General features: G+C 51.3%; 49 protein-coding genes (2 of these 49 only partly in view). 14 read left to right on the top strand and 35 right to left on the bottom strand.

What is annotated here, in order from left to right:
- The 10 genes from MKX63_RS04750 to MKX63_RS04705 all read left to right on the top strand — a co-directional run.
- Nucleotides 1-402, top strand: the end of a protein-coding gene (locus MKX63_RS04750) for a hypothetical protein (RefSeq protein ID WP_341015594.1). The gene continues 921 nt to the left of window position 1, outside the view; only the last 402 of its 1,323 coding nucleotides appear in the window; its start codon lies off the left edge, out of view; its stop codon occupies nt 400-402.
- Between the two features lie 74 nt (nt 403-476).
- Nucleotides 477-1,064 (top strand): hypothetical protein, encoded by a 588-nt coding sequence (locus MKX63_RS04745; protein ID WP_341015592.1) that lies wholly within the window; start codon nt 477-479, stop codon nt 1,062-1,064.
- Nucleotides 1,065-1,250: 186 nt separating this feature from the next.
- On the top strand, nt 1,251-1,748 hold the full coding sequence (locus tag MKX63_RS04740; RefSeq protein ID WP_341015590.1) for a hypothetical protein: 498 nt from the start codon (nt 1,251-1,253) through the stop codon (nt 1,746-1,748).
- Nucleotides 1,749-1,953: 205 nt separating this feature from the next.
- Complete coding sequence (locus MKX63_RS04735) at nt 1,954-2,553, top strand: hypothetical protein (protein WP_341015588.1); 600 nt, start codon at nt 1,954-1,956, stop codon at nt 2,551-2,553.
- Between the two features lie 70 nt (nt 2,554-2,623).
- A complete protein-coding gene (locus MKX63_RS04730; RefSeq protein WP_341015587.1) occupies nt 2,624-3,121 on the top strand; it encodes a hypothetical protein in 498 nt (165 codons plus the stop codon).
- Nucleotides 3,122-3,169: 48 nt separating this feature from the next.
- Nucleotides 3,170-4,753 carry a hypothetical protein gene (locus tag MKX63_RS04725; protein ID WP_341015586.1) on the top strand — a complete coding sequence of 528 codons (1,584 nt, stop codon included), beginning with the start codon at nt 3,170-3,172 and terminating at the stop codon, nt 4,751-4,753.
- 325 nt (nt 4,754-5,078) lie between these two features.
- Nucleotides 5,079-5,546: a JAB domain-containing protein gene (locus MKX63_RS04720; RefSeq protein ID WP_341015585.1), complete on the top strand. Its 468-nt coding sequence runs from the start codon at nt 5,079-5,081 to the stop codon at nt 5,544-5,546.
- Between the two features lie 61 nt (nt 5,547-5,607).
- Entirely contained in the window at nt 5,608-5,769 is a 162-nt protein-coding gene (locus MKX63_RS04715; RefSeq protein ID WP_341015584.1) for a hypothetical protein, read from the top strand.
- Nucleotides 5,770-5,777: 8 nt separating this feature from the next.
- Nucleotides 5,778-7,310 (top strand): recombinase family protein, encoded by a 1,533-nt coding sequence (locus MKX63_RS04710; RefSeq protein ID WP_341015583.1) that lies wholly within the window; start codon nt 5,778-5,780, stop codon nt 7,308-7,310.
- 21 nt (nt 7,311-7,331) lie between these two features.
- A complete protein-coding gene (locus MKX63_RS04705; RefSeq protein WP_341015582.1) occupies nt 7,332-8,987 on the top strand; it encodes a recombinase family protein in 1,656 nt (551 codons plus the stop codon).
- A 363-nt stretch (nt 8,988-9,350) separates the two neighbouring features.
- Here the strand turns inward: MKX63_RS04705 and MKX63_RS04700 are convergent, their stop codons facing one another.
- From MKX63_RS04700 to MKX63_RS04675, 6 genes are all read right to left on the bottom strand, one after another.
- Complete coding sequence (locus MKX63_RS04700; RefSeq protein WP_341015581.1) at nt 9,351-11,474, bottom strand: hypothetical protein; 2,124 nt, start codon at nt 11,472-11,474, stop codon at nt 9,351-9,353.
- 400 nt (nt 11,475-11,874) lie between these two features.
- Nucleotides 11,875-12,354: a 23S rRNA (pseudouridine(1915)-N(3))-methyltransferase RlmH gene (gene rlmH, locus MKX63_RS04695; RefSeq protein ID WP_341015579.1), complete on the bottom strand. Its 480-nt coding sequence runs from the start codon at nt 12,352-12,354 to the stop codon at nt 11,875-11,877.
- A gap of 123 nt (nt 12,355-12,477) precedes the next feature.
- Entirely contained in the window at nt 12,478-13,680 is a 1,203-nt protein-coding gene (locus MKX63_RS04690; protein WP_341015577.1) for a DUF4179 domain-containing protein, read from the bottom strand.
- 46 nt (nt 13,681-13,726) lie between these two features.
- Nucleotides 13,727-15,814 carry a M56 family metallopeptidase gene (locus MKX63_RS04685; protein WP_341015575.1) on the bottom strand — a complete coding sequence of 696 codons (2,088 nt, stop codon included), beginning with the start codon at nt 15,812-15,814 and terminating at the stop codon, nt 13,727-13,729.
- 2 nt (nt 15,815-15,816) lie between these two features.
- Nucleotides 15,817-16,224, bottom strand: a complete 408-nt coding sequence (locus MKX63_RS04680; RefSeq protein ID WP_341015572.1) for a BlaI/MecI/CopY family transcriptional regulator — start codon at nt 16,222-16,224, stop codon at nt 15,817-15,819.
- 246 nt (nt 16,225-16,470) lie between these two features.
- Nucleotides 16,471-19,053, bottom strand: coding sequence for an S-layer homology domain-containing protein (locus tag MKX63_RS04675; protein WP_445323475.1), 2,583 nt, complete (start codon nt 19,051-19,053; stop codon nt 16,471-16,473).
- A gap of 207 nt (nt 19,054-19,260) precedes the next feature.
- Here MKX63_RS04675 and MKX63_RS04670 point away from each other — a divergent pair, with 207 nt between their 5' ends.
- Nucleotides 19,261-21,621, top strand: a complete 2,361-nt coding sequence (locus MKX63_RS04670) for an AraC family transcriptional regulator (RefSeq protein ID WP_341015571.1) — start codon at nt 19,261-19,263, stop codon at nt 21,619-21,621.
- A gap of 18 nt (nt 21,622-21,639) precedes the next feature.
- Nucleotides 21,640-23,286, top strand: coding sequence for an ABC transporter substrate-binding protein (locus MKX63_RS04665; protein WP_341015570.1), 1,647 nt, complete (start codon nt 21,640-21,642; stop codon nt 23,284-23,286).
- A 362-nt stretch (nt 23,287-23,648) separates the two neighbouring features.
- Here MKX63_RS04665 and nikE read toward each other — a convergent pair whose 3' ends face one another.
- From nikE to MKX63_RS04635, 6 genes are all read right to left on the bottom strand, one after another.
- A complete protein-coding gene (gene nikE, locus MKX63_RS04660; RefSeq protein ID WP_341018516.1) occupies nt 23,649-24,467 on the bottom strand; it encodes a nickel import ATP-binding protein NikE in 819 nt (272 codons plus the stop codon).
- A gap of 20 nt (nt 24,468-24,487) precedes the next feature.
- Complete coding sequence (locus tag MKX63_RS04655) at nt 24,488-25,312, bottom strand: ABC transporter ATP-binding protein (RefSeq protein WP_341015568.1); 825 nt, start codon at nt 25,310-25,312, stop codon at nt 24,488-24,490.
- A gap of 19 nt (nt 25,313-25,331) precedes the next feature.
- Nucleotides 25,332-26,162 (bottom strand): nickel ABC transporter permease subunit NikC, encoded by an 831-nt coding sequence (gene nikC, locus MKX63_RS04650; RefSeq protein ID WP_341015566.1) that lies wholly within the window; start codon nt 26,160-26,162, stop codon nt 25,332-25,334.
- A complete protein-coding gene (gene nikB / locus MKX63_RS04645; protein ID WP_341015564.1) occupies nt 26,159-27,106 on the bottom strand; it encodes a nickel ABC transporter permease in 948 nt (315 codons plus the stop codon). The genes nikC and nikB overlap by 4 nt, the downstream gene beginning before the upstream one ends.
- Nucleotides 27,107-27,128: 22 nt before the next feature.
- Entirely contained in the window at nt 27,129-28,748 is a 1,620-nt protein-coding gene (nikA, locus tag MKX63_RS04640; protein WP_341015562.1) for a nickel ABC transporter substrate-binding protein, read from the bottom strand.
- A gap of 178 nt (nt 28,749-28,926) precedes the next feature.
- The gene (locus tag MKX63_RS04635) at nt 28,927-29,286 is read right to left on the bottom strand and encodes an ArsR/SmtB family transcription factor (RefSeq protein WP_341015560.1); all 360 of its coding nucleotides are present in this window, start codon (nt 29,284-29,286) and stop codon (nt 28,927-28,929) included.
- A 141-nt stretch (nt 29,287-29,427) separates the two neighbouring features.
- On the opposite strand from MKX63_RS04635, the gene MKX63_RS04630 reads away from it, so the two are divergent.
- Nucleotides 29,428-30,840 (top strand): MFS transporter, encoded by a 1,413-nt coding sequence (locus tag MKX63_RS04630; RefSeq protein WP_341015558.1) that lies wholly within the window; start codon nt 29,428-29,430, stop codon nt 30,838-30,840.
- Nucleotides 30,841-30,957: 117 nt separating this feature from the next.
- Here the strand turns inward: MKX63_RS04630 and MKX63_RS04625 are convergent, their stop codons facing one another.
- The 9 genes from MKX63_RS04625 to MKX63_RS04585 all read right to left on the bottom strand — a co-directional run bounded on the left by MKX63_RS04625 (nt 30,958) and on the right by MKX63_RS04585 (nt 41,847).
- Nucleotides 30,958-31,125, bottom strand: coding sequence for a CxxH/CxxC protein (locus tag MKX63_RS04625; protein WP_063829067.1), 168 nt, complete (start codon nt 31,123-31,125; stop codon nt 30,958-30,960).
- Nucleotides 31,126-31,228: 103 nt separating this feature from the next.
- A complete protein-coding gene (locus MKX63_RS04620; RefSeq protein WP_341015556.1) occupies nt 31,229-33,025 on the bottom strand; it encodes a M3 family oligoendopeptidase in 1,797 nt (598 codons plus the stop codon).
- Nucleotides 33,026-33,480: 455 nt separating this feature from the next.
- The gene (cydC, locus tag MKX63_RS04615) at nt 33,481-35,280 is read right to left on the bottom strand and encodes a thiol reductant ABC exporter subunit CydC (protein ID WP_341015555.1); all 1,800 of its coding nucleotides are present in this window, start codon (nt 35,278-35,280) and stop codon (nt 33,481-33,483) included.
- On the bottom strand, nt 35,277-37,046 hold the full coding sequence (cydD, locus tag MKX63_RS04610) for a thiol reductant ABC exporter subunit CydD (protein WP_341015552.1): 1,770 nt from the start codon (nt 37,044-37,046) through the stop codon (nt 35,277-35,279). Before cydD ends, cydC begins: the two co-directional genes overlap by 4 nt.
- Nucleotides 37,046-38,059, bottom strand: a complete 1,014-nt coding sequence (cydB, locus tag MKX63_RS04605) for a cytochrome d ubiquinol oxidase subunit II (protein ID WP_341015550.1) — start codon at nt 38,057-38,059, stop codon at nt 37,046-37,048. The genes cydD and cydB overlap by 1 nt, the downstream gene beginning before the upstream one ends.
- A gap of 3 nt (nt 38,060-38,062) precedes the next feature.
- Nucleotides 38,063-39,451 (bottom strand): cytochrome ubiquinol oxidase subunit I, encoded by a 1,389-nt coding sequence (locus MKX63_RS04600; RefSeq protein WP_341015548.1) that lies wholly within the window; start codon nt 39,449-39,451, stop codon nt 38,063-38,065.
- 224 nt (nt 39,452-39,675) lie between these two features.
- Nucleotides 39,676-39,906 (bottom strand): cold-shock protein, encoded by a 231-nt coding sequence (locus tag MKX63_RS04595; protein WP_341015547.1) that lies wholly within the window; start codon nt 39,904-39,906, stop codon nt 39,676-39,678.
- 90 nt (nt 39,907-39,996) lie between these two features.
- Complete coding sequence (locus MKX63_RS04590; protein WP_019914582.1) at nt 39,997-40,197, bottom strand: cold-shock protein; 201 nt, start codon at nt 40,195-40,197, stop codon at nt 39,997-39,999.
- Between the two features lie 402 nt (nt 40,198-40,599).
- Entirely contained in the window at nt 40,600-41,847 is a 1,248-nt protein-coding gene (locus tag MKX63_RS04585) for a S1C family serine protease (protein WP_341015546.1), read from the bottom strand.
- A gap of 355 nt (nt 41,848-42,202) precedes the next feature.
- Here MKX63_RS04585 and MKX63_RS04580 point away from each other — a divergent pair, with 355 nt between their 5' ends.
- Nucleotides 42,203-42,409, top strand: a complete 207-nt coding sequence (locus tag MKX63_RS04580) for a hypothetical protein (RefSeq protein WP_341015545.1) — start codon at nt 42,203-42,205, stop codon at nt 42,407-42,409.
- On the opposite strand, the gene MKX63_RS04575 is transcribed toward MKX63_RS04580, so the two are convergent.
- The 14 genes from MKX63_RS04575 to MKX63_RS04510 all read right to left on the bottom strand — a co-directional run.
- Complete coding sequence (locus MKX63_RS04575) at nt 42,378-43,184, bottom strand: MBL fold metallo-hydrolase (protein WP_036699804.1); 807 nt, start codon at nt 43,182-43,184, stop codon at nt 42,378-42,380. The two genes, MKX63_RS04580 and MKX63_RS04575, sit on opposite strands and share 32 nt — an antisense overlap.
- Nucleotides 43,185-43,200: 16 nt before the next feature.
- Nucleotides 43,201-43,941, bottom strand: a complete 741-nt coding sequence (yycI, locus tag MKX63_RS04570; RefSeq protein WP_340750554.1) for a two-component system regulatory protein YycI — start codon at nt 43,939-43,941, stop codon at nt 43,201-43,203.
- A 49-nt stretch (nt 43,942-43,990) separates the two neighbouring features.
- The gene (locus MKX63_RS04565; RefSeq protein ID WP_341015543.1) at nt 43,991-45,283 is read right to left on the bottom strand and encodes a YycH family regulatory protein; all 1,293 of its coding nucleotides are present in this window, start codon (nt 45,281-45,283) and stop codon (nt 43,991-43,993) included.
- On the bottom strand, nt 45,280-47,112 hold the full coding sequence (gene walK, locus MKX63_RS04560) for a cell wall metabolism sensor histidine kinase WalK (protein WP_341015541.1): 1,833 nt from the start codon (nt 47,110-47,112) through the stop codon (nt 45,280-45,282). Before walK ends, MKX63_RS04565 begins: the two co-directional genes overlap by 4 nt.
- Entirely contained in the window at nt 47,112-47,843 is a 732-nt protein-coding gene (gene yycF, locus MKX63_RS04555) for a response regulator YycF (RefSeq protein ID WP_341015539.1), read from the bottom strand. Before yycF ends, walK begins: the two co-directional genes overlap by 1 nt.
- Before the next feature lie 168 nt (nt 47,844-48,011).
- Nucleotides 48,012-49,562 (bottom strand): M23 family metallopeptidase, encoded by a 1,551-nt coding sequence (locus MKX63_RS04550; RefSeq protein WP_341015538.1) that lies wholly within the window; start codon nt 49,560-49,562, stop codon nt 48,012-48,014.
- A gap of 254 nt (nt 49,563-49,816) precedes the next feature.
- The gene (locus MKX63_RS04545) at nt 49,817-50,494 is read right to left on the bottom strand and encodes a hypothetical protein (protein ID WP_341015537.1); all 678 of its coding nucleotides are present in this window, start codon (nt 50,492-50,494) and stop codon (nt 49,817-49,819) included.
- Nucleotides 50,495-50,709: 215 nt separating this feature from the next.
- On the bottom strand, nt 50,710-51,996 hold the full coding sequence (locus tag MKX63_RS04540) for an adenylosuccinate synthase (RefSeq protein WP_341015536.1): 1,287 nt from the start codon (nt 51,994-51,996) through the stop codon (nt 50,710-50,712).
- A 216-nt stretch (nt 51,997-52,212) separates the two neighbouring features.
- On the bottom strand, nt 52,213-53,574 hold the full coding sequence (gene dnaB, locus MKX63_RS04535) for a replicative DNA helicase (protein ID WP_036699821.1): 1,362 nt from the start codon (nt 53,572-53,574) through the stop codon (nt 52,213-52,215).
- Between the two features lies 1 nt (nt 53,575).
- Nucleotides 53,576-54,022 (bottom strand): 50S ribosomal protein L9, encoded by a 447-nt coding sequence (rplI, locus tag MKX63_RS04530; RefSeq protein WP_341015535.1) that lies wholly within the window; start codon nt 54,020-54,022, stop codon nt 53,576-53,578.
- On the bottom strand, nt 54,019-56,022 hold the full coding sequence (locus tag MKX63_RS04525) for a DHH family phosphoesterase (RefSeq protein ID WP_341015532.1): 2,004 nt from the start codon (nt 56,020-56,022) through the stop codon (nt 54,019-54,021). Before MKX63_RS04525 ends, rplI begins: the two co-directional genes overlap by 4 nt.
- A gap of 11 nt (nt 56,023-56,033) precedes the next feature.
- Nucleotides 56,034-56,951, bottom strand: a complete 918-nt coding sequence (locus MKX63_RS04520; protein WP_341015530.1) for a DUF2232 domain-containing protein — start codon at nt 56,949-56,951, stop codon at nt 56,034-56,036.
- A 6-nt stretch (nt 56,952-56,957) separates the two neighbouring features.
- Nucleotides 56,958-57,260: a MazG-like family protein gene (locus MKX63_RS04515; protein ID WP_206105356.1), complete on the bottom strand. Its 303-nt coding sequence runs from the start codon at nt 57,258-57,260 to the stop codon at nt 56,958-56,960.
- 158 nt (nt 57,261-57,418) lie between these two features.
- Nucleotides 57,419-57,671, bottom strand: the 3' portion of a protein-coding gene (locus tag MKX63_RS04510; protein ID WP_036728036.1) for a CBS domain-containing protein. The gene runs 173 nt beyond the window's last position; 253 of the gene's 426 nt are visible here — the last part of the coding sequence; its start codon lies beyond the right edge, outside the window — the gene reads right to left on this strand; the stop codon is at nt 57,419-57,421.

Genomic DNA, 57,671 nt, shown 5'->3' with positions numbered 1-57,671 from the left:
GATCATCCTAACGGCGTTAAGGCATTGGTCGTATACACTGCCGACTCTTTTGGCTGGCCACTCGATCTGTCTTCGACGAATCAATCTGGCGCTTTTGATGACTTCGGAGACCTGCAAGAAGGTTACAGGCTGCAAGCAAGCGTCTATGACTTTGACAATGATGGAACTAATGAGCTTGTCGTTGCTACCGGTGACTTATTAATTGACGCTGAGGTATGGGTTTTCTCTTTCACAAAAGTGGATGATACTACAAAAATCAATCCGCTCAAACAAGAACTGGCTTCAACTGGTCAGTCATATTTCACTCTTGATGGTCATGACCTGTACGCCCCTTACGGATCACAAGGTTTATTTGAAGTGTATAAGTACGTAGATAAAGCGTTTGTTACCCCCGCCAATTAATTCTTGTACGACCCTCCTTTTTGATATAATTATTGAGCTATTAATGAGATTGTCTTAAGGAAGGGGCCGCATAATTGAATAAAGACTCTAATGAAAGCAAATCTATTAAACCGTATATTTCGCTTAGAGAGCTATCAAAACAGACATATCCTTATCAGAACGAGGAATATGCCTATAAAAAAACACTCTTGAATTTCAAAGCTGTATGCGAACAACAGAAACTAAACATTGAGGAATTTCGCTCGGGTCGTCAATACCGTATTCCCCAAACTGGAAAAACCACTTGGGTAAGCCTTATCAGAAGTATGGATCTTGTTGATAAGAAAACTGAACCCAAGCTTGGGGATTTTGATTTTTACTTTTCAGAGTTGATTAAGACTAGGCGTGAAATAGAGACTAGAGACCAAAATCCGACAGAGTTCTCTCTTGAAGATGATGCCACCTTTCTTGAAATGTTTTACGCACCTGATGGAAAGCAGAATCTTATCGCTGACTACTACCGCACATATGTCATGGATTATTTATCTGAAGACTTTGACTACATCCAGAATAACGCACCTGACGACAGGATAGTTCTATACAGCGAGATGTACCATGAACATGCAATGTTTGAATTAAAAAAAATAAGAAATCGTATCAGAGCTTTAATAGAAAAAAAGTAGGATTTTCAGAGAGCCAGAGATATGGGCTCTCTTTTTTTGCAAACATTAATCAAGTCTTCTGTCTACATATAAAATTCAATAAAATCGCGCAAACACCTCCATATTGTGAATGCTCATAATAATTTATTATAAATACATCGGATCACCACCGATAGAAAATACACAAAATCTCGGGAGGAATCAGCCATGGAAGAAGCCCAAGTATTAAACAAAATCAAAGAGTTAGAAGCTACACGTCGTCGAACAGTTGAGGAGTTACGCTTGCTTATTCAGCAACTCAAAATTCGAAAACAACTCTGCAATTTTCAACCGACTACCTCTTTATTCATTGAAATAGAAGGTCTCGATGGCAAGAGCTTTGAATTGTCAACATACCATCTTCTTGCTCAGTTTTTAACAAAGTATGGTATTACCTGCGGGAATGAACCCGACCAAATACTTATAGGTAATTTCCCCATTCCTCTGGATGTAAGTGAGTTATCGTCTGAACAGGAGCAGCTAGTTCTTAAACGACTGGAAGAAAAGATTAAGGCGGAGACTGGTATTACTCTATATAGAATTTATTGGGAAAATTTTGAATCCGGCGTGGACGCGGACCCCAAAACATACAAAGCGTTGTATGAACGTTTTCAATTCTTTGACTTACTTGGTCTTAGAGAAAAAATCTCCTATGAGATTATTTAATAAACTCATTTAGGGATCATGTTGGCTTGATATATGTATGTACTGCCACTCGATGCTAGGCACAGTTATATAGCCGACTATTAACAGGTGTTTGATATGGATTATTCATTATTTATCTCTATTGCTTGCCAGTCTTCTGGCGATCGATCTCTTCCGAATTTCCGTGAGGGGCTTTATTCAAATCAAAACTCTAGGGGGACATAAAATGACTTTATTAACTGATATCACCGCTACAGCAGACTTCGAAATAAAGTACCAATCCTTTACGACGCTGGAAGGTAATTTGCCGGAGCAAATGAGATTTGTTACCCGTCAATCCCCTTTGCTCCTTTGTGTTGGGTATAAATTTGCCCTTAGCAAGAGATCTTCAGAAGCGCCTAACAATATCCGCAGCATAAATCAAGCAATTATCCATGACGTTCCACCCATGCTATCTCAAGGTGCACCATCTGCCCACAGCGTAAAGGTTCAGTTTCCATCTGTTGTGCTAAACAGCGAATCTATGGCGCTAAAAGTCTGCGCTGCCATTGTGCAAGCAGTCTACACCATATCACAGAATGTATACGCTGAAGGCGATTATAGCCTAACTGATACGGTTCGTATGATTTTAGCTAAAGAGATCAACGCTGCCTTCGCCAAAGTGATCTGGAACACATCAGTCCCGATTGTGCACAGCGGTGTCACGGAATCTTTTTGGTACCAAGGTCAGTTACTCGCTGATTTTAGAATGCCGATTATGGCGATCTGGAGACATAAGCCCATACACTCGCCGTCACTTGATGATATGCCTTATCTGGTAGCTTAACAAACTATGCTAGCGCTGTTCTTTGACAACTGAATAATAAAAATAATTCTATTTGAGAGGAAGTACCCCTATGAAGTCAAAACATTTATTTCGTTTCCCTGTTGATCAGTCCACCCTCCCTTCTATACATTCTATAGAAAATGGAGAACATCTCGGTATTATTGAGAGGGCTAAGAAAAAGAATGACTGCCTCCAGTTTACTCTTGGTATTCTCCCTGTAGAGCATGATGCCGTAACACGGATAGCCCATGCGGTAGCCGAAGATTGGGAGCATGGTAGCGAGTTTAAGAATACGCTTTTGAATTTAGGGGCTCTATTAAGTCCCGGTGCCTATTTCGACCCTGAAAGTCTTGTCGGATTGCCTGTAATGGTTCAACTTCAGGTTGGGGAAGACGCAACTGTTGATTCCTTATACTCGGTCCTTGCGCTTCGCTCTGCTACCAAAGATGAAATTGCCCGTGTGGATTATGACGACGAAGATGATTCCGAACCAGGCTATCTCGTTGAAGAGAATACAGCATATGACAGTTATGAAGACTCTGACGAGGATGATCTGGAGTGGGATTAATATGGGACTACTAGGCACTAATGCACCTTACAGAAATGAGGTTATTCTATGGAAAACAAGAAAAAGTCTAGAAGCAAAAGTGATTTAGCAAACAGCACCTTTACAAAACCACAGATGGAGAAATCGCCCAATTCGAGTGACCTTGATAAGCTTATCCAGCTTGGATCACGACATAGCTATTTCAAAGACGAGCATAATGAGCTCTACTGTACCGCTGTTAATAAAGGTGCAAAAAAGAATTTGAAAATTGCAGGGAAAGATTTCAGATTGCTTCTAGGAAATGACTACTACAAGTCATACCGTACTCCCCCTAGTCCCGACTCGCTTAAACAAGCCATTCAACATTTCGAAGGGAAGGCTATGTACGAGGGAAAGGTAAAAGAGCTAAAGCGACGTGTGCATGAGAGAATAGGGGTCATTTACTACGATTTATGCAGACCTCTTGGAGGAACAGTAAAAGTCCTTCCCGGCAAATATAAGGTCGTGGATAAGGATATGAGCATTTTTATACGCAATAAAAATATGTCTGAGCAGATGCTCCCGAAACCTTCAGAAGCTAAACAGCTTCTGAAAATACTTTCCAGACATTTCCGAACGCAGCGACAGTCAGACCTGCTTCTATTGGCAGTATATATCATCACATGCCTTATACCCCAAATATCTCACCCCATCTTGATTTTCATGGGTGAAAAAGGGGCTGCAAAATCATCATCCATGCGTCTATTACGTGCTATTGTCGATCCCACAGAAGCTAATCTACTTTCTATGCCAACCAATACTGAGAAGTTGGCACTAACATTAAATAATAACTACTTGGCTGCCTTTGACAATCTGGACAATATTTCTACGGATTGCTCAGATTTGCTCTGTATGGCTTCAACTGGAGGCTTTTATACCAAGCGTAAACTCTACAGTGATGATGATGAAGTGTTCTTTGACGTAAAAAGCTGCGTTGTATTAAACGGCATCAATAATGTTGCTACGCGATCTGATCTCCTAGACCGTTCCATTGTAATAGAGCTAAAGCGAATTTCATCTAAGGAACGAAAAGATGATGCGATTATAAAGTCCAAGTTTCAAGCCGATCTACCAAACATTTTAGGCTCCTGTTTTTCGGCTCTTTCAGAGGCCATGGCAAGCTATCCAACAATCGAATTACTAGAATACCCTCGAATGGCCGATTTTGCCAAATGGGGGTATGCCATTGCCCAAGCCCTAGGAAACCATGGTAATGAATTCTTAGAATATTATAAACAAAATCAAAAACAGGCTAACGATGAAATACTCGACAGTGATCCCATATCAGCCTGCATTGTAAAGTTTATGATGAATAAGACTGACTGGCATGGAACAGCAACATCCCTATTCGCAGAATTGGATCTAGTCGCCAATGAGCTCGGCATTCGTAAGGCAGCGAAAAACTGGCCTGAGAGTCCCAATGCTTTGATGCGTAAAATGAATAGCATGCGGTCTAATTTGGAGCAGGCCAAAATCTCCTTTGAAAGTCGCAAGAAAGGAAGCCGCCATCTTTATATTACCAATGAAAATGTTGCTGATATTCCCCCTGTAGATAAGACGTTATTCCGTAAGAAGCGTAATATTAACTTTCCACGGGCTAATCGTTCGGAATAAATAATTAGTCATAATATATCGCCCATATCGTCCTTTTCGGCTTATCCAGAGCAAGAATGGCAGGAATGGCGATATGTATTGCTTCGTATAACAATGAGGATTCGTCCGCCTTCTGATATGTAAATGTTTTCAATTATATATTATATATAGGTATCTCTGGAATAACACAGAGCTAACTATTCTTTCGGAGGCGGACGCATGCTTACTATCATTTGTAATAATCCACAGCCAGGAGGGACTCTATTCACGCCCTACCTGGTTCTGCTCCAACAGGGTTCAAACGGTAAGGTGATTTCCGAATTTTACAATAGGAGGCTAACTATCAATGACAAATGGTGATAAAGACAAGCCCGCAAAACGCATTCAGATACTCAGTCTGCGTATGGTTCGGGAGCAATCATCTATCCTTTACCCCGAGCGCAGAATTAGAAAACCAGAAGATGCTGCTGAGCTTTTCAGACAGTTCATCGGTGATTACGATAGGGAATGTTTATGTCTACTGACCCTAAACACTAAGAATGAGCCACTCGCCTTGCAAATTGTATCCATAGGAACATTGAATGCCTCTCTTGTTCACCCTAGAGAGTTCTACAAGATTTGCATATTATCGAATGCCGCTTCTGTTATGTGCGCTCATAACCACCCTAGTGGCGATCCCCTGCCAAGCAGAGAGGATATAGAAATTACTGAACGCCTTCGTGACTCCGGTACGCTGCTTGGCATAGATTTCATTGACCATTTGGTCCTCGGCAGTGGACAGTTCGTGAGCATGAAGGAGCGGGGATTAATGTAATAATGCGATCCCTACTTCTATAGCACAAACATTCATACCTACTTTAAGGGAGGACACATCTGTGGAAATCATAACTGAAACCAACGAAATGACCTTATTCATCAACATTCTTTCCGATATGATCTGCCAATACCTTGATGCCCAATCTTCCGTTCTTGCCGATTCTCTAGCTGTACCAGCAGCTCAAGTTGTTTCTACGGACCAACCATTAAAGGCAGCTTAGGTGAACGTATGGTAAATAAAATCATAGTAGCTCTGTACATCCGCGTATCAACCGAAATGCAGGTAGAAGGATACAGCCTCGACGCTCAGCGCGAGGCTCTCCTTGAAGACTGCGAAAGAGTCCATGCCAAAGTTTTTAAATTGTATACAGATTCTGGTATATCGGCTAGTAATGTCCACAATAGACCTGCCTTACAGGAGTTGCTAGCTGATGCCGAAAAGGGCTGCTTTAATCGTGTCATGTGCCTGCGCCTCAACCGGCTATCCCGTAATCTGAAGGACCTTCTCAGCATTGTAGATCTTCTAGAAAAAAATCAAGTCGGACTCTACAGTCTCAAGGAACGCTTGGAAACCAATACGACGATGGGAAAGTTTGTCCTGCAAATGATGGGTGCGACAGCCCAGCTTGAAAGAGCACAAATCTCTCAGAACGTACAGCTCGGTATGCGTGAGCGTAGCAAAAAAGGCAAATGGAATAGTGGAAACCAGGTCCTGGGCTATTTATGGTTCCCGCATCCTGTTGACCCAAATCTTTCACGCGTGGAAATTGTACCGGAGGAGGCTGTATTGGTTCAGGAAATTTTCGCTTCCTACGTTAGCGGTCAAGGATACAAATCCATCGCTAACCAACTGAACAAAAGAGGAGTTTGTACCAAACGTAGGAAACCTTTCAGTGCTACTTCTATCCGTGGAATCCTGAACAACTGGAACTATATCGGAAAGGTTCAATTCACTTCAAATAGCTCTCAAAAACAGTTTGTAACCGGAACCCATGAACCGATTATCACAGAAGAGTTATGGAAGCAAGTTCAGCTTCAGTTATCCCATCGCTCTCATCCTGTAAGAAAAACTAATTTGCGTTTCTTTCCACTATCCGGGTTGCTCAAATGCCCGGAGTGTGGACAGGGAATGATACCTGGACATGTACGAAGAGTCCGCAAAAATGGCGCTGTATCCCGTTCACAGTATTACGTCTGTGGGCGCTCCTCCGCTCACGGATCATCCATCTGCCGATCAAATCATGTCAGGGCTCCAGAAGTCGAAGCTTGGGTCAACGAACAGATTATACATTTTCTAAGCAATCCATCTATCGCTACAAGGCTCATCACAGAAATTAACCAACGGCGGGATAACACTCTGGAACCTCATCTTAAAAAGATAATACAAATTGATGTACAGTTATCTTCATTGAAGAATCGTAACCTTCGTTGCTTTGAACTTTTTGAAGACGGTCATATCAATAATGACACGCTGAAGGAACGCCTGAGCGAGATCAAAAAGGAATCCGACCTTCTTGTACATGAGAGAGTGACTTTGGAACGCTTAATATCACAAACCCCAGAACACTCTTATCCTAAGGCAAGTATCCAACAAGCGCTTGGAGATATGCGGACGATCCTGCATACCGCTCAACCAGAGCAGCAAAAGGCACTATATCGCAGCCTGATCCGAAGCATTGCTATCTCACCTGACCGAGACATACAAAAGACCGTCATTTACGGCAATAACGCCCTGCTCAATCTGCAAATCCCACCAAAATAATTTGAAAGGGCGAATACCAATATGCAAAAAATAATACGAGTTGCCATCTATGCGCGAGTAAGTACGGATGAGCAAGCAGAGCATGGATACTCTATTGATGCTCAACTGGACACTCTGCGAAACTACTGTAAGCTATATAATAAACAAATAATGAGTGAATATGTGGATCGTGGGGTAAGTGGAAAGAGTATCAAAGGAAGGTATGAACTCCAACAACTACTGAAAGATGCCGAGGGCGGACTGTTCGATGAAGTCATCGTCTGGAAGATCAATCGGATGGCACGCAAAAATATCGATTTGCTTCAAATCGTGGATTTGCTAGACAAAAACAATATCGCTTTCCGCTCCTTCTCTGAAAATTTCGAGACAGAAACCCCTATGGGCCGCTTCGCGCTTCAAATGATGGGAGCAGTGGGAGAATTAGAAAGAAACACCATTGTTGATAATGTTAGGATGGGTCATACACAAAGAGCAAAAACTGGAAGTCACAATGGAAAGGTTCCGCTGGGCTATCGTGTGGTGAAAGGAACTTCAGATTCCCGAGGCAAACACACAGAGGTAGTTATTGTAGAAGAAGAAGCTATGCTGGTCCGTAAGATATTCGAGCTGTACGCTTCCGGAAGGGGGCTCAAATCTATCGCCAATTCCCTTAATAAGGAAGGATACACAACCAAAGCGAACGGTCCATTCTCCACTTGCTCCATCCGTGACTTGTTGGATAATCCGATGTTCATAGGTATGATACGTTACAACCAGTACGAGAATTGGAGTGAAAAAAGGCGCAAAGGGAAAAATGCAAATCCTATTCTCGTTGATGGACTACATCCGGCGATTATTGACCAAAACCTTTGGGACAAGGTTAGGCTGCTACGGCAGAAAAAAAGCTCTATGCCCAAAAAGCGCTTCGAAGGAGAGTACTTGCTGACAGGTATCATCCGCTGCCCCGAATGTGGAGCGGCCATGACAGCAAGCCGAACAATCAATCGGATGAAGGATGGCACCAAAGTAACCCGGATGTACTACTCCTGCAGCAGTTTTCGCAGTAAGGGTAGCTCTGTATGTCACGCGAATAGTATCCGTAAGCTGGAGGCCGAACAAGCAGTGATAGATAGAATCAAGAATGTACTGGTCAAGCCACAATTACTGAAAGCTATCGTGAAGAGCGTCAATGAGAGGAAAGTAGGCCGGATAAAGCCGCTTCAGGAGGAATTGGCTGGTTCGAAGGCTAGAATCACCAAGCTGGAGGAGAACAAGCGGAAATATCTTTCCTTGTACGAAATGGACCAGATAGACCGTGATCTTTTCTCCGAGCGTCTGAATGGCATCAATGGCGATTTGGACGATGAATTGACCCGAAAATCCAGGTTAGAGCTAGAGTTGCAAGGTGACGAGGCTGAGCCTGTACCATACGAGCTTGTGCGTTCCTTAATGGAACGGTTCGATGATCTGCTCCGCAAGTCCCCATTCGAGCAACGCAAGACGCTCCTGCACCTAATCGTCAAGAAGATCACCTTGGACAACAATCGGAGAGTAAAGGATGTAGAACTCAGCTTCAATTCAGAGACCGAAAAGCATTTTTTAAGCGTGGCCCCTTCTGCTGACAACATAGCGGAAGGGGCTTTTCCTTTGTCCGGAAAAGTCTCAAAACATGATAACAAGCTAACTCTCATCATCTAACATTTAGACGTTATACAAACGGCTATGACTTATATGTTCTAACTCATCTAATCACATAAGGGACTGATTAGTCAGTCCCTTAGCCTGGTTTTAAATTAGACACAAGAAACATTCTCGCTACATCAAGGGGTATAAATAGACTGCAATCTTATATGGAGGGTAGGCGTGATAAGCTGATTTGCAGCGTGAAATCCTTAGGTTTCGTGGCTTTTGCGAGTACTCATGGCCGCAGAGGCTCCATGTCAGGTCGCCCTATCGGCCTAAATCGCAACTTTTTTCACCCAGTATAGCAAAGAGCCCCTAAGAAAAAGAGACTCCTCTCGGGAATCCCTCTAAACAAATTTTTTAAATTTAATCAGATTATTACTTAAGATATACGTGTAGTCGGAATGCTAGACCTAATGCGTATTCAAGCTCTCTTAACAATGCATCTGTATAAATTTCAATAGCCGTATTTTGTTCCTTGAAATAATTGTGACAAATTTCGAGGAACTTATTAAATCGAACATAATAACTAAATCCGGCTTTTTCCGCATCTTTAAATGCGTTATCAAAGAGTACATTTGCTACAAAGATATTACTTCTAAATGTACGCGTCTGTACGATATCCTTGAGTTTGTTTTGTCCTTCGACTGTTTTAAACATACCATTTGGATAGGAAACTGCCTTATCAATAATATTTCCAATCAGTTCAGATGTCACAAAGTTCCTAAGATTCGCAGGAAATGTAACAGAGAACGACTGGCAGTTAATGAAATAACTCTGATCAATATTTGAAGTCCAACCATTCCCTTTTGGAAGATAATTATAACCAAGCGCATTATAACCTTGACCATGCGGTGTCTTTCCTAAGTTCTCTTTAATATTAATCAAAGCAGGTTGTTGTACTTTTTTAGCACTTTGTGGATTATTCCATGCTTCAATAATTAGTTCACGTATTTTCATCCTATTAATCTCAAAAGGGAAGCCACTTTCAAGTGTACTATTGAGAGAAAAATCAACTTTCTCACTTGATGACACCAATGCGTCAGAAAGTACAGTTAAGATTGATTGAAGTGCCTTTTTAGGGCCATACGCCTCATGTATCTCATGAGTAATCTGATGCATAGTACTTGGTGGTTTTAAGTAACAAGGGATTGTCACTAGAGGACTACTACCGCGTTTCTGTTGTGCTAACTGAAACTCTTGGTGTATGCTACCTACACGTTCGTTTATTTCAGCTTTTATTTCATCAAAGGAAATCTCTGACGTGCGTTGGAAATCATCAAGCTCAAACAAATCAATTAACTGATTAGATCCCTTAGAGCGATCATCTATTAGCAAATCAACCTTGTTATTAAGGATGATTATTGGCGTTTGCTTACTGTAATTTTTCAACCCTGTTTTAATATCCTCACGCAATTTCGAATGGTTATTGTCACCAAATAAAGGACAAACTAACATTAACGCATCGTAAGACCGATCATATAGTAACTCCTGTAAATAATCAGACTCCTTCTTTTGGTCTGCGCTTTCATGATACATTCCCCTTGTATCCCTACTACCCAAAGAGAGAGAGCCATCCATTCCTTGAAAAACCATTTCCATATTCCGGTTACTTCTAATTAGACGTTTGGTCCCTTCATTCATTGGAGCGTAAATCACAACATCAGAGCATAACACTTCAATAGAAAGTTTTTTCCCGCTACTCAAGTCGTTATTTGAAAACATTGCCTCAATGAACTCAATACTCTTCTCAGTTTGCTTCAAGTCGATAATGTAATAATAATAATCGTCATTAGAAATTTTATCTTCAGAAAAATATCTAAAAAAATGTTGTTTAAGAAGAAAATTAATAAATTCGTGCGTAGTTCTAAGCCTTTCGATTAACAGTGCCTCGAAGTCAATAGTGATCTGTAGCCGTTGATTAATCGCCTCGTCCAATTTACGCGAGGTCGGTTTCGCTTCAAGTTCCCTAAGCGAATTTTTCGCCTCATAGTAAATAGTTTGTATTTTTTGATTAAGAAAAGGGAGTGAATATTCTGTGATTTGCATTGCAATCTCGCTGCGCTGGCCTTCACTTAATAATCTAGGTTGGGCTTCTGTATTTCTCGTACTGTTTAAAGCTTCAATAAATCCACCAACAAGTTCCTTTTCCATTTGTTCTGATTTATCAATATGATTATCTTTGTAGTAAGTCTTTACGACTTTAGTCAGTACTTTCAAATACATTTCTATCAATTGAGCCCATGTAAAAATTTCGTCACTTAACTTAGCAGCTACAACTATTTGATCAATAAGCCTATCTGTGTATACCTTTGTTTGATCTCCTAAACTTGCGCTTCCCTCACCAGAGGATAAAGAAATCACTTTGAACGCTTCTTTAGTTGTAAATAGCAAATCTCCATAAGTCTTACCAGATCCAGTTGAGCCAACCTTTTCAATTATTCGCACATCTGGGCTTAAAAAAAGTAATCCGTTTTCAGACATTAGGTTTTGATTTTTCATACGTAATTCACCTCATTTTGTATTAACAACATGAAAAATCCGCACTCCTACCTAAGTAGAAAAGTGCGGACAATACACCCAGCAACCAAAATAAGGTCGATAGTAGACTGTTTCCGATCGTTTCTAGTCAGCGTAGGTTGTTCTGTCCCGTCAAGAACATACAGTTAACTGCTTCCCATATTGTTACTTTTATTCTAATCTTTTTCCCATCAATTAGTCAATCAAATATTTAGAATTATAATTTGGGTTCGCTCTATACGCCTGAAACAACACCTAGTAATCGGTAAAAAAATACTGAATACCTTTATTAATTGAAGCTATGTAAGGGTAACCGTAGTGATTCAATACTTTACATCAAGTTTTGATGTGCACCGCTAAACTACTGAACCCAAATTTCGCCCTACTTATGATACGGTTCCCCCCGATTTATCTTCACCGCCCGGTAAACCTGCTCCACCAGCACCAGCCGCATGAGCTGGTGGGGCAGCGTCATGCGGCCGAAGCTCATGCGCTGCTGGGCGCGGCGCATCACCTCATCGGAGAGGCCGTGGCTGCCTCCGATGACGAAGACGACATGGCTCGTCCCGTAGGTGCCTAGCCGGTCGATCTCGGCGGCAAGCTCCTCGGAGCTCCAGAGCTTGCCGTCAATCGCGAGCGCAATGACATGCGCCTCGCTCTTAATCTGCGCGAGGATACGCTCGCCCTCGCGCACCTTCACCTGAATAACCTCTGCTTCGCTGAGGTTATCAGGGGCCTTCTCATCCGCCACCTCTATCATCTGGAACTTGAGGTAGGGCGTGAGCCGCTTGGCATATTCCGCGATGCCGAGTGTCAGATATTTTTCCTTCAATTTGCCTACGCTTATCAGTTGAATTAACATAATGCCTCCATCGGTCTGATCTTGTTATGTCCCTGTATTTTATCACATCCCTGCACACCCTATCCCGACAAAAGAAGAGCCATCCTTCACGGATGGCCCTAAGATACTTCAAATGCTCTGCATTTATTGGCTAGATAAATCAATGATCAGTTGCTGTGTAGCCTTATTCTCCTTCAGGTTCATGAAGTCCAGGCGGAGCGATTGCGGTTTGTCCAGCAGGAAGTAGTTTTCCGATACGATGGTCAGTGTATTATCCGAATACTTATAAGTAGAACCGCCCTCTTGCGGTTTGTACTCACCGTTCCCGCTCTTAACCAATAGTGACGGGTAGTAATTATTGTTAAATTTCTCCTTAAATGCCTTATCCGTAAACACAGCTTCATCTGAGGATAAAGTCGTGATGGTTGTTAATGGCGTCAGTTCCATGTTCACTTTAATCTGATGTCCAGCCATATCCACGGTCTCTTCCGGTGTCAGGGTCAGAGATTCCTGCTCCGAGACCTTAGGGTCAATCTCAAAGACTGCCTTCAGCGGCGGACTCTTCTTCACCTTGGCCTTCAGCGCGTTATACTTCTTCAGCAGCTCAGGACTGGTTTTGGAGGTTTTGTCCTTGGGATTCGCCTGAAAGGCTTTTTTAGCCTCTGCCATCATCTGTGCTTCCATCGCCTCTAACTGTTTCAGCTCACCGCCAGTTAGCGATGTTAGCCGAAACTCAGCAGCTACTTTTTGGGGAGCCGTGGTTAATGGGGGCGTTAGACGGATGACAGCCGTGCCGTGCATGATATGGTTTTGCTTAGCCGGGCTTACGCCATACACTCCAGCATCATTCATTTTCTTGCCGCTGATGACCTTCCCCGTAATGGCATCCGTCAATTGCAGCTCATGCACTTGCGGCGCCTGAGATGTGAATGCACGGTTACTGTCAGCCTGGGCGGTGAAAAGAATAATCAGCTCATATTTGTCGGTGATAACGCCGTTCAACGTCAACTTGTAGCCGTCTTTTGTAACAACGGTGTTCAAGGGCTGGACCAGATTATGCTTGATGGCATATTCGATCTGCTTATTATTCTGAATTCCTAGCTTAACAAAAGGGGCCAGTGCTGCCGATGGCTTCACCGCTGCCGCTGGAGCAGCCAACGCTTGACCCGTTACAGCAAAAGGACTGAGCACCAGCGCTGCGGCTGTCATGACTGCGACGATTGCGGTAGATAACCGGGTTCTGGAAGACCGCCGTTGATCTGGCGCTGACCCTTGCTTTGGCTCCTGTACAGGCTGCGTCTGCGCTGCTTCTGAGATCTCCATACCATTCCGCTTCATTTTAATCATAGTTACACTCTCCTTCATACAAATTATTAGTTTTATCCGAAACGAATCAGCTCTGATTCAGCGCCGTAAGATCAAAATTCATTTGATATGAACTCTCAGGCTCTTTCGTTCCCCTCAGTACCGGTGCCTTCTTGACGAAATCCAGCCGCAGCGATTGCGGTTTATCCATCAGGAAATAGGTCTCTGCAAGCATGTTCATCTCATAATCTGTATAGGTAATAGATGTACTGCGTGTTTGCTGCGTATGTTCTCCCTTTTCTGTCTTGCTCCACCACAGCATTGGAGAACCATATTTCTCATTGAAAGCTTTTTTGAATTCAGTGTTTTTAAAAACCGGTTTATCCGAATAAAAAGTGACTATCGTTGTGAGCGGTGTCAATTGTAGTTTCACTCTGATCTTGTGTCCGCCTACATCAAGCGTTTCCTTCGATTGGATCGTATGTTCCTCTTGCTTCCAGTAATTTGCCCCCAAATCTAAGGTGGTCTGAAGTACCGGGGACTCCTGTGTCTTGGTTCCATTTGCTTCCACTGAACGCAACCGGAATTGAACCTTGATCTTTGAGGAAGGGTTCATCAAAGGCGGATCGAACTGAATTTTGGCAGCCGTATATTCAATATTCTTCTCCGGATGTTTAGTAGTGTTCCGCGGATCAGTCTGTCCATTAATTCGCTTGCCAGTCACAGCATCCCTAATGATCCATTCTACAAAATGAGAATTATGAGAGTCTAATGACCTGCCGGCGTCCACGCTCGCAGTATAGAAGATAAACAATTGATTCCTGTCCGCCATGAAGCCTGTCACCGTAACCTGGTAACCGTCTTTAGCAACCTTTATATTCATTGGTTTAAGCAGATGATGACGAGTCACATACTCCGTCTGCTCCACATCCATGTGCAATAACGGCCCCAGGGACTCCCCTTGCTCCATTGCCGGTTCTGCACGTTCCTCCCCCGGAACGCTTCCAGTCAGCGTACCAGCGGGATTGGCCTTAGTACTCATGGCAACAGACTCACCCGGCTCCCTTGAGGCACCCGTTAGCGTCACGATGCTGAGTAGCGCGACCAGAATTACAGCTGCTGCGGAGATGCGGTAGGAGCCTTTGTGGAAAGACTGAATCATACGGATTCTTCTCTTAATCTGTTGCCGCTGCTGCGGGTTAGAGAAATAGAGATGACCCCTCCGCTCCCGGACCCGTGAGAGGTGCTTCAGGAATTCCACCAGCGTAAGCCCGTAATCGATGGCCTCCTCTTCCCCTAATACCTCCAACACATAGGCGTCGCACGCAACCTCTCTATCGAGCTTCATCCGCCGGATCGCCAGCCACATCAGAGGATTGAACCAATGTATCGTGGCGGCTAGGCTCCCTAGCAGGTTCCATAGCATATCCCTCCGCTTGCAGTGGGCAAGCTCATGCGCGAGGATGTGCCGCAGCCGGGAGGCATCCAGTTCCTGTAGAGCTTGCTCCGGGACAAAGATCCATGGACGCATTAATCCTGATAGATATGGGTTGTTAGCAGAACCCCCAGTATATATAGGTATCGCTCTCCTTATTCCAAACTGGCGTCTGGTGGCAAGAACCACCTTAAGAATCTCCGGGGCATTCACCCGTCTAAGCCGTCTGCGCTCACGCTGCATCCTCCGTATGTACAACAATCCATTCAGCAGCATAAGCATGACGCCCAGCAGCCAGATCACTGTGCCTATCTTCATCCAGAGCGGATAGCCCACGGCCCACGCAGAGCTGCGGTTATCCGCTACAGCACCTTCCTCTGCCCGGAGGATGTCTGTCTGCCCCTGTACATTCAAAACGGTGTTATTAGCCGGATATGTAACCTGATCTCCCTCTCCCGGCGGAAGCTCCTGATACTCACCCTTAGAAGCTCCAGTGTCCGGTCCCTTATCCAGGATAGCCGTTAAGAAATGCTTACTATTGCCGAGAATATGCAACATACTGACAGGGCTGTCCGGTACGGCAGGCAATAACAGCCGAGCGATAACAAGCAGCCATAGGAGGTAGCGCACCCGGGCGTTGATGAATCTCCGCAGAACATATTGCAGGAATAACACGGCCAGAATCACCATACTTGCCGCCAGTGTCTGTTCTGCGATACCGGCAAACCATCCGTAGATCATATTCATTCCTGCTTACCTGAGTTTCCGCTGGTGCCTTGCGACTTCTTCTCCCGGAGCAGCTGTTCCAGTTGTTCAATCTCCTGCTTGGACAGCTCCACATCCTCCAGGAAGCTGGTCACCATTAACTGGGTAGCTCCGCCAAAAACACGCTTCAGGAAGGAGCGGCTCTCGGCCCGGACACACTCATTCTCTGGCACCAGCGGATAGTAGAGATAGCTTCGGCCGACTTTCTCATACGCTATCGCGCTCTTCTTAAGCAGCCGGGTGACGAAGGTGCGCACCGTCTGCTCGCTCCATTCCACAGATGCAGGCAGGAGCCGGGTGATTTGTTCCGAGGTGAGCGGATGATGCTCCCAGATAATCTTCATAATCTCCCATTCAGCTTCTGAAATCTTCGGGGTTGTACTCATCATAACAGCTCCATTTCTTGGCGGCAGAATTAAATCTACAAGTGTAAATACAAGCTTTGTTCTATATATTACACTTGTAGATTTAATTTGTCAAATATGCCCACATTGTGATGAAAGCACGCGGAACGAAACCCTAAGTGACTGTAACATAGCAAAAAGCACAAGCCAGCGGCTTGTACTTCCTGCTTTCTATCCATAAAAATTCTATCCATAAGAACTTACTTACTCCTGTCACTCAGTTCCAGCTTACAACCCTGCAATCAGAGCTTTAACGGAGCTGTCGCTCTCCAGCGCCCGGATAATCACGGCCACCGCTTCAGCGCGGGTAGCCTGATTCTTTGGCGCGAATGCTGAGGCAGAGATGCCCTTCACCAGATTAGCCGAAGCCGCCTGGCGGATGGCGTCAGCTGCCCAGTAGCTGCTGCTGACATCCTTGAAGCTTGCCGGAGTGCCCGTCTGGAGCACGCCGAGATCAAGCACACGGCCGATGATTGTAACCATCTCAGCGCGGGTAATGGTCGCTCCCGGCTTGAAGCTGCCGTCTGAGTAGCCGGTTACGATGCCTTTATCGGCCAAAGCACCGATATAGCCTGCCGCCCAGTTGGACGCTGTATCACCAAATTTAGGGGCAGCAGAAGTGGTGCCCAGCCCGAAGGAGCGGGCGATCATCGCTGAGAATTCAGCTCGGGTCACCGGTGCATCCGGACGGAAGGAGCCGTCCACATAGCCGCTGATGATCTGCAGCTTCACAGCTGTAGCGATGGTGCTGCTGCTCCAGTGTCCTGCGGTATCCTTGAAGCTGATGCTCTGATTCTTCGTGGCTGCAATGGCTTCAGTTACGGTCTTGTATACAGCTTCTCTGCTGACCACTCCGGATTGGAACGGATTAACGCCGTTCTGTGGCTGTTTCTCCGGTTCAGCAGGAGTAGTGCTGCCATTCCCAGGTGTGGTGCCGTTGGTCCCTGGTACCGTTCCGGTATTTCCAGCCGGAGTCCCCGGCGTTCCGCCCGGATTGCCGCCGCCCGTTCCGCCGCTTGCCGTATCTGTGATACTAAGCGCAATCTGATCGCTCAGGTACATGACGTGGGCGTTATATTTGCTTGGCAATCCTTCAACCTCCACGGAGGTAAACTGCCCGCTGCGCTGGCTGACACCATGCGTAATGAGCGGAATCAGGCTGTTGCCTGGAACATAGCTGTTCGCGAAGTTCACCTTCAGCTTCCCGTCAGCCTTCACCTCACCCGTAACCTCAAGGATATCGTCTGCTCCAGTAAGGTCCAGTACAAGCGTACCCTCGGAGGCCTGAGTGAAGCTTCCTTCGATCAGTATTTTACCGTAGACGTTATCAACTACAGAACCGCCGGTATTCGTCACATTTCCTTTACCGAAGGCCGTTGCCGACTCTCCCTCCAGGACACCTGCGTTCACCTCTGTGCCACCGGAATACGTATTCCTGCCGGCCAGCTTAAGCGTGCCAGTCCCCTCCTTGGTCAGTCCGCCCGTCCCGGAGATATCATTGCGCCAGCGGTCTGCGGCGTGGAAGCCGCCCTTCGCAGCGTCCATCGCTACCGTTACGGGCTCAGCAAATGCACCGTACCCGTCAGCAGCGGCGAACAGGTTCAATCGTCCCCAGCCTTCGGGATCATTAAGCAGTGGATAACCGGAGGGGAGTGCCGTTGTTACGAGAACTGCTCTACGCTGATCCGCACTCAGGTAAGGCAGGCGGGTCTCCAGCAACACCTCTGCTCCCTTAGGAGCAACAGCAGGCTCAGTCGTGGAGTAAATCTGCGGGAAGCCGTAGGTCAGCCGCTGGGTATACTGGGCCTTATTCTTCGCATAATCCGTGAACCGGTCTTCTGCGGTACCTGTCTGTGTGAGCAGCACTTCATGGGCCTGCGTGTAAGCCGCCTGCTTCAATGCCGCATTATCCGGGTCATTCAGCGCTCCCGCTGCGAAGGCCATGGCTGTTACCCGACCGCCCATAACGTCCAGCGGTGAGTGCATCCCGGCGACAACCCGGTTGTTGCCCATCTCCGAGGCCCGGGCCATCAGCTCCTGGAAGCGCTCAGGTACGGAGTACGCCAGAGCCAGGGCTGCCAGATAGGAAGCGTTGGTATGTCCGCTTGGGAAGCCGCCGTCTGTGGCAGGCGTACTGCTTCTCGCCGGCACCAGGGTCGGCACAATCACAGAGGTATCCTTCCAGCGGAACGGACGCTTGTAGCTGTAGAAATTCTTGGCCTGGCTCGTTGAAGCGTAATTGCCGCGGATGATTCCGATCAGGTCTACCATTTTACCCAAGCTTGAACTGGAATCTCCGGCCTTATTACTGTCATTACCATCATTGTATTTCACGGTAGTCGCATCATCTGGAATGCTGTTAATGGTCGTGAAGGTTCCTGACATCGAACGGTACACCTCAGACAACGGTCCAAGGCCGTCAGCCGCACCATAGGTCTGGTTCCGCCGGTCATCGTAATACGCTGCCTCCTCCTCTGCCGGAGTACGGGTCTTTGCCAGATCCGCTACATATTGAATGTTGTAATTAAGCACATCGGGATTCTTCATCTTCCCGGTATCCCAGGTGGCGCCCGGTGTCCAGAGATCCAGGAAGCCGGAGAGAACACCGATCGAGGGGTTGGAATACACCGCCATATTCACAGGTGTGTTATTCTTATAAGTATCTACGAAATGTCCCCATGCCGGAGCAGCCGGCAGCCCGGTTAATGAATGATCCGTGGCCGCCTCTGCAGGATGTACCGCGATAGAATTCGTGAGGAGTACCAGACCTGCCGTAACAGACAACAGCTTTCTTTTCGACTTCAAGTTCAATGTGTCAGCCCCTATCTTGTTATTTTGATTGCCTGAATCGGACTCAATATAGCACCTGCCTCCACCGCCGCTCAATAACACAATTTCGCAATTCTATGATTTTGGGAACAATTCAACCATTTCCGGCCATTTTACATTGATTTAACATGAATCCCGAACAGATTTGTGAGGGGCTAGTGTATAATCCGCCTGGGAGGAGAATACATCTTGCGAAAATGGAACTCTGCCTTTGCCGCCCTAGCGGCTTCATACATCTCTGTTGTGTTAGTCATTGTCCTCTTACTCTGTTCTGCCTTCTATCTCTATTTCTCGAACCATTATAAGGAAGAGCTTCAGGGACGCAACCGGCTCATCCTTGACAATACCGCCCGTACCCTGGAAGCTTCCGTGCTTCAGCGGGTCCAGCAGATCTATCTGGAAGTCTCTCTGAACCAGCGGGCGGCGCTCCGTATGCTGCCAGATGCTTCACTTCCAGCGAATCTCAGCAAGGTGAGCAGTCTCCAGGATTCGCTGAACCTGCAGGTATCCAATCATTCGGACCTGATTCAAGCCGTTCATCTGTATGCTCCCAGGCAGCATCTCCTGCTGTCCTCGCTGTATGGGCTGAAATTCCGCGCGGACCAGCAGGCAGGGGCCGCCTACTGGATGGACTGGGTGAACGGCATGAACCTTAATTCCCTTAACAGCCTTTGGACAGAGGCCCGGTTCGTGCCGGACGATATCGTCTCCAGCATCCCCGGCGGCAGCGGCAGCCAGCTGATCACCTATGTGCACAGCTATCCGTTCCAGTCCCCCGGGGCAGCCAGTGAGCTGCTGATTGCCATTGATCTGAAGGAGAGCGCGCTGCGCGCCATTCTGCAGAATATGATGCCTGCCCGCTATCAGAGCAGCTTCATTGCTACGCCCTCCGGCGGAATCGTGGCCGGCTCGAATCCAGATGCTGCCGCACAGGCCGACACCTATGCGGCCAGTATCTCGAATGCGCTAGCCTCTCCTGAGACCTCCGGGAACATGAGCCAGGACATCGGGGGCAGCACCTACGTCATTTCCTATCAGGACCTGCCGACCACCGGGTGGAAGCTCTTCAGTGCGGCTCCGGCGAACCTTTTCTATGAGAAATGGCTCGTTGTCCAGAGGGTCATCCTCTCCCTGTGTCTGCTTGCTCTATTGGTAGGAATCGGTCTGTCCGGCATTCTGGCCAAATTGAATTACAGTCCGCTTAAGCGGCTGCTTCGGACGATTAAGGACCTCTACGGCCCTGGGCCTGAGTTGCCAGGGGTGCGGGGACCCGCCCTTAACGAATTCGGAATTATTGACTCCGCCTTCAACCGCCTGAACGACAAAGTCACCACACTGGAGGGGACGCTTGAGGCCAGCAGTCCGCATATCCGGCAGAACATGATCCTGAATCTCCTTCAGGACAGCCCTGCCCAAGGCAGTGTAACCGCAGATCCGCAATTCCTGGGACTCTCTCCCGAGCACCGTTATTACTGCTGCCTGCTCCTCAACACCCGTGGAGCCTATGCCCGCATGAGTCTTAGCGGCTTGCAGGCAGCCATGAGCGGGATGACCGAAGAGCTTGAAGCGATCCGGCTTCACGGAATCCGTATTCTGGCTGAGGAGCTGCCGGACAAGCAGACGGTTGTCATTATCAGCGCGCGCGAAGCCTCCGGGACGCTGCTCGAACAGCTCTCGGACCGGATTACAGCAGCGGCGGAGCAGCAGTTCCAGTTGAATATTCAGCTCTCGCAGGGCTGCTGGGTGGATGCCATCAGCCTTCTCCACACGAGCTACGCTGAAGCGCAGACCTTGATGAAGTATGCTTATTTTCTGCCGGAGAGCAGGGTCTTGAAGGACCGGGAGCTGCTGAAGAAGGAGCAGAGTCTGGACGAAATTCCGCAGCCTGTACTAATGAGATTCAAGGATAAGCTGCAGACCCGGCAGCTGGATGAGACTCTGGCCGCGCTGGAGCAGCTGATAGCCGTCATGCGGGAAGGCAGCTACCCGGCGGATTATTGCCACTTCGTTCTGGCGAACACCGTATTTATGTACTCAGATTATCTGAAAAGCATCCGCTACACCCCTTCCGCGCACGGGCCTTTGGATCTGTATAACGAATATATTGCCCTGCCGGATATCCGACATTTGCAGGAGTGGTTCGCCGCCTCCATCGGCAGCTTCATTATGGAGACACAGAAACGGAACAGTGACCGCGCACTCTGGGCCATTGAAGCGGCTAAGGCCTATATCGGGGAGCATCTGTCCGGGGATTTATCGCTGGATGCTGTATCCGCCAAGGTGTTCATCAGTCCTAAGTATCTAAGCAAGCTGTTCAAGGAAGAGCTGGGGGTCACCTACACCGACTATATTACCGGCATACGGATGGAAGAGGCCCGGCGGCTGATTGAGAACAACAACATGTCGATCGAACAAATCGCCGGCACGGTCGGTTATGGAACGACTCCATACTTCATCAAGCGCTTCAAGGAGATCTACGGCTGTACGCCGGGGAATTATCTGCGAACCGTGAATACACTGCCGCCGCAGGCGGAGATTAGCATGGGATAAGGAGGGTGCCATATGTATATGTATAAAAGATTAGTGCTCTTGCCCCTCCTGGGGCTGATCTGCGGCTGTAGCGGGCAGCCCGCTTTCCTCTCATCTGCGCCAGGACAAGAGCTGCCGGATACATCCGTTTCCGCTTCTGACTCTGCTGATTCTGCTGTTCTTGCTGCCTCTGCCCCGAAGCTCAAAATCTCCTGGACCATGCATCAGAATCTGCCGGTTGCGGAGGATGCCGTAATGGTACGGGAGCTGGAGCAGAAGTTCAACGTAGATCTGGACTTCTGGAATCTGCCGAACAACAAATACGAATCCCTGCTTGACCAGAGGCTGGTGCAAGGCAGCATTCCCGACCTGTTCCGGGTCCGGCAGACCCAGGATCTGTTGAAGTACCAGCAGCAGGACGTGCTCGCGCCAATTCCTGAGGAATTGCTGAACACCTACGCTCCCAATATTCTTAAGGCCATCCGCGAGAATGCACCGGCCTATCAGCAATATGGCCGCATTAACGGGACCTATTATGGCATACCGGTCATTAATCCTACCAACATCTACCGGGTCCCTGTGGTCTACCGGCAGGATTGGCTGGACAAGCTCGGCCTTAAGGTGCCGGACACCTTGGCCGACTTCGAGAAATTCATCTATGCTGCTGCGAACGAAGACCCGGACGGCAACGGGATCCGGGACACCTACGGCTTGTCGCAGGAGGGCATGAATGTGGTCTTCGGCGCGTTCGGGCAGATGGTCTTCACGGATCAGCTCTACTTCAGCCGGAAGGATCAGGGGCTGGTCATTGGCGCTCTGGAGCCGGATATGCAGGAAGCGCTGCGTTATCTCCGCAAATGGTACCGGGACGGGGTCATTGATCCCGAGTTCATCACCGGGGAGAATAGCGGAGGCTACAAGCATCTGTCGCACGCCTTCATTAACGGGCGGATCGGCATGACCTCCATGGGCAATTATTATCACTGGACACAGGCAGGAGCTTATACGGACTGGAGACTGGATGACCAGAAGTCCGCCAGTCTGGTTCCGGTAGAAGCCATGTTTAACGTCAAGGAGTTAACTGCCAAGCATCCGCAGGCCAAGATCGCTTTCGGGCGGCCGGTTAGCGGCCCGGACGGCAGACGCGGCTCCAAAGCCTACGACATGCTAATGAGCTTCACCGCCATTGGCGCGGATGCCACGCAGGAGCCGGGCAAGCTGGAGAGGATCCTCCGGCTGCTGGACTACGTCAGCGCAAATCCTGACCCCGATAAGGCGGCATCTCTGCAGTACGGTATTCAGGGGACACACTGGGACTGGGCCGGAACGGACAGGAAGGAGATCATCCTGCTGCCGCCGTATAACCATATGTTCAGCTACCAGAATACGATCGGTGCGGGGATCGGCATGACCCTGCCTATCCTTCCTGCCGGCCGGAGTGAGCAATGGGCGGCAACCCTGGGGCTGGATCACGACGGCATCTATAATGCCCTGGAGGTGGCTACTCCTTCTCTGATCAGGAACGGCCCTGGACTTATTAAGCTAAGAGACCAGGCGTACATTGCCTTCATCACCGGGGAGCGTCCGCTGGAGGAATTCGGGGAGTTCGTGGAGGAGTTCCTGACGGCGGGCGGTGCGGAGGTACTGGCGGAAGCAAATGCTTCCTATAAGAAGCTTGATCCATAAGTGGAAAAGGTATCGCCCTTTCCGTCCTTTTAAAGAACGGTACCTTAGGAGATTACCTGCGCGACAGCCAGTGTATGCTGTTTTTTGCATACATTCAGGCTATGCGCCTGCGCGACAGCAAATGTATGCTGTTTTTCGCATACATTCGGGCCACACGCCTGCGGCGCCAGCCAATGTATGCTGTTTTTCGCATACATTCGGGCCATGCGCCTGCGGCGCCAGCCAATGTATGCTGTTTTTCGCATACATTCGGGCCATGCGCCTGCGCGCCAGCTAATGTATGCTGTTTTTTGCATACATTCGAGCCACACGCCTGCATTGTGGGACTTTAGCTTCGATGATGACTCAGATACTTTGCGGCATTATTGTACAGCGTTCCCGGGCAGCTCCCTGTGCCGGTTCCGCGGATGCTCCGCAAGCATGGAATCGAGCATGCTGCGAACCGCAGGATTAGAGGACTGCAGGAACTGCTCCTTACTGTCGTTATATTCCACGATCTTGCCCTGATCCATGACAGCCAGTGCGTCTGAGATCATACAGGCGGCCTTAATATCATGGGTGATGAACAGATAGGACAGGCCGAACGCAGACCGAAGCTCCCCAAGCAGCCGCAAAATATTCGCCCCATTAATCATATCCAGACTACTAACCGCCTCATCCAACACGATGAGCTTAGGCTTCAGCGCAATCGCCCTGGCGATATTGATCCGCTGCAGCTGTCCTCCGCTGAATTGGTAGGGCTGCTTCTGCATGTCCGCCGCGCTTAGCCCGACACACTCCAGCAGCTCGCCTACCGCCCGCTTCTGCTCCTGAACGCTCAAGGACTCGTAATTGGACAGCGGCTCGCCAATAATCTGCTCTGCTGTCATCCGGGGATTCACGGCAGAATAACAATCCTGGAAGACCACCTGCAGATCGCGGCGGATGGTCCTGCGCGCCTGCGGGCTCAGCTTATACAGATCCTGTCCCTGAATTAGCACTTGGCCCGCGCGGGGCGGCTCCAGCCCGAGAATAACCCGGCCCAGGGTGCTTTTACCGGCTCCGCTTGATCCCAGCAGCCCCAGGCAGGTTCCCTCTTCTATATGAAGAGACACGCCGGACAGCACATATTCCTGCTTCTCCGAACGTCTCCACCGGCGGGATGCAGCATAGGTATGGGTAACTTCCCTGACCTCAAGCATGTATTCTGCCGCCATTCCGGTCATAGCTGGCCCCCTAACTGCGGACTAAGCTGGAGCAGCGGCCTTGCTGCCAGCAGCTCCCGGGTATATTCATGCCGGGGATGGTCGAACAACTCGAATACATCAGCGGTCTCAACAATCCGCCCGTGCTGCATGACCGCAACTTCATCAGCCAGCTCCGCAATGACGCCGAGGTCATGGGAGATCAGCAGAATAGCAGTTCCATGCTCCTGGCGGATCCGGTCCAGCAGCCGCAGCACCTGAAGCTGATTAGACACATCCAGAGCCGTAGTAGGTTCATCGGCAATGATCACGGAGGGCTTCAGACACAGGGTGAGCGCCAGCATCACCCGCTGGAGCATCCCCCCGCTCAGCTCATACGGATACTTTCCCAGCAGCGCTTCGGGATCGGGCAGATTCACATCGGCCAGGGAACGGATCATGCAGGCTTTGGCTTCTTTTTTCCCCAGCTTCATATGTGTACGTATCGACTCCACGAATTGCGCACCAATGGTATACACCGGAGAGAAGGCCGTCATCGGATTCTGCATAATCAGCGCAAGACTACTGCCGCGAAGCCTGCGCATGTCCTTCTCCGGGAGTCCGTTCAGCTCACGGGTATGCAGCCGGATACTGCCTTCGATCACACTCGTCTGCCGGTCCAGCATCTGGAGGAGCGCCAGTGACGTAACGGTTTTTCCGCTGCCGCTGCCTCCCACAAGACCCAGCACACGCCCCGGCTTCAGCTCCAGGTTAACGTCCTCTATGAGGGGCAGAACTCCTGAAGCTGTCTCCACTGATACCTTCAGATTCTTCACCTGCAGCACATATTCCGCTTGTTCCATGATTCGCTCATTCCTTCTTTCAGGAGCCTCGTTTGATCCCGTACCGTTCAGACAGCGCCTCGCCAAGCAGATTAAACGAAGCAACAACTATAATAATCATCAATCCCGGATAGAGCATCAGCTCGGGATGATTGCGGATGAAGGATTTCCCTTCGTTCAGCATCGCCCCCCATTCCGGTGTAGGCGCCTGGACGCCCAGGCCCAGGAAGGACATCGCGGAGATATCCATAATCGCCCAGCCCATCTCAAGCGTCCCAATCACCACAATCGACGGCAGAATGTTGGGAATCAGGTGTCTGCTCATGATCTGCCAGGGGGAGGAGCCGCTGATCCGCGCTGCCGTGATGAAATTCCGCTCCTTCAGGCTGACAATCATATTCCGGAACATCCGGGCGAAGTACACCCACTGCACCAGCATCAGCGCAATAACCAATTGTGACAGGCCCGGCCCCAGAATCCCGATCAGACCGAAGACCAGAATCATACTGGGAAAAGACATAATGCCATCGCACAACCGCATCAGCACAGCATCCAGCCACCCGCCGATGTACCCCGAAACCACTCCTGCGAGGAGTCCCACCCCTAAAGAAGCGGCAAAAATAAGTGAAGCAAAGCCCAGCGAGATCCGTGTTCCATACAGCAGCCTGGATAGATTGTCCCGCCCCAGCTGATCTGTCCCCAGAAGATATTCCCACGAGGGCGGACTGAGCTTCGCTGCCAGGTTCACCCGTATCGGGTCATGCGGTGAGATCCACGGAGCTAACAGGCCAGCAAGACCGAACAGGATCAGCAGGCTGCCGCAGAGCATGATCACTCTCTTGCCTTTGAAGCGGCTGCTTAAGTTATTCATCCTTGGCTGGCCCTCCCTTTACGCGCAATTCGCGGGTCCAGGAAGAGCTGGAGCAGATCGGCGAGCAGATTGCTCCCGGCAATCACACAGACCGAGAGCATGACATAGCATTGAATCACCGGAATGTCACGGTTAATGATCGCTTCAATGAAGTACCGGCCGAAGCCCGGCCAGGAGAATACCTGCTCTACGATAATCGCTCCTGTCAGCAGCTTCCCCAGATTGATGCCCAGTCCTGTAATAAGCGGTGCTATGGCAATTCTCAGCACGTATTTATACAGAATCACATGTTCCTTAATCCCTCTAGCCCGGGCATAACGGACATAAGCCTCCTTCAGCTCCTCCAGGACGGTCGTCCGCAGCAGGCGCGCGTAGATGGCAATCAGCCAGAGCGCCAAGGTAATCGACGGAAGAATCAGGTGCTGCACGGACCCTCTGCCCTCCACAGGCAGCCATTCCAGCTTAACCGAAATGAAAAACATCAGCAGATAGCCGATCCAGAAGACTGGGACACAAGCGCCGATATAAGCGAATACCCGGATCACATGATCTATCAGCCGGTTTTTGTAAATCGCCGCTACCACCCCAAGCGGGATGCTGACCACCAGCGCCAGCACGATACTGGCAGACGCAAGCTGAAGCGTTGCGGGCAGCTTCTGGGCAACCTCTCCCCATACGGGCATATTGGACAGGTAGGAATGGCCGAAATCCAGCCGGAGCAGCCGGCCTACCGATTGAACATATTGCGTCAGCAGCGGCTGGTCCAGCCCGAATTCATGCCGCTTAGCGGCCAGCACTTCATCATCCGGCTGGATATGGGACGCTGCCAGATAGGCCTCAGCCGGGTCGACCGGCCCCACCCGGATCATCACGAACATCAGTAGTGAGGAGAACAGAAGGATGGGGATGATCGCCAGCACTCTTTTTCCGATATATACGCCCACTTAGAACCCTCCCGCGTGACTACTACTTCTTCTCAATTCCATGAAGCGGGTATTCATCCCGGTTGGACGGGAACTTGAATTCAGCCACATTGTCCCGGTACACTGCCATCTGCTTGATGTAGGATATCGGAAGGATTGAAGACTGTTCCTGCAGCGTAGTGAGCACAGAGCCGAACAGCTCAGTACGGACCTTATCGTCTGTTGTTGCCATGGCTGCTTTGATTTTCTTATCAATCTCAGCCTTCATTGGCAGAGCCGCCAGGGTATCCGAGACCCCATAGCCCGGCTGAACCACAGCCGTCATGAAGGAATGCGGGTCATATGGCGCACCAAAGGTCGAATAGAAATTCATATCGAACTCATTGGCCTTTCTGCGCTGGATGTAGACGGTCAGCTCGACGCCGGTGATTTTCAGATTCACACCGATTCCCGCCCATTCCGCTTGCAGGGTCTCCGCCATCGCCTTCATCGTCTGATCCGCCTTGTCATACATCAGCTCCAGCTCAAGCTTCTGTCCATCCTTCTCCCGCACGCCCCCACCTGAAGGCAGCTTCCAGCCCGCTTCATCAAGCAGAGCATTCGCCTGCTCCACATCATATTTCACCGGAGTTACCTTGAGATTGGCATAAGGCAGATTCGGCGGCAGGATATTGTCTGCCTTCTCCTCCAGCCCCAGCGTCACTCCTTCGACCATCGCTTCCTTATTGAAGCCCATGCCAAGTGCCTGACGGACCTTAAGATCAGCAAGCTTCGCGTTCATGGTATTCAACACCAGATTCCGGGTTGCAATCGGCTTAGACAGCTTAGTGACGTACTTCCCGGTGCTCTCAAGCTCCTTGTAGGCGTCATAGCTGATGAGACCTTCGCCGTAGATCAGATCCAGATCCCCTTTTTCAAAAGACAGCACACGCGTCTCCGCATCCGGGATCACCTTCACCACCACCTTGTCCACCTTCGGCTTATCGCCCCAATAGTACGGATTCGGTGTAAAGGTTGCCGATTCATCCTTCTTATACTCGCTTAGCACCCAAGGTCCGGTTCCAATCGGGCTGCGAATGCCCTTGGACGTATCGCCATCCTCGGGGAAGCCCGCCTCGCCAAGGAAGCGTACCGGCCGCACTACTGCAAGATCATACAGTGCCGGATAATACGACTCTGTCAGCGTAAGCCGGAACGTAGTGTCATCCACCGCTTCTGTCTTCTCAATCAGCGGGATCATGCCCAGCCACGTGTGCAGCTTCTTATTATGTAAGACCGCATCCATATTCTTCTTCACCAGCTGTGCGGTAAAAGCCGTTCCGTCCGAGAACTTGACGTTGCTGCGGATCTTGAATGTGTATACCTTGCCATCCTGTGACAGCGTCCAGGATTCGGCCAGAGCGGGAACAAGCCTCCCGTCCTGATAACTGACAAGCGGCTCATAGATCATAGATTGGGCCAGCAGCTGGGACGGATTATATAAATGCGGATTCATCGGTCCAATATCCCGGGGCCATGCCATTGTAAGGGTCTTCGTGGCTTGCGAGTCTCCGGCAGCCGATGATTTCTCCGTAGTATTCGATGAACAGCCTGCAGCGGCCATGGATATAACCAATAATACGAGCAGGCCTTGCAGCAGTCTTTTACCTTTAGATGCGAACATAGCGTTGACTTCCTCTTTTCTAATCGAGAATGATTATCAATACAATTTAAAATATTACTGTACCCGATACAATTCTGTCAATGGTAACGGTTGTATGCTCTGTACATACCAAAAAACCACCCCAGAACCTGGAGTGGCATATGTTTCATACGGTATATGTCATGCGTTATATAAATAATTATCCCTGTTCTTGCCCTTCTTCTTCCGGCTCCCCGAATCCCTCGTCTGGGCCAGGACTGACGTAAGCCTGCAATACGGAATCCAGCAGCCCGGGGAACCGCTCGTCCAAATCTTCCGTCCGCAGGGACAGAATGCGCTGGGTACCCTGCACCCGGGTATGAATGACACCCGCTTCGCGCAGCGTCCGGGCATGGTGGGTCAGCGTGGACTTGGCAATCGGCACCTTGAAGCTGTTGCAGGCCTTGGGGCCGTGGTTACAGATCTCCGACACTACATATAGGCGGATCGGGTCGCTGAGTGCATACAACACTGAGGCGAGTTGAATGTCCTTGCGGTCGGGATGATGGAGCTGCTTCATGAATAAGACTCCTTCAGAGTATATAATAGTAATTCTTTTCACGATGATTTCCTAATTGCATTTTACATTAGTGCATGCTATATTTCAATAGTTCGTAAGTAATCGAACAATACAATAACTTAATGAAGGAGTGGCTTTCTCATGACCTCATCACCTGCTTCTGAGGGCGATCAAGAGCATTCAATGGCTGCTCCGCAAGCAGTTCTTCCACGAGAAGGATTGCTAACTCTGCTATTCAGCATTGCTGTCGTGCTCGTGATTATGAACACAGCGATGTTCAATCTGGCCCTGCCCGATGTAACCGAGACCTTCGGCATCACCGCAGCGTCCGCCTCCTGGATTGTAACCGGGTATTCCATCATGTTCTCTATTGCCTCAATCACATACAGCCGGCTCTCGGACTTCCTGCCGATCCGCCGGTTGCTGATTATCGGGCTGCTGACCCTAGGGCTTGCTGCTGTGGCCGGATTCTTCAGCACCAGCTTCATCTTCCTGCTGATTGTTCGTATTCTGCAAGCCTCAGGTGCAGGCGCCGTGATGTCGCTGTCTCTTGTCCTGTTCACCCGCTACATTCCGCAGGCTAGGCGCGGCAAAGCCATGGCGACGATCATGTCGGCCGTCTCCCTGGGACTCGGTCTGGGCCCGGTAGCCGGCGGCTCCATTGTTGAATACCTCGGCTGGACCTGGCTGTTCGCAGTCACTGCCGCCATTCTGCTGCTGGTGCCGCTATTCCTGATCCTGCTGCCCAAGGAAGTTCCGGCTAGCGGCTCATTCGACATCCTGGGCGGAATCTTCCTCGGCGTAGGTACCACAGGTCTTCTGCTGTTCCTGACCAGCGGACTGTGGATCGCGCTGATCGCCGGCATCGCCGCGATTGCCCTATTCGTAGGGCGTATCCGCACGACCCCTGATCCATTCGTGCTGCCCGCGCTGTTCAGCAACCGGTCCTATCTGGTACTGGCACTGATCGGGGTTGCCTCTTACCTGTGCAGCTTCGCTACCCTGTTCCTGCTGCCGCAGATTCTGACTCACCGCTTCGGCTTCAGCGCCAGCCATGCCGGCCTGGTCATCTTCCCGGGCTCATTGCTGGCCATCTTCGTCTCCCGCCTGGTCGGGCGGATGATTGACCGCTACGGCAACACCGGAATTCTGCGCTTCGCACCTCTGCTCGTTCTGGCCGCCACCGTATTGTTCGCCCTATTCGCCGGACAATCATGGATCGCCGTCATGCTCGTCTACATGATCATGAGCCTGTCCTTCACTGTACTGTCGAGCAGTGTGTCGAATGAAATCTCGCGCATCCTGCCTGCTTCGCAGATCGGCTCCGGGATGGGGCTCTTCCAGCTGCTGCAGTTCTTCAGCGGTGCCTTCAGCGTAGCAATGGCCGCCAGCGCCCTGGAATGGCAGCGCAGCCTGCCGCTTCAGGCCGCTTACTCCAACATCTACTGGGGCTTGTCCGTTGCAGCAATCGTGGCGATTGGCTCCGCCTTTATCTACCTGCGGGGCAGTCAGCGCAGCCCGCTGTCCGAGATGGCGAAAGCCGCAGACTGCTAGATAACAATACTTTTAATGTAATGCTATATCCGCAACTATACCTTTCACACATACGCCCGCACGCCAAAACACCCTGCAGCCTTCACGGCCACAGGGTGTTTGTTATTCCGGCCGCCCTCAGACGACCAGATATTCTGCATTTCGTTCACATTCCGCACATTTCGCCGGCGGGTCCCAGTCCGAGAACTCCGTCTCCTTCAGATCGACTACATCTGGTGCATCCTCGTACTCGTCCACAAATTTGTCGATGGCCAGCTCTACGTGTTCCTTACAGACTACATACATTCAATCAAGCATCCCTTTCTGTGCCGCTGCGGCGTAGACTTATACTACTGTTCTACCACACTTCCCTGCAAAAAGGAACCTCCCGCAGCGCAAAACCCGGGCCTTATTCCCTCCCCGTAAACTTCTGGATATCCCCGGCAATGAATCCGAGCGCCTCCTGCCAGAAATCCTGGGAATGCACATCAATATCCATCAGCATGGCAGCGTCTGCGATGCTCCGGGTACTGGTTGCTGAGAGGAACTGTTCATAGCGGCTCACGAACGCCTGGCCCTGCTTTTGGTACTGGGCATACAGCCCCTTGGAGAACAGCAGCCCGAAGGAATACGGGAAGTTCAGGAACTCATTGCCTGCCATATAATACCCTGCCTTGCTAATCCACTGGTAGGGATGGATGGACCCGGGCAGTACACTATCCCCGTAAGCGGCAGCCATCGACTCCAGCATCAATGCGTTCAGCTCCTCTAATGGAAGGGGACCGGATAACCGGCGGGCATAGAGCGCGCTCTCGAAGCAGTATCTCGCATAGAAATCGACAATATAATACCCCGCATCCGAGAGACTACGTTCCAGGATCGCATCCGCTTCCTCCGCAGGCAGCGAGTTCAAGAGTTCAACATGAATCAGACTCTCGCAAAAAATCGACGCGGTCTCCGCAATCGGCACCGGATAATCCATGTTGACCATCGTATGTCCTGCAAGGCGGCTGGTATGATACGCGTGCCCAATCTCGTGGGCCAGCACACTCACATCTATATATTGGCCGTGGAAGCTTGTTATGATCCGGCTCTCTCCAATCGGGACGATATCGACACACATCCCGAAATTCCCCTTCCCGCTGCGAGGCTCGGCATCAACCCAGCGTTCCCTGAACACCTTGCGGGCGAACCCGCCCAGCTCGGGGCTGAACCTGCTGAACCCTGCGATAATCATCGCCTGGGCCTCAGCATAGGTTACGCGGACTGAAGACTCCGTACCCATGGGCGCAAAAACATCCCAGAACGGCAGCTGTCCCCCCGCATGCCCCAGCCGCACAGCCTTCCCGGCATAATATTGCCGGAAGACCGGCAGGCTCTCCTGGATGGCCTGAAGCATCACCTCCAGCGTCTCCTGATCCATCCGCGCTGCTTCCAGCACCTTATGCAGCGGGGAGACATAACCCCTCAGCTCATAGACGGCAGCCGCCTCACCGGACACAGCATTAATACAAGCAGCACTCTGCTCCGCAACACTGCGGCAAGCCTTATGCTCTGCTTCTGCCGCGGCCTGCCGTACCACAGGATCAGGGTCGTAGACCAGATTCCGCAGCTCCGCCAGTGTCACACTGCGGGTAACTCCACCCAGTTCCAGATCGGTGCGCAGTGTGGATAGCGTCTGCATGTACAGCCGCTCCCACGCCTTCGAGCCGGTGTTCTGCATCCGGGCAATGACCGCTTCGCCTTCCGCGCTAAGCATATGCTGCGATTTGCCCTGTAATCCGCGCAGATAGAAGCCATGCTGCTCCAGATAAGCGCTGGAACGGAGACTCCGCTCCAGTTCACCCGCGCTTACCCCCGCCAGCCACTTGCTGAAGCGGACCAAAGCTTCACCCGCCCCGCTGGTCACCTCTTCCAGCTCGTCCATCAGATTCACAGCTTCCTCACACTGGCTATCCGCACTGAACCGCAGCTCCGCATAGCTGAACAGACGCAAATATAGCTGTTGATACGCATTATATTGTTTAAGGAACTCTTCCATCAGGTCTGCAGCGTCCTGCCCGCTAACGGGCTGCGAGGCCGACCATGTATTCAGCTCCCCGGCAAGGCTCTCCACCTGCCTGCGATCCTGCTGAAATCCCTCCGACTCGAACGAGGGATAGATCCGGTCCAGATTCCATGTTAATTCGCATGTTGTTGATTCCATTGATTAATCTCTCCTTATTTATAATCGCAGGAGCCCTCCGTTATCACATGCTTCCACCCCGTTCTAATTGATATATTTCCAGGATCGACCAGTTAAGTGTACCTTAATTTCCCGGGTTTGTCCTATCCACCGGACATGTACAGGATTATATCCGGCCCACACACCCCAGCACCCGCCCAATGTGGCCGGTTTTCCGATTACATCCGGCCCACACACCCCAGCACTCGCCCAATGTGGCCGGTTTTCCGATTACATTGGGCCCACATACCCCAGCACTCGCCCAATGTGGCCGGTTTTCCGATTACATTGGGCCCACACCCCTGCACACCCGCCCAATATGGCCGGTTTTCCGATTACATTGGGCCCACATGCAAAAAAGCTCTTCCTGCCCCCAGCGGGACAGGAAGAGCTTTTCAGTTGCAATCACACACTTACCTCGGCTCTAATCCTAGCTTCTACACACCATCTGCCCCATTCAGATATTGGCCCGGCCGGTCCAGCTCATAGAGCTTGCGGTAACGCGGCTGCTGCTCCATCAGCTCGGCATGAGTGCCGCGCATCTCCACCTGACCATTCTCCATGAAGATAACCTCGTCCATCTGCTCAGCGCCGACCAGATGATGCGTGACCCAGATCAGCGTCTTGCCGGCCATCGCCTCGAACATCGTGGCCAGCAGCTCGCGCTCCGTGCGCGGGTCGAGGCCAACGGTCGGCTCGTCCAGCACAACCACCGGCGTATTCTGCAGCAGAATACGGGCCAAGGCCATCCGCTGGCGCTCTCCGCCGGAGAAGCGCTGACCCGCCTCGCGTACCGGAGTATCATAGCCCTCCGGCAGCGAAGAGATCAGCGTATCCAGCTTCGCCTGGGCTGCCGCCTGCTGGACCGCTGCCTCCGAAGCCCCCGGGTCCCCGAGCCGGATATTGTTCGCCACCGTCGTGTCGAACAGATGCGGGCTCTGGTTCAGCACCGCGATGAGCTGCGGAATCCGCTCACCGTAAGCCGCAGCATCGATCCCGTTAATCGTCACGGAGCCGATGGTGGGCGCAATCACGCCCTGCACCAGCTTGAGCAGTGTCGATTTACCGGCTCCGCTGCGGCCGATTACGGCAATCTTCCGCCCCTGCGGCAGCGCAAGGTCAAGCTCCTGAACGGAGAAGTCGTCACCTGCCGCATAGCGGTAGCCTGCCGACTTCAGTTCAATATGAACCTGTCCGCTGGCCTTGGCAGCCTCGGCAGCAGCAACGGCCTGAGCCGCAGCTTCGGCATTCCTGCCTTTCTCCGCCTCAGAGAATACACCCTCCGCCGGGGGCTCCACACTCTCCAGCCGCTCCAGTGAATTCCGGTATTGCGGAATTTTCTCCACAGCCTCGGATACGGGCAGGAAGGCATCCGCCACCGGGAAGACCACCAGCACGAACGCTGCGATCAGCGTTCCGGCAATCGCCCCCTCAGCATACTGTCCAGCCGCCCAGTATAATAGAGACAACACGGCCAGTCCGACCACCGCCTGCCCGATGAACATACGCAGCCGTGCCCAGCGCCGCAGCGAACCGTCTATGCGGGCAACCGCCTGCTCGTCCGCTTCATACGTATCGACGAACTGGCTCTGCCGTCCGCTGATGACCCAGTCACCTAGTCCGAGCACAGCATCTGTCAGCTTTTGATACAGCCGGTTACGCTCCTGCTTCACCTGACGCTGACGCTTCTGGGTAAGCAGGAGGGAGATCAGCGGTAATACGACAACCAGCACCAGCATATAGAGTCCCATAAGCAGAGCAAAAGCCACATCGAACGTCCCAAGCGCAATCATCGCCGCTGCATAGATCAATAGCGCGATAATACCCGGAAAGACTGTACGCAGATACACATTCTGCAAATATTCGATATCATCGGCCAGCATACCGAGAATATCCCCGGTACGGAAGCGCGAGGACAAGAACAGCGCCTGCGGCTCCAGCATATGGTACAGCCGGACCCGCATCTTCGACAGAATGCGCAGAATCGTGTCATGTCCCACGAGCCGCTCGACATAGTGGATAACAGCCCGGCTGGTCCCGAAGGTGCGCACACCGACAATAGGGACATAGATCATCAGTATATTTTCCGGCGGAATCGAGGCCTTCGAGATCAGGAAGCCTGAGGTGTACATCAGCGAAGACGCTGAGAAGATGGTCAGTGCGCCCAGCAGGATGATCAACACGAACCGCCAGAAGTAGGCAGAGTAATAGGGAGCAAACCATCCTTCACGTTTCAATGGATTCCCTCCAATTGACTTTGAATAAGCTCATAATAAGCACCCCGCCGCGCAGTCAGCTCGTCGTGTGTGCCTATCTCAGCTACCCGTCCCTGCTGCATAACGACAATCAGATCCATGTCGATCATCCAGTGCAGGCGGTGTGTAGCCAGGAATACCAGCTTGCCCTCGAACAGCGGCAGCATCGTCTCCTTCAGCTCATATTCCGTCTCAATGTCCAGATGGGCCGTCGGCTCATCCAGCAGCATAATCGGGCGGCTGCTCAGCAGGGCGCGGGCCAGAGCCACGCGCTGCTCCTGCCCGCCGCTGAGCGAACGGCCGCCGCCCCCGATCATCTCGTTCATACCTTCCGGCAGCGAGGATACCAGCTTCGATAAACCTGCTGACTCCAGCGCAGCAGCTACAGCCTCCTGCGAAGCCTCGGGATAATAGAACCGCACATTATCAGCCAGCGTGCCGCTGAAGATGTAAGGGCGCTGCGGAATATAAGCCGTCTGCTTCCGCCAGCCCTCATCGGTCAGCGCACTGACCAGGCTTCCATTGATCGTAAGGGTTCCGGAGGTTGGATGAAGGAAGCCGCCCAGAATGTCTACCAGTGTAGACTTGCCTGCGCCGCTCTCTCCGATAATGCCAATCTTGCGGTACCCGCTGAATTCAAGATGAACAGCCTCCAGTGACGGCACTCCGTCCGCTTCATAGGTCACGCCTACCCCGTCAAGCTTCAGGTGGCTGTTATTGTTCCACGTGAAAAAGTCGCCTGACCAAGCTCCGCCAAGGCCCGCCATCTCCTTCTGCCCACCCGGCTCCAGCAGCTTCGCCTGGACTGTCTCACGGTCAATAATGCTCTTCATCGCTTCACCGGCTTCCTTACCATCCAGTGTGGCATGGAAGTCTGCACCCACCAGCCGTACCGGCAGGAAATACTCCGGCGCGAGAATCAGAATCGTCAGTCCGGTAACCAGCGTCATCTGCTCATTGACCAGACGCAGACCCAGGCTTACCGCTACCGAAGCAACAGACAGCATGGTGAAGAAATCCAGTGCGAACGAGGACAGAAAGGCGACTCGCAGCGTACGCATAGTTGCTGAACGGTAGCGGTCACTGACTTTGGCGATACTCTCACTGTGACTGCGGCTTCGTCCAAGGAATTTCAGCGTCTCCAGACCGCGCAGCGAATCCACAAAGTGATTCGATAAGGTACGGTAAGACTTCAGCTGACGGTCCATCTGCTTGCGGGCCGTCATCCCGATCAGGATCATGAATACAATAATGATCGGCATCGTTAAGGTAAGAATGACACCGCTGGACGTATCCAGGGTGAACACATAGACAAGCAGCAGAGCGGGTGTTACCGCCATACCGACCATCCGTGGAATAATCAGCTCCAGGTACGCGCGGAACTTCGTTACTCCTTCAAGCACTAATGTGACCATATTTCCGGTCCCCTGGTCGCCAGCCAGCCTTGGTCCCAGCTGGAACAGCTTGTCCATCATCTGTCTCCGCATGCTGCTGCCGGTCGCTTCCGCGAAGCGGTACGCCGCCCGGCTCATCAGCATAGCACAGGCATGACGCACAAGAAACGCAAGAAGGAACAAGAGCGCTCTAGCCCCTTGTTCCTTCAGCGGTTCTCCCGCAAACAGCGCAGAGACAGCTTCTGCCAGCGACTTCGCCAGCAGAAGAATGGAGAAGCTTTGCACCAGGGTTAGGAAGCCAACCAGCAGAAAGACAGGCTTAACTCCTTTATACCCAAGCAAATTTTTATCCATTAGTATTCAAGATGCTCCTTCTCATGAACCCGTTTGTGGAAGATGAAATAACTCCAGATCTGATAACCCAGCACGAACGGCAGCAGAGTCAGCGCTACAATCGTCATCACCTTCAGCGAGTATTGGCCGGAGGCTGCATTCGTAATCGTCAGGTTGAACGCCTGATCCAGCGAACTGATCATAACCCGCGGGAACAGTCCAATGAAGATCGAAGCAACAGACAGCGCCATCACAGCACCAGTCATCCCGAAGGCATAGCCGTCCTTCTTCTTAGTCATGAAATATCCGGCCAGCAGATAAGCGGCTGCACCCAGAACAACTACAATCCACAGCAGCGTTCCGCGTTTATCGAAGATATCTGTCATAGTATACGTCATTACAACGAAGGCTACCAGCAGCGCCGCCAGTGGAATCAGCAGCTTCTGGGCCAGCTTACGCGCCCGTTCCTGCAAATCTCCAAGCGTGCGAAGCGTAGTGAACATCAGGCCGTGTACCAGACACAGCAGAACAACCGTAATCCCTGCAACTACCGTATACGCATTAACGATATCGAAGAATCCGGCATACATCTGCATATCCTTGTCAATCGGCAAGCCCTTGATGAAGCTGGCGAATACCACGGCGAGCAGGAACGGCGGCAGGAAGCTGCCGAAGAAGATGCAGACATCCCATGTTTTCTGCCAAGCCTTGGAATCGCGCTTACCTCTGAACTCGAAGGCAACACCACGGGCAATGAGCGCCAGCAGGGCAAATACAAACGGAATATAGAAACCGCTGAACAGCGTAGCATACCAATGCGGGAAGGCCGCGAACATTGCACCGGCACCCGTAATCAGCCATACCTCATTCGCATCCCAGAACGGCCCGATCGAATTGATCAGTATCCGGCGTTCCGTGTCATTCTTGGCCAGAATCTGCGTCTCCATCCCTACACCGAAGTCGAAGCCTTCCAGGAAGAAGAACCCGACGAACAGCACCGCAATCAGCAGAAACCATAATTCATTAAGTGACATTGGTTAGCCCTCCTTGTTATACGGATCGTGGGATTCACCGTGTTCGTTATCCATAGCATAAGGACCTTTTTTGATCACTTTGACGAACAGGCCAACCAGCACTGCACCCAATATGGCATAGATCGCGGTAAAAGAAATCACCGAGAACAGTACCTGTCCGCTGGTAATATTAGGCGATACACTGTCTTCTGTAGTCATAAGTCCGAATACAGTCCATGGCTGACGCCCGATCTCTGTCATAATCCAGCCGGCCGTGTTGGCAATCGGCGGAAGCAGCAGTCCCCAGAACATGAAGCGCATGAACCAGGTATTGGGTTTATCCATCTTTTTGCGCCACATGAGGTAGATAGCATATACCCCGAACAGCATCATCAGCGTGCCGGCAGCAACCATGATCCGGAAGCTCCAGAAGGTTGTTTTGACCGGCGGAATATAATCTCCCGGTCCGTAGGCTGCTTCATACTCCTTCTGCAGCTCCAGCATCCCCTTCACATCACCGGAGAATTTACTGTAGGACAGGAAGCTCAGCAGATACGGAACCTGAACTTCTTTGCTGTTGGTCTGGTTCTTCACATCGATATTGGCAAATACCGTCCAAGGTGCCGGGTCGCCGCTCTCACCCCACAGCGCTTCGGATGCGGCCATCTTCATGGGCTGTGTCTCTACCAGATATTGAGCCTGTGCATGTCCGGCAACCGCAACGCCGAAGGAAGAGATAACCCCTACAATGGCTGCAATCTCGAATGATTTCCGGAAAAAGGCGACGTCCTGCTTCTTAAGCAATTTGTAAGCACTGATCCCTGTTACCAGGAAGGCGCCTGTAGCGTAAGCGGCAAGCACTGTATGCGGAAATTCCACCAGCAGCTGGCCGTTCGTAATCAGTGCGAAGATGTCATTCATCTCAGCACGGCCATTGCTAATCTGGAAGCCCACCGGATGCTGCATGAACGAGTTAGCCAGCAGAATCCAGAATGCCGACAGCATTGTCCCGAAGGCTACCAGCCAGATGGATAATAGGTGAATCCGCTTGGACACCTTATCCCAGCCGAAGATCCAGATTCCGATGAACGTGGACTCCAGGAAGAAAGCCAACAAGGCTTCAATCGCAAGCGGAGCCCCGAACACATCACCGACGAAGCGCGAATAATCGGACCAGTTCATTCCGAACTGGAATTCCTGCAAGATTCCTGTTACTACACCTACTGCGAAGTTAATCAGGAACAGCTTCCCCCAGAATTGTGCCATTCTTTTGTACTCTTCATTGCCCTTTCTTACGTACATGGTCTCCATAATGGCAATTATGAGCGCAAGTCCGATCGATACTGGCACAAAGAAATAATGAAAAATTGTCGTCGACGCAAATTGTATACGTGACAGCAGTACTGTATCCATATTTCTCCCCTTCCTTCTCCCCATTTCGTTATGTCTATTTTGTCAAATTTCTATCACTCAAAGTGTGATGATTATCACATTATACGCCCCGTTTAGGCATAAAAAACAATAAATTTGTGACAAATATCACAATATTGCGCTTAAAAGCAAAAAAAATAAGACGGATTCACCGTCTTGAATGTGTCTCTCATATATAAGTTGTCTTGACTCATAAAGGTATTGGTCTAGGTAATGGAAATACCTTTCTTAAGCGATTTGAGATCGCCATTTGAATTAAGCAATTGCGGCAGCATCTTCATGCTACGAACCAATGGGGAATGACAGAGACGGCAGGAAGGTGCATGTTCAAATGCGAAATTATCCCTCATCCATCCATTACAATCCTCATTGGTGCAGGCCCAAATTGCGGTATTTTCTTCCGGTACTTCCTCCAAAGGCTTTTTCCGGTAGTTCATTGCCGTTCCTCCTTCCTTTATGTTGCAAGCAAGTAATGATAAAAAAAGACCGTCCCAACTTTCACAAGCGGGGACGGTATCTTCTATTAATTACAGTTTTACAACGTTTTCGGCTTGTGGTCCACGGTTGCCTTGAACAACGTTGAATTCAACGCGTTGGCCTTCGTCCAAAGTTTTGAAGCCGTCGCCAGTGATTGCGCTGAAGTGAACGAATACGTCGCTTCCGCCTTCAACTTCGATGAAACCGAATCCTTTTTCTGCGTTGAACCATTTAACTGTACCTGTTTGCATGTGTGTTACCTCCACAAATTTAAATTAATATGTTCTTTTTATCTTCAGACAAAGAAAAAATTCACACATTGAGAAAGGTTGTAGCTTTGGTTGACAGCCCTTTTCAATGCGAGAATAAGGTATCAATGTAAGAATAATTTCATGTTACCACACCTTAATAACAAAGGCAAGCTGTTCTATCCTAATTTCTCCGTTTTTTCCCTTATAAGGACTACTTCCCAATGTAAGGGCTACCAGTCGCATTAAGTCGTAATAAGTCGTAATATTTATACCCATTACTACCATTTACCCCATTTATTTATTCTTGAAACAGCCCCGCCCTTTTCTTTTTTATGAAAAGGACGGCTTGAACTATTTCCGTAATCGTGACTGCCTCATTATTATATACGGCCATTTCCAATTTTATTCCTCTGGCTTTTCAAGAAGCTGGACTGTTGTCTGTTTCACTTCACCATCACGGTAGAAGGTGATTTTCAGCTTATCTCCGATCTTGGTATGATCGTACAGATATTTGCGCAGCGACAGCGTAGAAGTAATCGGCTTATCGTTGAACTTCGTAATCACATCGTTAAGCTGCAGGCCTGCATCCTTCGCCGGTCCCACAGCATCCAGAACCACAACCCCATCCGTTACTGTAGACGGAAGATTAAGCTCCTTGCGCTGATCATCGGCCAACGGCACATACGGATTATTCAGATCCACTGAATAGACGCCCAGGTATGACCGGGCTATACGGCCTTTGGAAGTAAGCTCATTGGCTGTCTCCACTACACGATTGGCGGGAATCGCAAAGCCCAACCCCTCTACCCCCGTATCGGAGATCTTCATCGTATTGATACCAATCACCTTACCGTCCAGATCCACCAGTGCGCCTCCGCTGTTGCCCTCATTAATGGCCGCATCCGTCTGAATCACTTCCTGCTCCCAATCGTACACGCCGTCCTGGTTCAGTGATACCGGTATCGTCCGCTCTGTGTAGCTGACAATACCGGAAGTTAGTGTATCCCCGAGCCCTAGCGGGTTACCGATGGCAATGACTGTCTCACCCAGACGCAGCTTGGAGGAATCCCCGATCTCAGCAATCCGGTCGATCCCCTTGCCGTCAATGGAGAGCACAGCAATATCACTCACCTTGTCGGCGCCCACCAGCTCCGCCTTGTGTGTCACGCCGTCTACTGTAACCACTTCCAGCTTGCCGGCACCCTCAATGACATGGTTATTGGTAATGATAAAGGCCTTATTGTCGTCCTTCTTATAGATAACTCCCGAGCCTAGAGCGGATTCATCGAGAATATTAAGTTCCTTATTGTCTTTTTTATGATTAATGATGCTCACTACCGCAGGGCGGATATGTGCAGCAGCCTGAATAATCCGGTCATACGGATCAGCGCTGCTCGCAGCCACCTTATCAATAACCACCGGGGCCTGAATTCTCTCCGTGGTGAACTGTCCCGTTACCAGACTGAACAGCAGCACAGCCGCTACAGCACTGCAGACAGAGCTGATCAGCGAGATCTGCCAGGTTGCCAGCGACCGCTTCGATTTGCGGACAGCCCACTTGCCGTCAGCATATCCGCCGGTTGATTTAGATTTGCCGCTTTTGCGCCGTGACACCTTGGTTGAATAGAAATCATCATCGAATAATCCCATGTTACACTCTCTCCCCTCTATTGCCACCGCATTCACGACCTGAACGCCAAGCAACCACGCCCGAGCTTAACCGCTATATCTCTTAGACTTCACGAAGTACTAAAAGGTTTCACTTGATTTATTCACCACATTCCAGTGGGTTCTAAGCGCAAGGGATGTCTATTATTCTAATAAGCTACTAAAAAGTTAACAGCTTGTATCCGGAATATTTTGCAACTTAAAAGACTACAATAGAATTAGAACGCTCTATATGATTGTATCACAGGCAGCCGCGCTGCCCACATGTTTTCTATGTTAAATAAATGTAAATTATTCACAGCCTCACTATAACCTATTTCACAAGGAGGTCCGGACTATGGAGTCTTTTTCAACAAGTAAGGATCTGGTTCAGTTCATTGGCAAGCTGGGGGACCTTAAGGATGAACATTATCAGCTGATTCTTGTCCAGCATGCAATGATTGAGCTGTTAATTGATAAAGGCCTATTCTCCCGCCAGGAGCTGGAGCACAAGATTACCGAGGTTGACCGCCTTATGACTGACTCACCTTATCCCATGGCGTAGGCCGGTCATAGTAGGTATCACAGAGCCTGAACTCACTGTCTTTGTAAAAGCAGCCCCGGTCCTCCATCGCCCCGCGCACGGACATCTTCGCCAGATCCATCATATTATGGTCTCTGCTCAGATGGGCCAGATAGGCGCGCTTGGTCCGCCCGCTCAGAATCTCGCTGAGCGCTGCGCCTGCCGCCTCATTGGACAGATGCCCCAGATCGCCGAGAATCCGCCGTTTCGTATTCCAGGGATAACGCCCCATCCGCAGCATTTCAATATCATGATTTGACTCCAGCACAAGCACATCGGCATCCGATATAGCCGTTCTCACCTTGTCGCTGACATACCCGAGGTCTGTCGCTACACACAGCTTCTCCTTGCCGTCATAGAAATTGTAAGCTACCGGCTCCGCAGCATCGTGGGAGATGGCGAAGGATTCCACCCGCATACTGCCGAAATCCCGGTGCTGCCCGGTCTCCATAATGACCCGGTTATGCTCCTCAATCTTGCCAATCCCCTTCTCTATGGCTCCCCAGGTGTTCGAATTCGCATAGATCGGAAGATTATACTTGCGGGCCATCGCGCCCAGCCCCTTAATATGATCCGAATGCTCGTGCGTCACAAGAATCCCGTCCAGCTCCGCTCCCGTCAGCTCACGCATAGCCAGCAGCTCGTCAATCCGCTTCGCGCTTAAGCCCGCGTCGATCATAAGTGTGGTCTCGCCGTTACGCACCACTGTCACATTCCCGGTAGAACCGCTGGACAGTACTGTAAATGAAATCCCCATATCTCTCCTGCTCCTTCTACTCTGTTGTCTTCGGACTGATAATGTCCGCACTGATCGCATCCATATAGTAGGCGCTGCCGTCCTCCAAGATGAACCGCCACATCGGCGAAGCCACCTGGCTCTCGGAGTTGAACAGCTCACCGTAATAACCCAGCTCAATCTCCTTCACTGCGGCATCTGCAGGGAAATACTTCTCGATCAGACTGCTAAGCGCCTGTGAAGCCGGTAGCACCTTCTGCAGATCCTCGCTCCGGCTTGCTGCAATCTCAATCTTCGGCCAGCGGTAGGCCACAATCTTTTGATCACTGTTAATCAGCTCCAGCCGCACTCTGAACAGGGACCACTTGTTATCCACCAGCGGATGCAGGACGAACTTGCCCACCTCGCTCTCCTGTGAATCGAACCGGTAATTGGCAATGTCGGGAATCTGGCTCTTCAGCAGATTGCTCAGCTCCGAGAACGAGGAGTACATCAGCTTGCTGTCGATCGGCTCCTTAAGCTTCACAGGCAGTTCATTCTGCTCTTCGGCCGAATAACGGTACGTGATATCAGGCAGCTGTGGAGTACCAGCCGGAATCGGGCACAGCAGCCGGATGTTCTTCTCTTCCATCACCGCCTGAGTCTCAGCAGACAGGGAAGTGAAGTCAAGTCCGGCGCTGACCTGATCACGCACATCAATCCATAGCTGATAGCACAGCAGCAGATTCAGCACCAGAAAAGCATATATCAATACACTCTTGGCCCTTCCCCAATCCATAACGTTCCTCCTCGAATCGGTAATCTGTCCGCGCGGCTTAATCTCCGCCCTAATTCAATGTAAGCTCACTGCCATCGCTGAGCGTAACCCGCCAGACCGGATGAAGCTGCAGCTTCTCCCCGGCCAGCGCAGGCATATAGGCAGGTGTAAGCTCAATAATCCGCAAGGAGCTGACGATCTGCGCCAGCCGCTGCTTCAGCAATTCGCCGCCGGGCAGCTCGACAATAGTCTTCTCGGACTTCTCCTCATTCGTATACATCAGGGAGCGCTCATAGGAAGAGACCGTTCCCTGCTGGAGCTCCAGATGGATTACGCCATACTGAAGCTGCGGATTACTCATTATCGGATAGGAGCCGGACGGATAAGCGCCATAATATTGCTGAAAAGAAACCTTGCGGTCCTGCCGGCCCTCCTCCGTAGCAGCCAGCCTGTAGGTTCCGTTCCAGCCGCCATGCCGGTTCACGAAATCCACCGCCTCCAGCGCATCCTTTGCTGGCGTACTGTCACCATCCGGCAGTGCAGCCGGGTCGCTATAGCTCATCCAATTCTGCTCCTGGTCTACCTGCAAACTGCGCTTGCTGTCCGTATAGATTTTGGAGCCATCCTTCTCCGGAATATATCTGGTGCTGCCCGCATCGAAGAACAGATTGCTTTGCATTTGCTCAATGGTATACATACCCGCAGGCATTACGACCTTAACCAGCGGCACATCCGCCTCAGGGACATAATACTCACCATTCACGGCTGTATATAGAGTCAGATTCTTGCCGAAGTCCACATGCTGCTGCACATCCTGAACCGTAAGATCGGCCTTAGCCGCCTCGTACACAATATCCCCGCGTGTGCTGAAGAAGATGGCATGGGCTTTGGAGTCATTTTTGATATTATAGATCCAGATCCGGTCAATGCTCTCCCCCTCGAACAGTGAATCCGGCGAGATCTGCATGACCCGCTGCAGCAGCGTTACCGGAATGCCTGCCCCGAACGATAGCTCAATGCCCGGATTCTCGCTGCGGATCTTGTCCCAGTCGAAATCCTGTACGGACCGCCGCTGGAAGCTCTCGAAGCTGCGGCCCTTCAGGCGGTTCATAATCAGATTATAGAAGGTGGAGCTCGGGTAGAACAGCGTATGCTTGTCTCCGCCCATATGAATAATCATTTTATCGGGATAGAGCAGGTTCTCCACCTTCTCCTCCGGCCCCATATTATCCGTCTTCACATATAAGGTCTTCGACAACACCGCCGAGTCGCTGCCCGGCAGCCTGTAGATCAGATAATAGCTCTCCACGAGGCTTCCGAATATAAGCAGAACCAGCATCCATGATTTGATTCTCTCCTTCACGCCTCACTCCCCCTTTGCTTCATCAAAGGCAGCGTGAACGTGACCAATGAGCCCTCATTCAGCTCCGATTGCAGGGAAATGGAGCCGCCGTGGGCTTTGACAATTTCCCGGGCAATGGACAGCCCCAGACCTGTTCCCCCCATGTTCCGCGAACGCGCCTTATCGACCCGGTAGAAGCGTTCAAAGATGCGTTCAATATCCTTCTTCGGAATCCCTATACCGGAGTCGCGGACAGACACGGCCAGCATTCCGTCCTCGTTCTTATGTGCCTCCAGCCGGATCGTCCCGCCCTCCGGCGTATACTTGAGGGCATTGGAGACCAGATTGCCCAGCACTTGATCAATCTGATCGCGGTCCAGCCAGGCTGTAGCGACATCCCTCTGCACCCTGGTGCTGATGTGAATCCGCTTCTGGCGGATCTGGAAGGAGAAGCGGTCGGCCACATCCTCCAGCATCTCAGAGATATCCGTCTGCTGAATGCGCAGGCTGGATTCCTTGGAATCCAGCCGCGACAGATGCAACAGATCCGTAACCAGCCGGATCATGCGCTCCGTCTCATTGCGGATAACTCCGACGAACCGCACGGCAAGCTGCGGATCTTCCAGCGCACCGTCATCCAGCGCCTCCGCATAGCTCTTGATCGTCGTTAGCGGGGTCCGCAGCTCATGCGACACATTCGCCACGAACTCCCGGCGGGACTCCTCCAAATTTTCCTGCTCCGTAACATCCTGCAGCACCGCAATCGTACCGGCGATCCGTCCGCCTTCACGGCGGTGAATCGGGGTGAAGGTCACCCGCACAATATTGGGGTCCTCTCCGCCCATGGGAGACAGATGGAGCATAGCCGACTGAGGCACGCCCTGGGTTACCGAGACAGACTGCTCAGGCTCCAGACCCAGCAGACCGCCGAGCGAGGCCCCCGCAGGAAGCGGTCCTTCCGCGCCCAGCATCAGGGCGGCGCGTGTATTCATCAGAATGACCGCGCCGCTCTCGTCCGTGGCTACGACACCGTCACTCATATTGGCGAGAATGGACGACAGCTTCTCCTTCTCCTCTTCGTTCTGCAGCAGCGCCTCACGCAGCCTGTCCGTCATATAGTTGAAGGCCTGGCTCAGCTGCCCAATCTCATCATTGCCGAACACAGGAACCTTACGGTTGAAGCGTCCTTCCGCCACAGCCGTAGCATGCTTGGTCATCTCCTTAATCGGATGCGTGATTGTATGGGCCAGAATGACCCCCAGAACGGCCGTTAATGCCAGCGCCAGCAGCAGCCCCGAGAGGAATACACTGTTAATCCGGCTCATGGTGGCATATAAGTCTTTCATATCAGCAGCGATATAGATGGCGCCTACTACCTTATCACCGGAAATTACCGGCTTCGCCACTACCTTCTTGCGCACATTATCATCAGCGATGATATATTCCTCATTATCGCTGATGCCCTGCAAGGCGCGGCTGACCACGGTCTGCGTGTTCCGCTGGCCGACATAGTCATTCTGCGAAGGGATCGAGGTGGTAATAATCTTGCCGCTCGCATCCAGCACCTGGATTTCTGCACCATTGATATACAGATTGTTCACCATGCCGCGCAGGCTCTCCACCGCCGATTCCTCATCGGCCGTGCCCGTCTCGCTGCCGAATTTGTCAGCGGTGAGGATCGAGAGCATCTCGGCCCGGGCCTTCAGGTCCTTGGTGAAGTTATCCGTCAGCGAGTTCTTCATCGAGCTGACAAAGTACACGCCGATCAGCTGCATTGCAATCAGAATCAGCAGCACATAGATTACGATAAGCCTGGCCTGGATCGTCCGGAAAAAGGACAGTGCCTTCATTACAACCCTCCGTTTTTGGGGCTATGCATCAAATAACCGAGTCCGCGCCGGGTATGAATATACTCCGGCTTGCTGGGATTCTCCTCAATTTTTTCTCTGAGCCGGCGTATTGTCACATCCACCGTCCGCACATCGCCGAAATATTCGAAGCCCCACACAGCCTGCAGCAGATGCTCCCGGGTCATTACCTTGCCCGCATGGCGGATCATATAATAGAGCAGCTCATATTCACGATGCGTCAGATCCAGCGGCTCACTATCCTTGTAGACCATATACATATCCGTATCAATGAATAATCCGAAATGATAGACTCCCTGCTTGCTCTCCGCTGCCTCACTCGGCGCTTCCGACGGAGATGGCTTATGCTGGCGCCGCATTTGGGCTTTAACTCTGGCCAGCAGCTCGCGTGTACTGAACGGCTTGGTCACATAATCATCTGCACCAAGCTCAAGACCCAGCACTTTATCGATCTCCCCATCCTTCGCGGTAAGCATAATGATAGGAATATCCAGATGGGCAGAGCGTACCTCACGGCAGACATCCATTCCGTCCTTACCGGGCAGCATGAGATCCAGCAGCATCAGATCAGGGCGTTTGGACAGAGCCAGCTCCACTGCACTGTTGCCGTCGAAGGCGCAGATAACCTCGTAGCCCTCTTTTTCCAGATTGAATTTCAATATATCAGCAATAGGTTGTTCATCATCCACTACCAGAATCGTTCCCATTTGCATATGCTCAGCTTCACCTTTCTAACGGTACTCGAAACCCTGATTCCTTTATTTTAACATACCTGGCTTGGCGTCACATCTATATAAGGTACCGTTACAACGGAAAATAAAAACCGCCCGAAATCATCCGGACGGCAGGGAATTATAGAATGGAAGCCTATCTGTCATTCATTACTTTAGGTATTTCATCGGATTGATGGCCGTCCCGTTCTTGCGGATCTCAAAATGCAGGTGCGTCCCCGTCGAGCGCCCGGTGCTGCCCATAATGCCGATGGCACTGCCCTGTCCCAGCTTCTGTCCGGTTGAGACTGAGATACTGCTTAAATGCCCGTAGTACGTAACGTATCCGTTGTTATGGTCAACGATCACCACGTTGCCATAACCGTTCTGCACACCGGCGAAGCTGACCGTCCCTGCATCCGCAGCCTTGATCGTGCGGTTGCCCGATACCAGATCGACTCCCTTGTGTGTGCGTCCCCAGCGCTCGCCGTAGCTGCTGGAGATCATTGCTCCGCTGACCGGCCAGGCGAACATTCCTGTCCCTTCACCTACAACCTTGGTACCGGAGTAGACCACTTCAGGCAGAGAGGCCTTCACTACGCTCTGGCCCAGCCACTCCTCCTGAACCACCTGTCCGTTCTCTTTGGTCACCCTGTATTTCATCGTTTTGAGCCCGGTTTGTCCGGGACGGACGACCTTGCGCTTGCCTGCGGGCAGCTGGTCGCTCTTGCGGATAATCACCTCAGGCTCCGTGACCACCTCTTCGGTTACCTGTTCTACGGTCACTACCGTAAGATCAGGCTGCGGCACCGTTAGCTGCAATTCATCCCCAATCTGCAGACTAAGCTCCTTCACCTCAGGATTATTGCGGAAAATCTCCGCCTGGGTAATGTTGAACCGGGAAGCAATAGCAGAGACTGTGTCGCCTTCCTGAACTGCATAGCGCAGCGGCGCCTCCCTGCCTTCGGTAAGTACCTTCACTGCTTCTTCTACACTAAGCACCTTATTGGGATCTGCCTTCACCGGAACGAGGTTGACTTCCTCCCGGATCTTGACTGACTCCACCTGATCACTCACGGCTGAACCAGCCGCTCCCGCCTTGGCCGCCGTCTTCTTCAGCTGTGCACCCGAAGCGGCCGCATTCTGCGGAGCGTAATGCGTCTTTACGGCCTGAAGCACTGCCGCCGCCGTCTCCTGATCCTTCACAATTCCCAGCGGTTCCCCGTCCACAGCCAATTGTACGCCTACGGCATAAGCCTTGAGCATACCATCCAGCTTGTCCAGTGTAGCCTCGCTGTTAACCTCCGGCTTGTAAGCCCGCTCGGCCTCGGTAGTAATACCGCCAGTCTGCAGTACCATCACAGAGTCAGGATACTTGAGCTGATATTCCCGTCTCTTCTCCTCGAACAGCTTGTTTAACTCCGCCTGCTGGTTCAGCGCACCAATCTCCTCGCCGTTCACCAGCACCTTGTAGTAGGTTACTGTATTCGCTGTTACCTGCTTCTTCTGCGCCCCCACCAGGAAGGTGGTCAGCAGAACCAGACCGGCAGAAGCCAGTATCCATGAACGCCGGCGGCGGGATTTCATTTCCGGCTTAAAGACACGGGATTCACCCGAAGTCATTGCATCTGTACCTTGTTCACCTGCTGCACCAGATCCTGCGGATGCTTCTGCACGGCTCCGCAGGTTCCCCATCCGGCGCATAAACTTAAATCCTTTCATGAAACTCTCCCTTTCGGCTGTAAAAACAAGAATGTATATGCTTAGCGCACCCGTTTTGCATGAATACGAATATGACTGTGTGACGCCTTCGAAAAAGGTTACAAAATATTAACCCTTATTAGTCCTTTTTTAATGTACCATAGCCTGAAGAAAAATTTCAACTTTGCTCTCATGGCAAAACCCGCGAAATTCGCGGGTTTTTTCCAAAAATATGCGTTTTAAACGGCGGTCACGTGTCCAAAAAGTGACAATTATTAATTCTCATTCTTCTCTCCACTATCTGGTGTAAGCATTTTCATCAGCTCCTTATATTCATCCTCATTGACGTACTTCGCAATGATACCCTGCAGTTCCGTAACTTCGCTCTCTGTCAACCCGCCTTCGAGGGCAGCGGAGATCTTGATCATCTCCTCCTGGGGAAGCTTGTTCATCAGAATATTGAAGATATTGGATTTGGCATTAGCGGGCAGATTCTCCTTCAGGTCATTCATAGCCTCCGGCGTCATCACCAGATTCTGGTCCAGCCCCTGCTCACCTTGTTCTTCTCCCGCCGCTGCTTGTCCCATCACAGGCAGCGCATTATCCGGCACCGTCTCGTCCACCGATTTTTCTTGAAGATTCCCGGCTTTTCCGCCACTGCTATCCTTCTTCTCCCCGTCCGTCTTGCCAGAATCAGCCTCCTTGGCAGAGTTCTTAGTCTCGCTTGAGGCCGCTTTGGAATTCTCCTTGGCGGCAGCCCCGCTGCCGCCCATACCCGTCAGACTCTTCACGAAGCCGCCGATTCCCGGCTCTGGCCCGTCCAGCCTGATATCGAAGCTGGCCAGCACCGACTGGATATACGTGTTCACCACATAGGCCGTTGTCAGCATGGACAGGCCGCTCGCCAGCACCACAATCAGGCAGACGCTCAGCGCACGCTTCACTATTTTCACCAATCTCACTCCCTTACACCCTGCTCTATTCAACCTCTGAAGAATCAGTTCGCTATTGATCCCATTCTCACAGTATTGACTAGAACAACGTCCGGGAAACGTCCCCGAAGCACAGAAAGGCTGATTGACCTGCTGAAAAATCATCTGGACATACAAAAACAGGAGCCTCACCGAGGCCCCTGCTCCTATACGTATCTATTTAGTTCTGCTTCAGTCTAGATATAGATTGGCAGCACTTGATTGGTCTGTTCACGGTTGCGGCCTACAGAGAAGATCGAGATCGGAATTCCTGTCAGCTCCGATACACGTTCCACATATTTGCGTGTGTTGGCCGGCAGATCCTCCAGCGTCTTCGCCCCGGTGATGTCCTCACTCCAGCCTGGAAGCTCCTCGTAGACCGCTTCACATTCTGCCAGCATTTTCAGGCTTGCCGGGTAATGTGTGATAATATCTCCACGGTACTTGTAGCCGGTGCAGATCTTCACAGTCTCAAGACCGCTCAGAACGTCCAGCGAGTTCAGCGACAGGCCGGTAATTCCGCTGACGCGGCGGGCGTGACGCACCACCACACTGTCGAACCAGCCTACGCGGCGGGCGCGTCCGGTTACTGTTCCGTACTCATGCCCGGTCTCGCGGATATAGTCACCCGTCGCATCGTTTAGCTCTGTAGGGAACGGACCGTCGCCGACACGGGTAGTATAAGACTTCGCCACACCGATAACCTGCTTGATCTTGGACGGGCCCACGCCCGAGCCGATGCAGACGCCGCCAGCCGAAGGATTCGATGAAGTAACGAACGGATAAGTTCCCTGGTCGATATCGAGCATCACGCCCTGCGCACCTTCGAACAGCACCCGGGAATCCGCATCAATCGCATCATTCAGGACCACCGAGGTGTCGGTTACATAGCCGCGCAGCACTTCTGCATACTCCAGATATTTGGCCAGAATCTCTTCCACGTTCAGCGGCTCTGCACCGTATACCTGAGTGATCACCTGATTCTTCTCTTCCATCAATGGACGAAGTCTCAGCTCGAATTCCTCAGCATCCATCAGATCGGCAATCCGGATGCCGTTACGGGCAGCCTTATCCATGTAGCACGGGCCAATCCCCTTGCGTGTGGTACCGATTTTGTTCGGTCCTTTGCGGTCTTCCTCAAGTGCATCCAGCACCATATGATAAGGCATAATGACATGCGCACGATCACTGATTACCAGGTTCTTCGTATCGAAGCCATTGTCATGAATATAATTAATTTCTTGGATCAGCGCTTCCGGGTTGATCACCATTCCGTTGCCGATAACACAAGTCTTCTCTTTATAAAATACACCAGATGGAATCAAGCTCAGCTTGAACTTCTTTCCGTCAATCAGAATCGTGTGACCGGCATTGTTACCCCCTTGATACCGGGCGACCACATCTGCACTTTCCGCCAGAAAATCCGTGATCTTGCCTTTGCCTTCGTCTCCCCATTGTGTTCCCACGACGACTACCGTTGACATGTACATTCCTCCGTAGGTGCTAGCAAGCACCATTATTTTTCCGCTTATCATAGGGGCTCTGTACGCGCTTCATCTTGTACGCAGCCCTCCGGACACCAGGCGGGCAGGCCGCCAAAGCACAATAATCAGTGTAACAGCGGCACTTTTTAAAGTCAAATAAAAACGAACGATCACAGACTGGAATGTGCGATCGTTCGTGTATTGTGCGAAATTTGTCTAACCTGCAAATGGTTCTGCATGAGCACGCTCGTAGTTGACGAACTTGTTGAAGTTCTTGAGGAACACAAGCTCCACCGTCCCTACGGGACCGTTACGCTGCTTGGCGATAATAATTTCGATAATATTCTTCTTCTCGGTATCCTGATTGTAATAATCATCACGGTACAGGAACGCTACGATATCCGCATCCTGCTCGATAGAGCCTGATTCACGAAGGTCACTCATCATCGGCCGTTTGTCCTGGCGCTGTTCCACACCGCGGCTGAGCTGGGACAGGGCAATGACCGGAACGTCAAGCTCACGGGCGATCTGCTTCAGAGTACGGGAGATTTCCGATACCTCCTGCTGGCGGTTCTCCCCGGCCTTGCCCCGGCCCTGGATCAGCTGCAGGTAGTCGATGACAATCATTCCGAGTCCCTTTTCCTTCTTCAGCCGGCGGCATTTCGCCCGGATATCGGTAACCGTGATGCCCGGGGTATCGTCGATGTAGATTTCGGACTCGGACAGCGACTGGATGCCCATCGTCAGCTTGGACCAGTCATCATCGCTCTTGAAATCACCGGTACGCATAATATTGGCGTCCAGATTGGCCTCTGCGCAGATCATACGCTGAACCAGCTGGGGCGCCGACATTTCGAGACTGAAGATGGCTACCGTCTCCTTCGCCCGCACTGCCACATTCTGCGCGATATTCAGGGCGAACGCCGTCTTCCCGACGGAAGGACGGGCCGCCACAATAATTAAGTCATTACGCTGGAAGCCGTTCGTCATATGGTCCAGGTCCACGAACCCGGTGGGAATCCCCGAGGTTCCGCCTTTATTCTGATGCAGCAGCTCCACCCGGTCGAATACCTGCATGAGCACATCGCGGATGGCAATGAACCCGCTGCCGCTGCGGCGGTTCGAGATCTCCAGGATTCGCCGCTCAGCGTCACTCAGCATAATGCCTACATCTTCGCCGCCGGTATAGCCTTCGCTGACAATCTGCGTGGCTGTGCGGATCAGCCGCCGCAGCATTGCCTTCTCTTCAATAATCTGCGCGTAATAATCGACGTTGGCCGCAGTCGGCACCGCATGTGCCAGCTTCGCCAGATAGCTGACCCCGCCGATATCCTCAAGCTCCCCCTTATCCTGGAGCCGGGATGTCAATGTAATCAGGTCAATCGGCTGGCTCTCTTCTCCGAGCTGCACCATCGCCTCAAATATCATCTGATGCGGTTTGTCGTAGAAGTCTTCGGTATTCACCCGCTCCATCGCGGTAATTAGCGCTTCATCCGATAGTAGAACGGCACCCAGTACGGCCTGTTCTGCCTCCAGATTCTGCGGGGGAACCCGATCGAAAAAGAGATCTCCACCCATCCTACTCCTCCGTTACCTGAACCGTGAGGTTAGCCTTTACTTCAGTGTGCAGCTTGACTGTTACCTGGAACGTGCCTACATGGCGGATCGTATCGCTCAGCTCAATTTTGCGCTTATCGATGACGATCCCCTGAGTAGCTGCCAGGGCCTCGCCGATCTGCTTGCTGGTGATAGCGCCGAAGAGTCGGCCGCCTTCACCTGCTTTGGCCTTCAGGGTAAGGGTCAGCTCATCCAGCTTCTTGCCCAGCTGTACCGCTTCCTCCTTCTCCTGGTCCTTGCGGCGCTGTTCGGCTGCTGCCTGGTTCTCCAGTGTCTTCACATTGCCGTCTGTAGCCGGACGAACCAGCCCGCGCGGCAGCAGGAAATTGGCTGCATAGCCCTCCGATACCTCTTTAACCTGTCCCTTCTTGCCTTGACCCTTAACATCCTTCAAGAATATGACCTTCATTCAAATAACCCCTCTTTCGCTTCAATTTCGGCCAGCACTGCGAGCAGTCTGGCTTCCGCTTCTTTTGTTGTTCCTTCAAGCTGTACAGCCGCGTTGGACAGATGTCCGCCGCCGCCCAGCTTCTCCATGACTACCTGAACATTCATCCGTCCCAGAGAACGGGCGCTGATGCCAATCAGGCCGTCAGGACGCTCACTGATGACGAAGGAGGCAACCACGTTCGTCATCCCCAGCAGCGTATCCGCCGTCTGGGCGATCAGCAGCTGCGGGATCTTCATCCCGGGCTGTGTGGCCACCAGCGCGATCTGTTCATACACCATTCGCGCATGCTTGATGATCTCCGCCTTCGAGATGTACTCCTGCAGATCCTCCTTCAGCATACGCTGAATAAGAATCGTATCCGCACCGACCCGGCGCAGGAACCCGGCTGCCTCGAAGGTCCGCGACCCTGTATGCAGTGCGAAATGCTTCGTATCGACCGTAATCCCGGCCAGCAGCATCGTGGCCTCCAGCGGGCTGAGCTTAATCTTGTCATGAATGTACTGCAGCAGCTCCGTCACCAGCTCACAGGTCGATGACGCATACGGCTCCAGATACACGAGCACAGCGTCATTAATGAACTCCTCACCCCGGCGGTGATGGTCCACCACCACAATCCGGCTGGCGTATTGCACCAGCCGCGGCTCCATAGTCATGGAAGCCTTGTGGGTATCCACAACAATGAGCAGCGTATGCTCCGTCATCATCTGGAGAGCCTGCTCTGGCGTGATGAAGGTCTTATAGAGCGCCTCATCCTTGCGGATCTCCTCCATCATCCGGGTGATTGAAGGATTCGGCGTCTCCATCACAATGCTGGCTTCCACATTGTACATCTGTGCTGCCTTAAGCAGGCCAATCGCCGCACCCACAGCATCAATATCCGGTATCCGGTGCCCCATAATCAGCACCCGGTCGCTCTCCTGCATCAGATCCCGCAAGGCATGGGCGATCACCCGCGCCCGGACGCGTGTGCGTTTCTCGGCGGCATTGGTCTTGCCGCCATAGAAGGAGAGCCGCTGGCCTGCCTTCACAGCGGCCTGGTCCCCGCCTCTGCCAAGCGCCATGTCCAGACTCGACTGGGCAAGCGCTCCCAGCTCACTGGCCGATTCCGAGCCGTAGGCAAGGCCTATGCTCAGCGTCATCGGCACCTTGAGGTCCGCTGTCATCTCACGCACCTCATCCAGCACCACGAACCTGCTTTCCTCCAGGGCCTGAAGGCTGCGGTGATTCAGCAGCATCAGGTACCGCTCGGAAGACAACCGGCGCAGATATACCTCGAATTGCTTGCTCCACTCGGTAATCTCACTGGCTACCTTGGCGATCAGCGAAGTACGCTGCTGATCATCCATCCCCTGGGCGGCTTCATCCAGATTATCCATCATGACAATTCCAATCGCCAGCTTCTCTTCCTCATACCGCTCACGCAGCACAACAAGCTCGGTGATATCGAATAAATACAGCAGCCGTTCGCTTGGAATCACCACGACCTCATAATAACGGTCATCGACCGTAAGCTCATGGCGTTGCTCCTTCAGTACCCCGTCCTTAAACGGTTCCCGCTTGGAGGGCAGGTTCTGCAGAGAAGCCATAACCTCCGGCATCAGCTCCTGCATATCTTCACCAACAAGCGACTTGCGGGAGAAGATCTGGCCGGCATTCCGGTTATGCCATTCCACCGCCCGGCTCTCACTGTACAGGATAATTCCTAGCGGAAGCATGCTTACCGCCTCCCCCTCCACCCGCTTGATGCGGAAGGACAGGCCGTTGATATAATCTACAAGGTTGCGGCGGAACGACAGCTCGGCCTGCAGCATGGTGAAACACAATGTGCCAGCCAGGAAGAGACTGGCAACACCGAGGACCCAGTTATAGATACTGACTACTATAATCAGGACCAGCAGCAGTAAGAACGCCCACACGGTATGATAGCCGTGCCAGCGTCTTTGCAGAAATTTTGGCATGAGCCCACACCCTATCGTTTCGATTTCTTCACAAGCTCCCGCAGCGGAAATGCCAGGTCCACCACACCAATAATCCAGAATCCCGGCAGAGCAATAACAGGGATTGCCAGCAGAAGAGCGATGATCTTGCTCCACTTCCGTTCATGCACCAGGAAGAAGAGGAAGCCGACGGTCTGAATCTTGAACGCAATCTGCAGCAGAGGCAGCAGATTGGCCGAGACCATTAGCATGAAGCCGCTGTCGGCACCGCCGAACAGCAGGCTGATGACCACGCCAAGCAGATAATACCAGATGAATGATCTGGCCAGTCTCCATTCCCGCGCCGGCTTCAGCTTAGGCACCGCATATTCCATACTGTTCAGAATAGGGCGGACAATGGAATGGGTAATGACCGCAATCACGAACGCACTGAGGATCAGCGTCATCGGAATGGCCTGGATCGTCAGCCAGCTCATCTGGCCAATCTGATCAGAGGAGATGGATATCTCGGACAGCAGCGGATTGCTTGCCCCCATACTTGCCAGCCAGTCCGCATAGGTCTTCAGAACATCATACACATAGTCGTATAAATTGAACTTAAGGAACGTCGTACTGATCAGCAGGATCAGCAGGAATTCAGCTAGTATAGCGACCATACCGGCAATCAGAGTAGAAATCGCTGAAGCACGCTTCTTGTACCATCGTCCCATCACAAGGGCCGGGATCAGGAAATAAGCTGCAATCAGGATGTACATCGGGGTAATCAGGCCCACAATCAGCAGCACCGGTAACAGATGCAGAATGAACTGCTTGGTGTTAAGGGTCGTAAAGAGCACTATGGCCGGAATAATCATAAAGAATGTTGTAATAAGTAGTAGCGGGGTTGACAGGGATAACAGCAGCAATAGATAAGCTACACTCCAAGCCACAGATGTCCAGCGAAATTTCAACAGTATTCACCTCTTACGCATATGTTCTTCTAATGCAGATATATCCTGGTACCATTCTTCGAGCTGATGGCCCTCCTGCCTGTGCTTTCGCAGCTTCTCCAGCAGTAGATCATCCAGCTCGCGATAAGGAATACCGAGTCTGCGCCCCAAGATGTACGAGCTCATAATCAGGCTGGCCAGACTGTCGCCGACACGCGCGGTACTGCCTTCCCACAGCGCCTTGAATAACCTTGAGACTTGATCAATTACTTCTGTCTTTAACCACTCAATTACCTTGGCACGTTTGGCCACATCCAGATCCTTCGGCACATTGGGCACTGTCTCTCTACCTCCGGCAAAAAGCATTATTCTCCATTATAGCATAAAAATATCCGAGCCACACGGACGCCTGCCGCCCCTGAATATAGCTATCCATCTTTCAAAAAAGGCCCGCATTCCGCTTCGCCGGAAATACAGGCCTTGGTTCCTTATAACGATTCGAGCGATTGCCGTGAGACAAATTTCTCGCAATATTCAATGATCTGGCTCCGGCGTACAATGCCGATAAACCGCTTCATGTCGTCGACCACCGGTACAAAATTCTGCACCTTGGCCAAATTAATCAGATCCTCCATATCCGCATCAATCGAGACCGCCAGATTGTTCATCCGCAGCGGGACATCCTTAAGCAGAAATTTGGAAGCATTCTCAAAAGTGACCGCGCCGCCCGACTCCTTCATA

The sequence above is a fragment of the Paenibacillus sp. FSL R7-0179 genome (assembly GCF_038002265.1).
Lineage (GTDB): Bacteria > Bacillota > Bacilli > Paenibacillales > Paenibacillaceae > Paenibacillus_AQ.
Note: the sequence above shows the minus strand (reverse complement) of the source record. Positions and strands in the feature narration are given on the sequence as shown.

Excerpts from the sequence above, each read along its gene's own strand:
- MKX63_RS04740 (WP_341015590.1), top strand. The coding sequence starts at position 1,251 with ATGGAAGAAGCCCAAGTATTAAACAAAATCAAAGAGTTAGAAGCTACA.
- MKX63_RS04735 (WP_341015588.1), top strand. The coding sequence starts at position 1,954 with ATGACTTTATTAACTGATATCACCGCTACAGCAGACTTCGAAATAAAG.
- MKX63_RS04730 (WP_341015587.1), top strand. The coding sequence starts at position 2,624 with ATGAAGTCAAAACATTTATTTCGTTTCCCTGTTGATCAGTCCACCCTC.
- MKX63_RS04725 (WP_341015586.1), top strand. The coding sequence starts at position 3,170 with ATGGAAAACAAGAAAAAGTCTAGAAGCAAAAGTGATTTAGCAAACAGC.
- MKX63_RS04720 (WP_341015585.1), top strand. The coding sequence starts at position 5,079 with ATGACAAATGGTGATAAAGACAAGCCCGCAAAACGCATTCAGATACTC.
- MKX63_RS04710 (WP_341015583.1), top strand. The coding sequence starts at position 5,778 with ATGGTAAATAAAATCATAGTAGCTCTGTACATCCGCGTATCAACCGAA.
- MKX63_RS04705 (WP_341015582.1), top strand. The coding sequence starts at position 7,332 with ATGCAAAAAATAATACGAGTTGCCATCTATGCGCGAGTAAGTACGGAT.
- MKX63_RS04700 (WP_341015581.1), bottom strand. The coding sequence starts at position 11,474 with ATGAAAAATCAAAACCTAATGTCTGAAAACGGATTACTTTTTTTAAGC.
- rlmH (WP_341015579.1), bottom strand. The coding sequence starts at position 12,354 with ATGTTAATTCAACTGATAAGCGTAGGCAAATTGAAGGAAAAATATCTG.
- MKX63_RS04690 (WP_341015577.1), bottom strand. The coding sequence starts at position 13,680 with ATGATTAAAATGAAGCGGAATGGTATGGAGATCTCAGAAGCAGCGCAG.
- MKX63_RS04685 (WP_341015575.1), bottom strand. The coding sequence starts at position 15,814 with ATGATCTACGGATGGTTTGCCGGTATCGCAGAACAGACACTGGCGGCA.
- MKX63_RS04680 (WP_341015572.1), bottom strand. The coding sequence starts at position 16,224 with ATGAGTACAACCCCGAAGATTTCAGAAGCTGAATGGGAGATTATGAAG.
- MKX63_RS04665 (WP_341015570.1), top strand. The coding sequence starts at position 21,640 with ATGTATAAAAGATTAGTGCTCTTGCCCCTCCTGGGGCTGATCTGCGGC.
- nikE (WP_341018516.1), bottom strand. The coding sequence starts at position 24,467 with ATGCTTGAGGTCAGGGAAGTTACCCATACCTATGCTGCATCCCGCCGG.
- MKX63_RS04655 (WP_341015568.1), bottom strand. The coding sequence starts at position 25,312 with ATGGAACAAGCGGAATATGTGCTGCAGGTGAAGAATCTGAAGGTATCA.
- nikC (WP_341015566.1), bottom strand. The coding sequence starts at position 26,162 with ATGAATAACTTAAGCAGCCGCTTCAAAGGCAAGAGAGTGATCATGCTC.
- nikA (WP_341015562.1), bottom strand. The coding sequence starts at position 28,748 with ATGTTCGCATCTAAAGGTAAAAGACTGCTGCAAGGCCTGCTCGTATTA.
- MKX63_RS04635 (WP_341015560.1), bottom strand. The coding sequence starts at position 29,286 with ATGAAGCAGCTCCATCATCCCGACCGCAAGGACATTCAACTCGCCTCA.
- MKX63_RS04630 (WP_341015558.1), top strand. The coding sequence starts at position 29,428 with ATGACCTCATCACCTGCTTCTGAGGGCGATCAAGAGCATTCAATGGCT.
- MKX63_RS04625 (WP_063829067.1), bottom strand. The coding sequence starts at position 31,125 with ATGTATGTAGTCTGTAAGGAACACGTAGAGCTGGCCATCGACAAATTT.
- MKX63_RS04620 (WP_341015556.1), bottom strand. The coding sequence starts at position 33,025 with ATGGAATCAACAACATGCGAATTAACATGGAATCTGGACCGGATCTAT.
- cydD (WP_341015552.1), bottom strand. The coding sequence starts at position 37,046 with ATGGATAAAAATTTGCTTGGGTATAAAGGAGTTAAGCCTGTCTTTCTG.
- cydB (WP_341015550.1), bottom strand. The coding sequence starts at position 38,059 with ATGTCACTTAATGAATTATGGTTTCTGCTGATTGCGGTGCTGTTCGTC.
- MKX63_RS04600 (WP_341015548.1), bottom strand. The coding sequence starts at position 39,451 with ATGGATACAGTACTGCTGTCACGTATACAATTTGCGTCGACGACAATT.
- MKX63_RS04595 (WP_341015547.1), bottom strand. The coding sequence starts at position 39,906 with ATGAACTACCGGAAAAAGCCTTTGGAGGAAGTACCGGAAGAAAATACC.
- MKX63_RS04590 (WP_019914582.1), bottom strand. The coding sequence starts at position 40,197 with ATGCAAACAGGTACAGTTAAATGGTTCAACGCAGAAAAAGGATTCGGT.
- MKX63_RS04585 (WP_341015546.1), bottom strand. The coding sequence starts at position 41,847 with ATGGGATTATTCGATGATGATTTCTATTCAACCAAGGTGTCACGGCGC.
- MKX63_RS04580 (WP_341015545.1), top strand. The coding sequence starts at position 42,203 with ATGGAGTCTTTTTCAACAAGTAAGGATCTGGTTCAGTTCATTGGCAAG.
- MKX63_RS04575 (WP_036699804.1), bottom strand. The coding sequence starts at position 43,184 with ATGGGGATTTCATTTACAGTACTGTCCAGCGGTTCTACCGGGAATGTG.
- yycI (WP_340750554.1), bottom strand. The coding sequence starts at position 43,941 with ATGGATTGGGGAAGGGCCAAGAGTGTATTGATATATGCTTTTCTGGTG.
- walK (WP_341015541.1), bottom strand. The coding sequence starts at position 47,112 with ATGAAGGCACTGTCCTTTTTCCGGACGATCCAGGCCAGGCTTATCGTA.
- yycF (WP_341015539.1), bottom strand. The coding sequence starts at position 47,843 with ATGCAAATGGGAACGATTCTGGTAGTGGATGATGAACAACCTATTGCT.
- MKX63_RS04550 (WP_341015538.1), bottom strand. The coding sequence starts at position 49,562 with ATGAAAGGATTTAAGTTTATGCGCCGGATGGGGAACCTGCGGAGCCGT.
- MKX63_RS04540 (WP_341015536.1), bottom strand. The coding sequence starts at position 51,996 with ATGTCAACGGTAGTCGTCGTGGGAACACAATGGGGAGACGAAGGCAAA.
- dnaB (WP_036699821.1), bottom strand. The coding sequence starts at position 53,574 with ATGGGTGGAGATCTCTTTTTCGATCGGGTTCCCCCGCAGAATCTGGAG.
- rplI (WP_341015535.1), bottom strand. The coding sequence starts at position 54,022 with ATGAAGGTCATATTCTTGAAGGATGTTAAGGGTCAAGGCAAGAAGGGA.
- MKX63_RS04525 (WP_341015532.1), bottom strand. The coding sequence starts at position 56,022 with ATGCCAAAATTTCTGCAAAGACGCTGGCACGGCTATCATACCGTGTGG.